This is a genomic window from Pseudovibrio sp. FO-BEG1 (assembly GCF_000236645.1).
In the GTDB taxonomy this organism is placed as follows: domain Bacteria; phylum Pseudomonadota; class Alphaproteobacteria; order Rhizobiales; family Stappiaceae; genus Pseudovibrio.
This window is the reverse complement of record NC_016642.1, coordinates 801,405-857,501: the sequence shown is the minus strand read 5'-3', so window position 1 is coordinate 857,501 and position 56,097 is coordinate 801,405. Positions and strand designations below refer to the sequence as shown.

The window sequence follows — 56,097 nt, the reverse complement described above, 5'->3', positions numbered from 1 at the left end:
TTGCTGCGTGCTCTTCGTGATACCGGGGTTCGGATCTCCTCCGGCAAATCCGGGCCAGATTATATTGATCCGGCTTTCCATAGTGCCGCTTCCGGGCGTCCATGCCTGAACTACGATGCCTGGGCCATGTCACTGGCTCAACTTTCCCTCAACGCGACAGAGCAGGAAAAGCACAGCGACATTGTCGTGATTGAAGGGGCAATGGGCTTGTTTGACGGAGCAGCGGATGGATCCGGCTCCGTTGCTGAACTTGCTGTGCATCTGGGGCTGCCTGTTATTCTCGTGGTGGACTGCAAGTCTCAGGCGCAATCAGTCGCTGCGCTGGTTCATGGCTTCCTAACTTATCATCCGCACTGCCACATCGCCGGCGTTATTCTCAATCGTGTTGGTTCTGAGCGGCATGAGCGGATATTGCGGCATGCGCTGGAGCAGTTGAATGTGATCGTGCTGGGAGCTTTTTATCGCTCTGAAAAGCTGGCTTTGCCAGAGCGGCATCTGGGTCTTGTGCAGGCGAGTGAGCGTGAGGATCTGGAAGAGTTTTTGAATGCGGCAGGTGAGGTCGCGGCTGAAAGTGTCGACGTGCCAGCACTGATGCGATTGACGAAGGTGCTTGCTATTCCAGCAAGAGAGAACAAAGAACTCACCGGCATCTCGCATTTACCACCACTTGGACAACATATTGCGATTGCTAAGGATATTGCTTTTGCATTCAGCTATGAGCACCTGCTGAGTGACTGGCAAAAACAAGGGGTGACGCTCTCCTTCTTCTCTCCTTTGGATGATGAAGGCCCATCCGCTGATGCAGATGCTGTGTTCCTGAGCGGCGGTTACCCTGAGCTACATGCTGAAAAGCTCTCTCATTCCAACGGCTTCAAGAGCGGCATGAAAACGGCAGCCGATGCAGGCAAGCTGATTTACGGTGAGTGCGGCGGGTACATGGTGCTGGGCGACGCTTTGACGGACAAAAGTGGCCAGTCCCACGAGATGCTTGGTCTTCTGCCGATCGAAACCAGCTTTGCAAATCGAAAATTGCACCTTGGTTATCGCAAGCTCAAAGCAACTGAAGCTGCTGGTGCGTCTGGCTTCCCCTGGCTCAAGCCTTTGGGTGCTCATGAGTTTCATTACTCAACATTGACCGTTAAGTCAGAAGCCCCGTCCCTCTTTGCAGCTCAGGATGCTGAACATCATGAGCTTGATCCTCTGGGCCACATCAATGGCCGCGTGATGGGATCATTTGCTCATGTGGTGGCTGAAAGAAGCGAAGAATGGTGGTCCGCTTCTTTCTGATTGAGCTGATCAGGCTATCGCTTTTGCCTTCTTTTTTGGCCTCAGAACATGCACGTAGTTGGCGTCATAGAGCGCGCTGTCACGAAATTCCTTGCCCGCTTTCAAGGCCGGACCAACGAAGATGAGTGCAGTTCTGGTGATCTTCGCGGCTTTCGCCTTCTCACGGATATCGGCTAGGGTGCCATGAATGAATGCTTCATCCGGCCAACCAACGCGATAAGCGATGATTACCGGGCAGTCCTCACCGTAAAGCGGGGAGAGTTTGCGGTAGATCTCGCCTAAGTTTCTGACTGATAAGTGAATTGCCAGAGTTGCCCCAGAACGCCCGAGAGTTTCCAGGTCCTCACCCTCTGGCATGCCAGAGGATTGCATTGAGGTTCGGGTGATGATGATGCTCTGCGCAATTTCCGGAATCGTCAGCTCCGTTTTCAACGCAGCCGCTGCTGCTGCGAAGGCAGGGACGCCGGGGGTCACATCATACTCAATGTCCAGCTCATCCAAGCGACGCATTTGCTCTGCAGTTGCACCGTAGATTGATGGGTCGCCTGAGTGGACACGCGCGACATCCAGCCCTTTTTCGTGAGCCTTCGCGATCTCGTCGATGATCTCATCCAAGGTCATGGAAGCTGTGTCCATGACGAGCGCATCATCAGGCGCAGCCTCGACAATTGCAGGTGGCACCAGCGAACCGGCATAGAGACAGACTTTGCAGGTTTCGATAAGCCTCAGCGCTCGCACAGTGATCAGCTCAGGATCACCCGGCCCTGCCCCAATAAAATGAACCGTCACGCTGCAGTCTCCGTTTCTTTGGTTGGTGCGTCGATCTTCTTCGCGTAACCACGCGGTGTGTAGACGAAGTGCAAGGACCGCCCATCCCCGCCCAATCGAGTCTGGCTGCATCCCACAATAACGGTGGTTAGCATGTCCACATCATCGACCTTAAGATCCTTCAAGGTAGTCGTGGAGATAGTCTCATCCTCTCGCCCGATGTTTGAGCCAAGAATGACGGGTGTGTTTTCTGGGCGATGTTCGAGCAGTTTTTCTCGTGCCCAAGCCAGCTGCGTGCGGCGGCGTTTGGAGACCGGATTGTAGAACCCAATCACGAAGTCACCAATAGCGGCTCCTTCCAGACGCTGCTGGATTGTTTCCCATGGTGTCAGAAGATCAGACAGAGAGATGGCGCAGAAGTCATGACCGAGTGGCGCTCCAATGCGGTTGCTGAGGGCAATCATAGCGGAAATACCCGGAGCAGACGCAACTTCAACGCGGCGAGCCGCATCGCTGACACCACCGTTTTCCTGCGGGCGGTCCAGCAGTTCAAAGACCAGAGCACCCATGGCATAAACACCAGAGTCCCCAGAGCAAACCAGCGCTACGTTGTGGCCCTGTCCCGCTCTTTCAAGTGCGAAACGGACGCGTTCTTCTTCAGCGCCCAGAGGGAAGGCATGGCGTTGCTTGCCTCTGATGAGTGAGGAAACCAGATCCAGATAGAGGCCATAGCCAACCACTTCATCCGCTTCAGCAAGCCAGCTGGACGCTTCCGGCGTGCGCCATGCTTCCTGCCCCGGACCGATGCCGATCACGTGCAGGCGGCCTCTGGCACGGCCAATCTTTTCGTGATTGATTGGAGCTGACGCTTTGGCAATGGCGATAGTGGCGTTTGCGGTTTTCTGTTTTTCCAACACGAGCGCGCCGGATGCCCCGACTCCAGCCAGGGCAGAGCCCTCACTGACGCCATAGCAACCGACTTCAGCAAAGACCACGTCCGATGGATTTTGCAAGCGCTCCTTATGTTCGTTGAGCTCATCAGCTGTGAACAGGCGGAAAGGCTTGTTGTGGCGAGCGGCGAGTTTGTTCATTGCCACCTCATCGGCCTTCAGGTCGATACTGGCAAAAGCAGCAACTGCGCCGATTGAGATGTTTGCTTGTTGCAAACCCTTCTGGAGAAGATCATCGAGCTCTTCCAGCGAACAGCCTCGTGAGCAGCCAAGCCCCACCACATGTGTTTGCGGGTGGAACACAAGCTTTCCGTGATGCCCATCCTGAGGTTCTTCTGTCGCAACAATCTCCAGATCCGCATCATCCGCGACAGGAAGGGTTGCAGCGTCCAGCCAATCTGCCTGACCGGTGAGCTTCACGGTATCGCCCGCCAGCATGTGGGCCATCACAGACTTTGCATCGGATGGATTGGCAAGCGTCCAGCCCTCTGGGGGATCATCCAGAGCGACGCCAAAGACGTTATCGCCTGCGGTGGTGATGGCAGCGTGACCTTTTAGGATCTCCGCAATCTCGTGAGCAAGAGCATTTGCTCCGCGGTGGCCGCCCAACAGGGGCACAACGCTTGAACCGTCTTCAGATACCGCAATTACCGGCGGTTCATTGCGCTTTTCAGCCAGGACTGGCGCCAGGGCGCGGATGAGAATTCCGGCAGCACAGATGCCAATGATTGGTGTACCTGACTGGAACAAGGACCGCAGATGGTCCATTGGTTCCGAGAAGGACAGATGATAATCGACGTTGGGCTTTGAGCCGCGTCGTGCAAAGCCGTGAATGAGGCTTTCATCCAGAACAGTGGAGAGCTTCTGAGCCGTTTTTAAAGCGACCGGGCTGATCACAACGATTGCGGGTGCAACGTCCATGCCTCTTCTCCCTTATAGACAATTATCATTGAAAAATACGGTGCTGTTTCGTTTGGATAGTCCGCCAGGCGGGACACCACCATTTCCGGCAGGGTCGCGCGTTCGACGTATCCGGCAGCACCAAGTAATCCCAGTTTTTCGAGCAAAGCTTTCACGCGTGGCAGATGGCGTCCGACCTTCATGATGACGAAGGCATCTGACTGCATAATGCGTTGTTCCAGCTGCTCATCTTCCAACGGACCCGGAATGATGGTGAGCACCTCATTGCGAGCTGCGAGCGGTCTTCCCAAAGCAGCAGCGCAGGCATTTACGGATGAAACGCCCGGCACAATTTCGCAGGCAAAGTCTCCCCTCAAACGCTCATAGAGGTACATGAAGGACCCATAGAGGAATGGATCGCCTTCGCACAGGACAACGACATCCTCACCAGCTTGCAGCTTGACCGAGATTATCTCTGCCGCCTGGTCGTAGATTTCCTTGGCAGGAAACCGGTCGACCTTCATAGGCATTTCAATAGGGATCTCAGAGGTTCCCTCTTGGATATACTGCGCTGCTATCTGGCGAGCGAAGCTTGGCACTCCAACGGCTGCGGGATAGGCGATTGTTTTTGCGGAGCAAATGAGCCGGTGAGCTTTCAATGTCAAAAGCTCAGGATCTCCTGGTCCAAGACCAACGCCATAAAGCGTACCAGTCATGACTTCACCAAGCTCCATTGTGTCACCGGCATCAAAGGACGCCAGCCCGTAAGACCACCGATGGGGTCCGCTCTGGAGATTGCAATCCGGCACAGTTCTCCGCCGTGTTTCTTCCAAGCCTCGGCCAACACCTGCTCTCCTTCCAGAGTTACAGCGTTGGCAACCAAGCGACCTCCTGATGGCAGTGCGTCAAAGCATGTTTTGAGTATACCCGTTGACGTCAGGCCACCTCCAACAAAAATCGCATTTGGCTGCGGCAAATTATCAAGTGCCTCAGGGGCTTTGCCCTCAACGAGCTGGAGTTGAGGCGTGCCCAGAGCAGCGGCGTTGCCACGAATGAACACGCGTCGCTTCTCCAACGGTTCAATGGCAACTGCCTTTGTATCTTTTGCAGCTCGTAGCCACTCAATGCCGATGGAACCGCTGCCTGCGCCGATATCCCACAGGAGCTGGCCCGGAATAGGAGCAAGTTTGGCAAGCGTGACTGCGCGTACTTCCTGCTTGGTCATTTTGCCATCATGTCGGAATGCAGAATCCGGCAGGCCTGGCGTGCGTGACAAAACAGGCGTGTTGGGGATCGGCTTGGCTTCAATCGCGACGGTGTTCAGCTCAGCAGCTTCACCGTTGTATTCTTCAGCTTCGCAGGTGCTTACTTTCTCCTGAGGGCCACCGAGATGCTCAAGAACAGTGAGCGAGCTCGCGCCGTAGCCTTCATCTGCGAGAAGGTCAGCGATGTCTCCCGGTGCTGCACCGTTTGATGTGAGCGCGATGATACGTGCTCCCGGATAGAGGAAACCGCGCAGGGTATCCAAAGGCCGTCCATGCAGGCTAAGCGTTTCCACATTTTGCAGAGACCACCCCAAGCGGCTTGCCGCCAACGAGAAGGCTGAGAGATGTGGAATAACCTCAATTTCCTCAGCACTGAACTGGCGATGCAGCGTTGCTCCGATACCGAACCATTGCGGATCTCCGGTAGCAAGGACAATCGTATTCTGACCGCGGTGCGATGCAAGCTCTTCGATGCCCTTTGTCAGAGGAGATGGCCATGCCTTCATCTCACAGGAGATATCCCGTGTAGCTCCATTCAGAAGCTCCAGATGTCTGGCTCCGCCGTAGATCAGAGATGCTGATTGCAGGGCTGATTGGGCTGCGGGGGACAGGCTATCGAAACCATCCTCCCCAATACCAATGATTGTGAGCCAAGGTGCAGTTTGACTGCTCATTTTGATGCCTCCGGGCTCTTTTCTTCGGGCAGGCCAGCAGCCATCGCATTGACGGCAGCTGCTGCAATTGCGGAGCCACCTCTACGCCCCAAAAGGGTGAGAAACGGGATACCAAGCGTGCTTTCTGCCAATGCTTGTTTGGATTCTGCGGCGCCAACAAAACCAACCGGGAAGCCGAAAATAGCTGCCGGTTTGGGAGCGCCTCTTGCTATCATCTCCAGCAGATGGAACAGAGCCGTCGGCGCATTGCCGATGGCAACCACAGCGCCATCCAAATGCGGTTTCCAGAGTTCAACAGCAGCAGCTGATCTTGTCGTACCAAGCTGTTTTGCCAGTTCAGGAACTTCTGCCTCGTTCAGAGTGCAGATGACCTGATTGTTTGCTGGCAGATATTTACGGATCACCCCGTGGGCAACCATCTCCACATCTGTCAGAACAGAAGCGCCATTTCGCAAAGCTTCATTGGCCTTAGCGACAACGTCTTCAGAATAAGCCAGATCCTGCGGGATGTCGGTCATCCCACAGGAGTGGATCAGGCGAATTGCGATAGGCCTCAGGTTGTCTGGCAGGCTTTCAAGTTCAGCCTCCCCCCGTACGATGGAAAAGGACTGCCGATAGATTTCGGCAGGATCCTTAATGTAATCGTAGGGTGCCAGAACCTCATCATTCATGTTCTGGCCCATACTCAGGCATCATCCTTCAGCATGGATTTTGGCCCAAGAGGGTGATCTGCATGCGGATACGGATGATGATGGTGATCATGCCCGTGGTCATCACCATGATGGTGGTGGTGATGGTGTCCATGCCCGTGGCTATGGTCATGAGAGTGGCTGTGCGCATGATCATGGGAGTGCGCGCCTTTGCTGTCGCACTCACCAGTGCACGTCACATCGCATAGCTTGCACTCAGCCTCATCACCCAAGCCTTCCACGTGATGGTGGTGGCTTTCCTGCGGCAGGCCGATCTCTGCCTCAAATCCAAGTACCTGCTCTCTGTACTTACAGAGCTGGCAGTTCATGTTGTTGGAGCCTTCAAGGATCTCTGTGACACGCTCCTGCATTGTGTCGATGACCTTCGGATGGTCGTTGAGATAGCCAGCTTTGATGAACTCGATATCTGGATGGCGCGCGGCAACATCATCGGTGAAGTTGTAGATGCGCTGAACCAATACACCGGTGAACAGGAAGTATGGGAACACGATGATGCGCTTGTAACCAAGCTTTACCGCATGCTCCAAACCGGGCTCAACCAGCGGGAAAGTTACACCGGAGTAGCAGGTTTCCGCCCAACCAAAGCCGAAGCCTTCCCAAAGCATGCGGGTGATTTTGGCGACGTTGGAGTTTGCGTCCGGATCTGAGGCACCGCGGCCAACAACCATCAGCAAGGTTTCTTCCGGCTTTACATCAGGGCCCGCTGCATCAATGGCTTCCTGAATGCGCGCACCTGCAGCCTGTACCATGCGGGTGTCGACAGCGAGCTCGCGACCATACTCGATAGACACTTCAGGATGCTTGGCCTGATAGGTGTTCAGCACGGAAGGAATATCATTCTTCGCGTGCCCTGCAGCAAACAGCATGCCCGGAACAGCCAGAATACGCGTGCAACCCTGCTCTCGCAGATTATCCAGACCTGAATGGATCACTGGGTTCGCGAACTCCAGATAGCCATAGTCCACTGGCAACTCAGGAAATCTTTCACGAATACCTTCTGCGAGGCGGGCAAATTCGGCGACTGCACCTCTGTTTCGACTGCCATGTCCGCAGATCATGACGCCGAGTTTTTCTTCTGTTTTTTTCGTCATTATGCTGGCTCTGCTTCTGCGCTTTCTGGAGTGAGACCGCCATCGGTCTCGGCGGCATCTGGCGTGGTTTCTTCAGCAGATGCGGATCGCTTTTTGGCTTTGGCTGCTAATCCGGCGATGATTGCTGCTCCGGTGACAGCAGCGATACCAATCCAGTGGCTGTGGCCTGCAAGCTCACCCAAATGGCCAGCATGTGCAAAGGCAGCAGACGAGGAAAGACCCGGTACTCCGGCAAGGAGCACAGGCTTCAAATAATAAGACATGTTCTATCTCCAACATGCAGCAGTGCCTTCCATTGCCAAAGGCAACAGGGGGTTCCGCTGTCATTTAAGGAGACGTCGCAAAGACAATAGATGGACCGACGAAATAGAACATCGGCCGCGCACCGTCGGTCCGCAGCTTCACACATTACTTCGTCAGACAGCTTCGATTCTGGTCCCCGATGTGGGTCGACCGCCCCCGAAATCCATTTCAGTCCGTCACGGGACGCCGTCCATAGTTTTACGTGGAGCACGCTAGTTGCCCCCCCTGGAGATAGCAAGCTGATAATTTGCGCAATTGGTCGATACCAGAGGTTTTCTTAGGTGCAAAATTACGGGGAACTTGATCGAAGTGTTTGACTTACACCTGCATCTGGCATTGCTATTATAGACAGGCCCCAGCCTATTAAGAGGGTCGCTTTTGTGGAGAATGCGTTATGAAAAAAGAGCTTGTCCTCACCGTCGTTGCTGATGACCGCCCAGGTCTGGTTGGTGAAATCTCCAAGGTGGTTGCTGATCACAAGGCAAACTGGATCGATAGTTCCCTTTCACGTTTGGGAGGTCAGTTTGCAGGGATTGTTCGCGTGCATGTTGAAAAAGCACAGGCAGCGGATCTCTCAGCAGCTTTGATCAAGCTTGAAACGCTGGGTCTGACCATCGGCATTCACGAGCACAATACGGGTGATGCTCCAGCTGGTGCTCATGCGCTTCTTCATATTCTGGGGCAGGATCAACCCGGCATGATCAGCCGCGTTTCCAGCGTACTGGCGGATTTGCATGTGAGCATTGAAACTCTGGAATCATTGGTGGAACCGGGTTCCATGAGCGGTGATCTGATGTTCCGCGCAAACGCCCGCATTATCATTCCACCGCACCTGTCTCCGACGGAAGTGTCTGAGGCGCTTGAAGGAATTGCGGCTGACCTAATGATTGACGTTGAACTCAATGAAGCAGCAGTAGAAGAGGACTGATCTCTTACTCGCATCACGTTGTTCTCAGATCTCTCCCGGGTAACTACGTATTTCCCCTCGCTCCATGCCGGAAATTACGTTAGTTATGGCTGTTTGGTTCAATTCCCGGGGAAGATCTGATGCAAGAGACTGTACGGACGATTACAGCGCTTCGCGGCCATGTGTTTCAATTTAGCGGCGATCCGTTTTGCGATAATCCGACAGAGGCTCTGACTAACTGGTCTGACGGACTTGTCGTAACTGAAAACGGCAAGATCACCGCTGTGGGCGATGCAGCAGAGCTGCTGAAGACACTGCCGGATGATGCGGTGGTTCATGACCACAGCGGCCAGTTTATTCTGCCGGGTTTCGTGGATTGCCACGTTCACTATCCGCAGACTGAGGTGATCGCCTCTTATGGCGCACAGCTGATTGAGTGGCTGAACACCTATACTTTCCCAGCTGAATCCAAGTTTGGCGACATTGATTATGCGCGGCGTGCTGCAGATGTTTATTTGCAGCAAAGCTTTGCCAATGGCATCACCAGCGCTTCAGTTTACTGCACCATTCACCCTGAATCCGTTGACGCTCTGTTTGAGCAGGCTGCGCGTTACAACATGCGTATTGCCGCCGGTAAGGTGATGATGGACCGCAATGCGCCAGAAAACCTGCGCGATACAGCTCAGACTGGCTACGATCAATCCAAGGCATTGCTGGAGAAGTGGCATGGGCAAGGCCGTGCGCTTTACTCCATCACACCACGATTTGCGCCAACTTCCACGCCAGATCAGATGGAAGCGACCGGGGCACTCTGGAAAGAGCATCCTGAGGTGCTGCTGCAAACCCATACCTCTGAAAACCGTCAGGAGCTGGAATGGGTTGGTGAGCTTTATCCTGAGCATCCGGATTATGTCGGTGTTTATGAGCACTTTGGATTGCTTGGCAAAGGCTGCATTCTTGGGCACGGTATCTACCTGAATGACCGTGAGAAATCGCTCATTCACGAAACAGGCACATCGATCGCTCACTGCCCAACCTCGAACACCTTCATCGGTTCGGGCTTGTTTGATGTGCGTGGCTCGCATTTTACGCATGAACCGATCAGCGTTGGACTGGCAACGGATGTGGGTGGCGGCTCCAGCTTCTCCATGCTGACCACCATGCGGACAGCCTATGAGGTGGCTCAGCTGCAGGGATACTCACTGCATCCGGTACAGGCATATTATCTGGCAACGGTTGGCTCGGCGAAGGCGCTCTATCAGGAGAACCGGATCGGTAACATCAAGGTGGGAATGGAAGCTGACTTTGCGATTATTGATCCGCTTTCAACTCCGCTTATCCGGCATCGGATGGCTTACGCCAACAACGTGATTGAGCAGCTGTTCATTCAGATGATCCTTGGTGATGATCGCGCCATTGCAGCCACTTATATTGATGGCAAGCGCGTATACTCTCAAGCAGCTTAAGTGCTATGCGGGGCTGATTGGATGATCAGTCCCGACTGCCTGCATCGGCGGCTTCAATGCCCTTCCCGAAGTGGAAATAGCACAGCAAATAGCATAGCAGCGTTACAGCTGCTGCGGTGCCGAACACGAACTCGTAACTCTGCGTATACAGGAATATCGAGCTGGAGATGGACATGCCGATTGTTCCGCCCAGCATCTGGGAGGTAATCATCACCCCACTCGCCTGCCCCTTTTTAGTCAGCTCCACAGAGTCCACGGATGACTTCATGGAAGGCAGGAACAACAATGGCATTGCAGCCCCCCATGCAAGAAGCGCAGGCAACAGCAGCCAGTAGTCATCCTGTGCGATGAAGGCGGTTAGCCAGAGCGTGGCACTGGAGAGCACAAAGAGCCCACACATTGCTGGCGTGCGAACACCGAACTTATCAACGCATACGCCGCTTAAGCCTGCTGTAGCGGCATTCATCACGACTGCGGACATCAGCGCGAGGCCTGCGAAAAACGGGGCAAAGCCGAGTTTGTCCTGAAAATACAGTGCTCCGAAAATGAACATCACGATTTTGGAGTATTGCGCCTGAAAGACAACAAAGGCTGCCACAGCGAAGGACGGTTTTCTGAAGAACCGTACTTGTATGAGCGGTGCTTTTCTGCGGAGTTCATTCCAGACAAATATCGTCAGAGCAGTCACGCCGATAATGAAAGACAGCAGGATATCTCTTGAGGACCAGCCCCATTCTGGCGCTTGCATGATGGCTAGGACGAAGAAGAAAAGCCCAACAAGCAGCGTGATGAAGCCCAGCCAGTCAAAGGAGTAGTTTGACATATCCCGATCTGGTCCATGGGCTACCCTACCTTTCAGCGGAGCAAGGGCAATCACCAGACAGACAATCAGGACAAACGGTGGGTTGATCCAGAATATCCAACGCCATGAGAAGTAGCTGGTAAAATACCCACTGACCAACGGCCCTGAAGAGAGGAAAATCGTGGCGATGGACCCAAAGATGCCCAGCGCAAATCCTCGTCGTTCAGGTGGGAAAATACGGGAGATTGCAACGATCGGAAGAGGAAACATGATCGCAGCGCCTATCCCCTGCACCACACGTGCCCCAACCAGAAAGCTTCCGTTTGGCGCAAAGCCGCAGGCCAGTGAGGCCAGACCGAAGATGATCATGCCTGACAGGATCAGATAGTTGATGTTCACCAGATCTGCCAGCTTACCGCCCAGTGCCACCAATGCTGCAAACATCAGCAGATACGAGTTTACCACCCAATGTGCCTGAGTGAGCGTCATGCCAAACTCTTCGGAGATGGTTGGCAGCGCTAAACTGACGACCGTCTCATCCAGCAGAGTTAGGCCGAGGATGAAGCTCATGGCAGCCAAAAGCACCCATCGGTGTGTCACCGAAGGCATACAGTCATCATGAGAGTGGTTTTGTGTTAGCTCCGTCATTAGCCACCGGCACCTCTGGGGGCCGATGCCATTGGGCGCAGCCACTTGCGAGAGCTTCTAGCTACCACGACGGTGAGAAACCGCTTAAGAGCGCACTTTGGTATACACTTAGCAGAGCCCTAAGGCTCGGGCGACAATTGCACAGATCACCCGAGCCTCAAGAATGTCAGTTCCGGGATTTATTCACCCAGAGCAAGGCCTTCGCGGCGTGGATCCACCCCGCCCTGCAGGCCATCAGCTGTAATCACAATTCCGTGCAGACCGGAGTTGAGATCACGAATATTGGTTTTGTAGCCCATCGCATCCAGAGCGGGTTGCAGCTTTTCGGCGGCGGTGCCTTTTTCAAGGTCATACGTGCCAAAGCGGTTGACCAGATGCGGCATGGAAATCGCTTCCTGAATGTTCATGCCCCAGTCCAGATTTGCGACCAGTGTTGTTGCCACATAGCCGATGATGCGGCTACCGCCCGGAGACCCAACAACAACGAACGGCTTGTCATCCTTCATGACGATTGTTGGTGCCATGGAAGAACGTGGACGTTTGCCCGGTTCAACACGGTTTGCAATCGGCACGCCATCACGGTGAGTGTGGAATGAGAAGTCTGTCAGTTCGTTGTTGAGCAGGAAGCCGTTGGTCATCAGGCGCGAGCCAAAGCCGTTCTCAATGGTGGTGGTCATGGAAACAGCGTTGCCGTTCGCATCCACAATGGAGAAGTGGCTGGTGGATGGCAGCTCGATGCTTTCATCATCAGCCAGTAGCATGGCGTGATCCCAGGTTGGGTTGCCCGGTACGACCTGTTCTTTAGACAGCGCTTTATCGCCGCTCAGAAGCTCAGCACGCTCATTCAGGTAAGCTGGTGCCACAAGACCTTTGGTTGGCATTGGCACGTAATCGCTATCTGCCATGTAACGACCACGATCCGCAAACGCGAGACGTGATGCATCACCAATCAGACGCCATGCATTCGGGTCGCCAGAGTTCATGGACGGCAGGTCGTAGCTGTTAAGCTGACCGAGGATTTGGCCAACAGTCAGAGCGCCCGAAGATGGAGGGCCCATACCGCAGACTTCATAAGCCCGATACTCAGCACAAACCGCAGCGCGCTCTTTGATCTTGTAGTTTGCAAGATCTTCAAGAGCGAGCTTACCTGGATTGCCTTTGGCAGACTGAACGGTCTCAACAATCGCTTTTGCAATAGCGCCCGAGTAGAAGCCATCTGCACCATCTTTGGAGATCGCTGTCAGTGTGGCCGCATACTCAGGGTTTTTGAGAAGGTGCCCAACTGGCAGTGGCTTTCCGTCTGGCAGGAAGTAGTTCTTTGTTGTCTCAAAGCGAGAGAGACGCTCCTGATCCTTGGTGATCAAAGCGTTCAAGCGTGGAGAGACTTCAAAGCCGTCTGTTGCCAGCTTGATCGCAGGTGCTACCAAGTCCGCCCACGGCAATGATCCCAGCTTTGCGTGGGTATCATAGAGCAGTTTGACTGTACCTGGTGTTCCGACTGACAGACCACCGACAACAGCATCATAGAACTTGAGCGGTTCGCCGTTTTCGTTCTGGAACAGTTCTGGCGTTGCCGAGGCTGGAGCGGTTTCTCGACCATCAAATGTGGTCAACCTGCCTGTTTCGGCGTCGTAGTAGACGAGAAAAGCGCCGCCACCGATACCGGAGGACTGAGGCTCAACCAATCCCAACATCAGCTGCACAGCAACCATTGCATCAATGGCGTTGCCACCTGCTTTCAGGGCATCAAAACCAGCCTGAGAAGCATGAGGATTTGCGGCGACGACCATAAACTTTTGCGCAGTCACCATTTGCTTGTCGGAGATGCCGCTTGCCATTTCCGGCGCGACGCTGTCTGCTGCCTCCTGCGCCTGAGCAGGTAGAGCCAGCCCTGCTGCCAACACGGCAGAGACCCATAGTTTTTTCATTATTTTCCCTCCTGAAGCGGGCAAATTCCCGCTGATTAGATTAGATCTTCAAATTCACTTTCTTTTTTCAATGCAAAATCCAAAATTCCGCGAACATGTTCTGTGGTGCTATCAATGACCGGAGCGGAAATATCCTCCTGCCCCACCAACAGCCCAAGTTCCGTACAGGCCAGAATGACGCTGTCTGCACCCTGATCCTGCGCCTTCCTTACAATCTGCAAAAGAGTGCGGCGAGAATCCTCATTAATCTGCCCCCGACACAACTCATTATATGCAATGTCATGGACGACGGCTTGCCCTCCATTGTCAGGGACAACTACCGACATTCCATGGAGCTCCTCTAATCGCTTTACATAAAAATCATGTTCCATCAAATAACGTGTTGCAAGCAAAAGTGGTTTTCTGCGTTTTACCTTTTGAATGGCAGTCGCAGTTGTTTCAGCAATATGAATGAATGGGATCGTCAAACCATCCTGGATATAGGAGGCGACTTTGTGCATTGTGTTCGCACAGATCACAATGCAATCAGCACCGGCACCTTCTAGTTTTAGCGCCGCCTGTTTTAGCAAACTACCCGCTTCTTCCCACTCGCCGTGAGCAAGAAGCAATTCGATCTGAGAAAAATCGAAGGACCACAATAACAACTCAGCAGAATGAAGCCCGCCGAGCCGTAAACGTGTTTGCTGATTTATCAGCCTATAATAAGTAGCAGTGCTCTCCCAGCTCATTCCTCCCAATAAGCCAATCGTTTTCATTTATTCCTCGACATAAAATACTCGTCGCAGGAACTATGTTGGCAAATTGTGCCGACTTAGAGAAGGTCGTTTTTTGTGCAGTTGAGCTGGGAGACCTGTTTTAAGGCACTCTGCAGGTGATGTCCTCACCATCTTTTGCTTCACAGCATGCCCACTCGGTGTAGTCACCTGTACATGCTTCACCACCTACAGAACGACGATTGCAGAGTTTGTTCGTCTGGAAGGTATAGCGATCATCGGTATCGATATCAGTGAATCTATGGATGGGTCCGTTTGGAGCTTCCGGTCCGATAGTGACCTGAACTTCGCAAAGCTCGGTATCAGTTGTATCCAGAGTGATGGAGGTTGCGTTCGCTTTTTGACCCAGTGCTAACACTAGGAAAAGAGCCGAAAACACAAAGAGGCCAAACCAGAGGGGGCGCTTGAAACACAGGGACATTATCTTCACCTTTAGTATTTTTCTATTAAAATTGAATAGAAATTACCTATTCAATCCTGAAGTGAAGGTAGCTGTCAGCTGTAAACTTAAGCCGCAAAGTGGGCGGTGAATTTTCATAAGATTACAATAAAGTAACCGAGGATAAGTCTATTGCCACTTAGTCATGTTCACACCCGGGTCAATTCCTAGTGTATTAATTCCACGGGCAGCAATTTCTTTGAGCATATCCTCTTTGTTTTGCATATCTGCATAAAATGGAGGCACTGGTGGCGTGATAATTCCACCCATCCGAGTCACCTTGAGCATCGCTTCCAGATGACCTTCATGCAGCGGCGTCTCACGAGGCACGAGAACCAGCTTGCGGCGTTCTTTCAGAACCACGTCTGCTGCCCGGGTCAGCAAGTTGTCAGAAAATGAGTAGGCCACGCCTGACAATGTACGCATAGAACAAGGCGTGATGATCATGCCATCGGTGTGGAATGATCCACTGGCAATTGCGGCAGTCATCTTATCGGGCGCGTATGTGACAGAAGCCAACGCGCGTAACTGCTCAATACCATCATCGCCAAGCTCATGCTGGACAGAGGCCACCGCACCTTTGGAATGCACGAGGTGTGTTTCAACGCCCAATACCTGCAGGATTTCCAATGTCTTCAGAGCAAGTTGAGCTCCAGATGCTCCGGAAACTCCAACAATGATGCGCTTGGCCATGCAGATTACTCACTTCCCTCAGAAGAACCTGATTTCTCAGCTGGAGAGATAGCATCGTTTGGCTGATCTTTGTTCTGTTTTTTCGGCAGACCACCGGGGAACAGTTCATCCCAGCGGTCTTCAACCTTCTTGGTCAGCTCTTCTGGCATGCGCATGACTTCCGGCCAGTCGGTGCGTGTTTCAGAACCGATCTTGGTCGTCGCGTCGATGCCAAGCTTTCCGCCCAGCCCTTCCATACCGGATGCGAAGTCCAGCGTATCAACTGGGGTGCGATCCAGAACGACAAGGTCACGAGATGGATCCATGCGCGTGGCGACGGCCCACATCACATCGCTCCAGCTTCTGCAATCAATGTCTTCATCAACCGTGATGATCAGCTTTGTCATGGTGAACTGAGGCAGCAGAGACCACATGCCCATCATGACGCGGCGTGCCTGACCCGGGTAGCTCTTCTTGATTTTGAGAACTGCAATCCGATAGGAGCAAGCCTCGGGTGGCAACCACAGATCGACGACCTCCGGAATTTGCTGCTTGAGAAGCGGCAGAAAGACATCATTCATGGTTTCAGAAAGAACAGCTGGTTCGTCGGGCGCTCTGCCGGTGAAGGTGCTCATGTAAACTGGGTCCTTGCGGGCACGGATACCCGATACTTTGAATACTGGGAACTGATCAGGGTCGTTGTAATAGCCGGTATGGTCGCCAAATGGGCCTTCTTCGGCTGTTTCGGTTGGCTCAGCGAAGCCTTCCAGAACGATCTCCGAGGATGCTGGCACGTGCAGGTCTACGTGCTTGCATGGGATCAGCTCCGGTCTGCCGCCAGATAACACTCCAGAGATCATCAACTCACTGACGTCTGACGGTGTTGGGATCACGGCAGACAGGATTGTGGCTGGATCAGCGCCTATGACAACAGCGACAGGCATACGCTCACCACGCGCCTGCCAGAGGCGGTGATGTGCTGCTCCGCCACGCATGGCAAGCCAGCGCAAAATGGCTTTGTCCTTGCCAATAACCTGAGCGCGGTAAATACCGAGATTGTATTGAGAAGGATCATCTTTTCCCGGAGGTCGGGTGATGACGATGCCCCACGTGATCAATGGCCCAGCATCATTTGGCCAGCACATCTGGACCGGCAGCTGCTCCAGATCAACCGGCATATCAATCAACGGAGAGGTTCTTAGGCGTTTCGGTCTGGCGGCCCATGCTGCTTTTGCGACAGGCAAGGCGTCGATGAAGCCTTTCAGACCTTTTGGCGGTTGTGGTGAGCGCAGGTAGGCCAGCAACTCTCCCAAGGCAGGCAGCTCATCGGGCGCGCAGCCAAGGCCAAGAGCGACGCGTTCACGCGTACCGAATACGTTGGTGAGCAGCGGCATGCTGCTCTGCGTTCCTGAACATGTGAGTGCATTGTCGAACTGAAGAACCGGACCGCCCTGCTCAATCACCTGACGATGGATTTCAGTGGCTTCGAACTGAGCCGAGACCGGAGCCTTTACTTTTACAAGCTCCTGCTGTGCTTCTAACACATTGAGAAAGCTGGAGAGTGTCTCGAACTTCTTTTCTGTACGCCAATACATTCCATTACCAGATCAAAGGGTCGCTACCAGATTACCGCGGCCAACTTAGGATCTGTCCACCGGGTTAACACAGATTTGAAGGCAGCAGCCTTTCAGTTCCTTGACCTCCATCAATGATGAGTGCCGCTAGGATTAATAGGAGAGGATACTGATCAGTGGAGATTAAAGTATGTTCTTTAAACCGGACCGAGGCCTGTTTCCTCCTGCCCTGCAAAAAGCTCTCGGCATCTTGCCGGTTCCTCCGCTTGGCTTTGCTCTGACCAAGGCAGTGCGCCGGCTTGCCCGCACACGTCCAGATCTCTTTGAGCGTCTGGATACCTACAAACGCTCGCATTTCATCATTGATCCGATTGATATCCCGCACGTGTTCCGCCTTATTCCAAACGGAGAGCACGCAACTGTTGAGATGTTCAAACGGAAAGATGCACCTGAAGGTGCTGCACGCATCTCCGGACCGCTCATCGTTCTGCTTGGGCTGGTTGATGGCACCTATGATGGTGATGCTGTGTTTTTCACCCGCGATCTGGTGATTGAGGGCGATACGGATGCTGTGCTTGCGCTTCGCAACACCATGGAAGAAGCCGATCTCTCACCTGCTGAGTTCCTGGGCTTCAATGGTCGTCCGCGCGAGGTCGTGGATGGGGCAACCAACAAGACATTAGATCATCTGCGCCGACTACTCGACGCACCAACTGCCACTTCCTGATTGCCGCTGCAGGGTGGGAGCGCCCTGCGCGAACCAAGTGGTTCACTCTGTTATTTTCTGGAAGGTGTTTTATGCTTGGACAGCGCAACGATAATAATCCGTCGCTGGAGCTTGTTTGCCCAGCCGGTACACCAGCTGCTCTTAAAGCCGCCGCAGAAGCGGGCGCACACAGCATTTACTGCGGTCTGCGCAACGAAACCAACGCACGTAACTTCCCCGGCCTGAACTTCTCTGAAAAAGAGCTGAATGCCGGTGTCCGTCTTGCTCACAAGCATGGCTCGCATGTTCTTGTGGCTGTGAACACGTTTGCCCGTGCAGGCGATACGCATATCTGGAAACGCGCCGTAGATGCTGTTGCTGCTTCTGGCGCTGATGCGATCATCGCGGCAGACATTGCCGTGCTTGACTACGCTAAAGAAAAGCACCCGGACCTGCGTTTGCACCTCTCCGTTCAGGCGGCTGCTGCAACGCCTGAGTCCATCAGCTTTTATCAGGATACCTTTGGTGTTCAGCGTGTGGTTCTTCCGCGCGTAATGTCCGTTGAGGAGATCGTCAAACTCAACAAGGAGATCACAGTTGAAACTGAGGTCTTCGTTTTTGGTGGCCTCTGCGTGATGACAGAAGGGCGCTGTGCGCTTTCTTCTTACGCGACCGGTAAGTCTCCAAACCTAACCGGCGTGTGTTCTCCTCCTGGCGATGTTTCCTATGATGAAGATGGAAGCAATCTTTATGCGCGCCTGGGCGGCTTTACCATTGATGGCTTTGGTGAAGGCGAGACAGCTGGCTACCCAACTCTTTGTAAGGGGCGTTTCAAGGCGGAGGGCGAGACCTCTTACTTGTTTGAAGATCCTGTCAGCCTGAACGCAGCAAGCTTGTTGCCACGCCTTCAGAAAGCCGGTGTGACCGCATGTAAAATCGAAGGCCGCCAACGCGGTAAAGCCTACATCTCTCAAGTGGTGAAGGCCTTCCGTGCGGCAGTCGACGCCATGGATGCAGGTGGCAATGCAGAAGAAGAAGTATCCGCCATGTTGAGCGCGATGACTGAAGGTGGACGCGAAACCACCGGCGCTTATAAGAAGATCTGGAGATAAGGACAGAACATGAGCAAGATTGAACTTTCCTTAGGTCCTAACTTCTTCAACTGGTCCAACGAAAAGCTCGTCGATTTTTACGCCCGCATTGCGGATGAAGCTCCTGTTGAGCGCGTTTACATCGGCGAAGTGATTTGCGGTAAGCGCATGCCGTTTAACGACAAGGTGTGGCCAGAGATTTATGAGCGCCTTGCCAATGCAGGCAAAACGGTCGTGTTCTCGACCATCGCTCTGCCCGTGACTGTTCGTGACCGCAAGTCTATCAGCGCGCTTTCTGAAGATGGTGAACTGGTCGAAGCAAACGACATTGCTGGTGTGCACAAGCGTTCCGGTCAGCCGTTTGTGGGTGGTCCGTTCCTCAACATCTACAACGAACAGACTGCGAAGGTTCTGATGAACCTGGGCATGGAGACATTCTGCCCGCCTGTTGAGTTGCCGATGAAGTCCGTTGAGGCGATTGCACAGGCCCTACCGGATCTGACGATTGAGCTGTTTGCGTTTGGCCGTCTGCCGCTGGCTGTTTCTGGCCGCTGCTATCATGCGCGTGCGCACAAGCTGCATAAAGATAACTGCCAGTTCATCTGTGATCGTGATCCGGATGGCATGGACGTGACAACTCTGGATGACCAAAAGTTCCTTGCAGCAAACGGTATTCAAACTTTGTCTCACAGCGTGCAGGCGATCACGATGAACCGTGATGAACTACTGACCAAAGGCATTGGTCGTTTGCGTCTGTCGCCTCAGGACATTGACATGCTTGCGGTGATTGAGATCTATCGTGATCTGGTTGATGGCAAGATTGAAAGCGCTGAAGCAGAGGCACGTTTGCAGGGACTGCCACTGCCAGGAGCTCTGGCGAACGGTTATGTCACCGGCAAGCCGGGCCACCTATGGCAGGCTGATTAAGTTCAGATCAGATTTTGTAGAGAAGCGGGGCTTTGGCTCCGCTTTTTTATGAGGGTACCATTCCGCCCATAACATCAAAGATCATTTTGCAGATTTGCTCTGCTGCTTCCGCACGCAGGCTTTTCTGAAACTCGACAGCCTCAGCTGCTTTTCCCTCTTTGATGAACTTCAGCAGTTCCCAATGCTCCTGAGCCGAGTTTACAGGCGCGCCATGTGCCTTCAGGAGCATGTTTCGTGCACGCTGGGAGCGATCCCATAGCTGAAGAAAAACCGTCTCCAAATGCACATTGCCACTGAACTTGACGATGTCTTCGTGGAACTTCTTGTCCGCTGCTGCCCAGACGCTCAGGTCGCCGCGTTCCAATGAAAGATCCATCAGGGTGACAGAGTCTTCCAGAGCGCGTGCCTCTTTTTCATTGATCGGCTTTTCGGCGAGTTTTCGGATCGCGAGGCCTTCAACAACCTCAAGGATCTCATAGATCTCCGAAATATCGCCAACCGTGATTGGAAGAACGCGCATGCCCTGACGGGGGCGCATTTCGACGAGCCCATCCTTCTGCAACATCAGCATGGCCTCCCGCACCGGGGTGCGGCTCATTTCCAACTGGGTAGCAGCTTCCTGTTCAAGCACCTGAGTGCCGGGGCCGAGCCGGTTCTCAAGAATAGCCTGCTTCAGTTTTCGATAGGCGATAGAGACGTTAGACGTGGACGAAGGCATTACCAAAATATGGGTTCGAGTAAAGATCGTTTTTCTCTACCATCCCCCCTTTGAATTGTCGATATTTCCGCTAAGTAATGGAAAATTGCATTGCACACATAATATCAATTTTATCTATAGAAACCATAGAGTTCCGTGATTCACTCTAATCAAAAGTGATTATTGCATATCGAGCGGGATCAACAGTTTATCCCTGCCAAGCCGTGACTGCATAATACACAAACAGATATCTGGCGGTTTTGCCGATCGCGACCAGCACCAGAAAATTCATAAATTTCATGCGTAGCGTGCCAGCAATGACGGTGAGTGGGTCACCAATAATCGGCACCCATGCGAGCAGCATTGAGGCCTGACCGTAGCGCTTAAACCAGCGCACTGCCTTCTTGTACTGATGCTCTTTGACCGGGAACCAGGAACGCTCTTTGTAGTGTGACAGAAAGCGACCACAGTACCAGTTGAAGGCAGAACCTGCCACATTGCCCAGGGATGCGGAGGCAATCAGGATGACCGGATCCCATCCTCCGGCCAGCAATAGGCCACTGAGGGCAGCTTCTGAAGAGCCGGGAGCGAGCGTTGCAGCCAGAAAAGAGAATGCAAACAAGCCGCCATAAACACCCAGAGCCACCAACATCTTAAGAAAAACTCCAAATCACTTGAGCAGTAATATTTCACAGTGTATTGAGCGTGTCCCCCACGCAGGCTATGAAGGTGCTCAACTTTTACCCTGAGCGCATTCTTGTTGTCTGGTTGCAGCCAATCAAACGGAGTGCGCAGCAGGAGCTCTATTCAAAGAAAATCAGTTCGGAAATAAGGCATTCCGACTAGTTGCGGGGGAGAACATGGATAAGCAACAGAAAATAAGTGTTGTCGACATGCATACTGGTGGTGAGCCACTTCGTATTGTGACTGGCGGCTACCCAGAGATCCCCGGCGAGAGCATTCTGGCGAAGCGCAGATTTACCCGAGACAATCTGGATCATCTTCGGCATTTTCTGATGTTTGAGCCTCGCGGTCATTTTGACATGTATGGCGCGATCCTTGTTGAAGCTTCCCATCCGGACGCTCACTTCGGCGTGCTGTTCATGCACAACGAAGGCTACAGCACCATGTGTGGCCATGCAGTGATCGCTCTGGGTCGTTATGCGATCGATCATGGGCTGGTTGAGGCGAAGTCTCCTGTCACCGAAGTACGAATTGAATGCCCATGCGGTCTGGTGGTCGCGTCCGTGGAAGTTGAGAATGGCGTGACGGGCGCTGTGTCCTTCCATTCGGTTCCGGCCTTCCTGCACTCACGGGATGTAACCGTAGATGTGAAAGGGTTGGGCGAGCTGACTGTTGATGTCTCTTACGGCGGCGCGTTTTACGGGTTGGCACCGGCTTCCGCATTTGGGCTGGATGTTCAGAAATCACGAACAAGAGACCTTGTTGATGCGGCGAATGCGGTGAGCGACGCGATCCGTGCAGCTGTTACTCTTCAGCACCCTGATGATGCCGACCTTGCATTCCTCTATGGCACCATTCTGACTGATGGAAATGACGCCTACAGCGCGGATCCGACTGCCAACATTTGTGTGTTTGCGGACAGTCAGGTGGATCGTAGCCCGACAGGTTCCGGTGTGACTGCACGTTTGGCTGCACAAGCTGCAAAGGGCCTGATCAGCAAAGGCCAAACCCGACGGTTTGAAAGCCTGATAGCAACCAGCTTTGAAGGCACCTATTACGCAGACACCAAGTGCGGCCCACATGATGCCATCGTTGCTCAGGTGGCTGGTAAAGCGCATTACAGCGGAGAAGCGACCTTCTGGCGGGAAAATGATGACCCTGTTGGTAACGGCTTCCTGCTGAGATAACTCGCTGTAGTTTTTCAGGTTTCGACCGAGTTTCGAAAAATGGCGGGTTCCGGTTTCTCAGTTGAGAGCGGAGCCCGTTGTTTTTTGCTGGAAATCACATCAGGTTAAAGCTAGAAAATACAAAGAAATTCAAAAAGATAACCGAAACTTTTCGGTAGCAATCGGGGGGGGCAGCGATGGTGGCTGATCCTAAGCGTTTTCTGAGTGATCTGTTTTATGCAGCCATTGAATCGGCGCAACCGGAAAAATGCATCCCTAATTTCTTGCCGGCTCACCCCAAAGGTCGTCTCATTGTTATTGGCGCAGGTAAAGCCTCCGCAGCCATGGCTCGTGCAGTGGAAGACAACTGGGGCGGAGACCTCAGCGGGCTTGTGATAACGCGCTACGGTTACAACGTTCCCTGCCGGTCCATCGAGATCATCGAAGCAGCACATCCGGTGCCTGATCAAGCTGGACTGAACGGCGCAAAGCGTATGCTGGCGCTTGTCTCTGACCTTTCAGCTGACGACACCGTTCTTTGTCTCATTTCAGGTGGTGGTTCTTCCTTGCTGCCGCTGCCGTTTGACGGGCTTTCGCTTGAGGACAAGCAGTCCATCAACAAAGAGCTTTTACGGTGTGGAGCGACTATCAGCGAGATGAACTGCGTGCGTCGGCATCTTTCCCAGATCAAAGGGGGGCGTCTGGCTGCGGCGTGTCATCCGGCTAAGGTGATCAACCTGCTGATCTCTGATGTTCCCGGCGATGATCCAATCAATATTGCATCGGGGCCAACGGTGATAGATCCGACGACTTGTGCGGATGCTCTGGCGATTGTGGAGCGCTATAAGATCAAGCTGCCAGCTCGGGCGCTGGAAATCCTTGAAACGGGTGCTGGAGAAACACCAGATGCGAACGATCCACGCCTTGTCAATGTTGAAACACACATGATCGCAACGCCTCAGATTGCGTTGGAGGCAGCAGCTGCTCTCTCTGAACAGCAAGGAGTTCCGACTTACATACTGGGTGACAGCATTGAAGGTGAAGCCTCTGATGTGGGTGTGGTGATGGCGGGCATTGCCAAGCAGGTCGCTGCTCGCGGACAACCATTCAAAGCACCATGCCTGTTGCTTTCTGGTGGTGAGACAACGGTTACGATCAAGGGCAAAGGCCGAGGTGGGCGGAATGTGGAGTTTCTGCTGTCATTGGCTGTTGCGCTGGATGGGCAAAAAGGCGTCTATGCGCTTGCCGGAGACACGGATGGTGTGGACGGGATTGAGGAGATCGCGGGAGCGTATTGTGATCCAACCACCCTAGAGCGTGCATGGGGAAAGGAGATCAATCCGAGACTTTCCCTTGCCAACAATGATGGACATGGGTTCTTTGAAGCTATTGGTGACAGCATCATTACTGGCCCTACTCTGACGAATGTAAACGACTTTCGCGCGATCTTTATTGATACGGTTTAGGCCGTAGCGTTCATATTATCTCTCAGATCGTTCAGGCTTATGGACGAATGAGCTTAGTGCGCTCATAGTGAGGGTATGCTTGATACGCTCAGTGACATCCTCACCCGCCTTGATGTGAAAGGCACACTCTACTTCCGCACCTCCTTTACGGTGCCATGGGGTGTTGCTGTGCCTTCCTATGAGAATGTCGCGCGCTTTCATTTTGCGCATCGCGGTGATTGCATGGTGCGTGTGAAGGAAACTGGCAAGAAGGTTCTGCTGGCTCAGGGCGACTTACTGATTATTCCTCACGGTGCTGCACATGATATCTATTGCGGTAGCTCTGAAGAGGAAGTCATCCTGCCACTGGATCGCGTGCTGGAGCTTTCCGGATACAGCGGCGAAGGTGTTCTGGTTTATGGTGGAGAGCAAGATGAGCGGGAAACGCAGCTGATCTGCGGCCATATCTCACTTGCCAGGAATGCACGTCATCTGATCTTTGATCAGTTGCCGGATTACATCCACATTTCCAATTATGGAGAAGCTGCCGGACGCTGGATGGAAGCTACACTGCGTTTGATTGGAGATGAGACCAATGGAACGCGGATGGGTGGTGATCTCATCGCGTTGAAGATGACGGAAGTTTTGTTTGCTCAGGCTCTGCGCAGCTTCATTGAGCAAGAAGGTGAGAAGCACATTGGCCTTGCAGGTTTTGCTGATCCGCAGATCAGCAGGGCTTTGGCTGCCTTCCATAAATCACCTGCGCGTGAGTGGAGTGTGGAGGGGCTTGCGCGAGAAGCCGGCCTTTCCAGAACAGGGTTTGCGACGCAGTTTTCCAGCAAGATGGGGCTGACGCCGATGCAGTATCTGACCAGCTGGCGAATGCAGATTGCGCAGCAAGGCTTGGTGGATGATAACATGAGCGTTTCAGAAGTGGCCGCACTTGCAGGATATGCCTCTGAATCTGCCTTTACCCGGGTCTTCAAGAAAGAGGTAGGGTTAACACCAGCGGCGTATCGCGCTATTCATTGACCATATTCCGCTCAATTGTACTTGTCATCGCTATATTCTGAACGATCTGCATATTCCTTTGAACGACCTGAAATTGAGCCAAACGGGGGCTCCTCCTAATCTGACTGTGCCCAAAACGAAAGACCGACACAGTCAAAAAGGAACTCAGTCATGTCCCTCCGTTTCGTCACAAAAAGTATCCATGCTTATCTGGATTACCCCGTCGCATTTGCCCTGATCGGACTGCCCTTCATTCTGGGGCTCGGTGCTACCAATCCGTTTGCGCTTTGGCTCTCCGTTGGAACTGGCGCTGCTGCGTTGATTTTAACGTTGCTAACGGATCACCAGTTCGGTGTGCTCCGTGTTCTGCCTTACAGCTTCCATCTGGCCGTTGATGGTGCGGTTGGTGCGCTCTTCCTGTTCGCACCTTTCCTCTTCGGCTTTACCGGATTGGATGCTGCCTATTACTGGGCGAACGGTATTGCAGTTGCGATTGTTGTGAGCCTGCACAAACCAGAGGCCGAGATGGCACCAGCATAACGCATGGCTTTACCTCACCTCCCTCTTCTAAAGAACCGCAGGCGTCAGTGTGAGCCTGCGGTTTTGTTATGTTTCAGGGATTAGCGAGTGCAGGCTCTGAATAGCCTTTCCAGAAGCTGTACTGAACAAAAAACAAGCTGCTGCGGTAGATAAAGTCGGCGAAGATGACGCCTGCCAGACTGTAGTTCATCAAGACACCAAAGACATAGGCAAGCGGCAGGAACACGAGCCATTGTGTGACGGCGGAAACTGTCCAGACACGACCAAACAGCTGAGCACCTTGAAGGACATAGTTTGCCACGGCCCCTGCGATGTTGAGCGGCAGGATTAAGCAGGAGAAAGTGAAAACCATGATGAGTTGCGGCTCATCCAAAGCTTCTCCCAGCAAGAGGATCAGGAGGTCCTCTGAAATCAATATGACGAGCAAGGCATAGATCACGATCGGATAGGCAGCGCCGGAGATCATTTTCATGCCGACCTGTTGCGCTCCGGACTGGTCTTTAGCGCCGACGGCTTGGCCGACCTGACTGATCGCAACACTTCCCAAGGCATTGGCTGCGTAAATCGGGATGAGAGTTGCCTGTGTGATCACCTGATAAACGGCCAGAGCCAGCACACTCAGATGCCCGACGATCCAATAGCTTGTGAAGATCCCCAGAGCATAGATCGTGCTTTGAGAGGCAGACAGGAATGCTTTGCCAACGATCTGCATAATCAAAGGGAAAGACAGCACCCCAACCCTTAGTTTCTGGCGAGTGATCGCTTGCAGAGCCGCCAGCACATAAAACACTGAGGCTAGCGCAAATGCGACGAACGTGCCGAAACCAATGCCAGATACGCCAAGGTTCGGAGCTCCAGCCCAACCGAATGCCAGCACGACAGTCGCGACTGCGTTGACCACCTGCGTGCCTATGCCGATGTAGGAGACAACCCATGCTTTGCCCACCGAAATAAGCAGGCCACGGGCTGAGCTGCACACGTAGTAGAACGGTGTCGCATACAGGAGATACTCCAGATACTGCCTCGCGGCTGTGCGGACCTCTGCATCCGGGTTCATGAACATGAGGATGTCTTCAAGGAAATAGATCGAAGCTGTTGTCAAAATGAGCGCCAGGCTCACTCCCAACACCAGACAGACAACGAACGCATCCAACACTTCGTTGTTTTTTCGACTGGTCAGAAAGCCTGCAGTGAAAGACTGGATGGCAATCGAGAAGCCGTTTGAAAATGAGAACAGCACAAAAAACATCATGCCACAGATACCCACTGCGGCGACGGCGGGAGCACCGAAGAAGCTGGAGACGTAGGTGTCTGTCCAGTTGGTGAACAAAGCGGCGCTACCGGTGAGAAAGAGCGGTAAGGCCTTCAAATACATATGCTTGAACGAAATCATCGATGCTGAAATGGCTGAGTAAAACTGGCGGGACTTACTGAGTCTAGGCTTGTCAGCATACACCGTTCCCGCGAGAGCGATAGGTGAAAATAAGTAATTTAACCTAGATTTTGCTTCTCATTTTCACACTGAAGCTCTTTTCTATATTTTCTGAAAGTAACTGTTCCGATCAGCACAGTAGAGCATCTGTAGAAGTGTCACTCTCGTCTACATTGAGATCTTCATTCCAAGATCTCTTCTACTCATGGTGAGGAGTATGCCATGACTGAGACGACTGCTTTTGACGAGTTGGTTCAGGCGTTTTCATCCAGTTTTGATCTGGACCTGCCAGAGCCGTGTAATGGTGCCTATTTCTTCTGCGTTGATGAACGCAGCCATCTGATTTTATGCCAACATCATGCGGACTTCATCATGATGGCGCTGACGAGCGGCTTGCGCAAAGTGGACCTTTCTGCTGAGCAGGCGCTGATGCTTTTGAAGAATAACGGCAACGCCTTTACCCAGCCGCACATTATCGCTTCGATTACCGGCCAGCGTGTTTCTCACTGGACTGAAGTGTCCGTTCATGGCGGTGTTGAGCTTATGCGCACAGCGTTTGATTTGCTGCTGGATGCAAATGCACAGCTGGAGCGTGCGCAGCCATCTGCCGAAGACGATGTGATCGACGAGATTCATGTTCCGCTTCCAAAGTTTGGATCGGACATGGTGATCCTCGGGTCGTGATCATTCTGAAAACTCAATGGAATTTACTGTTTTGGTTTTGGTGCACTGGCATTCCTGATCAACTGGAGGCCAGCACCTGAAGTTTATGAGGTGTCCCATGGGCCGTTCTCCTATTCATTCAAAAGTTTCACAGCCTCAGATCAATCCGGATCAACAAGGGGCAACACCTAAGAAAACAACCAGCTCTCATAAAGGGCACAAGCTGGGCCATGCCGAGCCGAAGAATGTGCATCGCCTGCTGGATCAACTGGATGAGCTGAATGGCACATCCACAAAGCACAGCCGTCCGGCGAAGGCGGGTGTAAGAGACCCGCAGTTGCGTCCGCTTGCCTATCACAAACACCATAAACCAGAGGGAGAACCCACTCATCCAACGGATGGCATGTCGCGCGCACAAAAAAAGGCGCGGTATGAAGGGTATCGGTTGCCTCAGGAAAAACTGATGGGGCATGGCACAGCGTCAGCTCAGGCGGGTGCCAAACCCATTCCAACCAAGTCAGAATCCCCGCTCGCAACACATGCCAGAACGCTTGATCAGATGACCTCTGATCCGGACTTGAGCGAGTATGTGATTGTTGAAGCTCCGCAGCCAGAGAGCAGCGGTGCTTCCGCTGTCGCTGGACCATCACAGGTCAGCACTCCGCCACAGCAGAAAGCCGCCGAGCAGCCATTTGCTCCACAACCGCGCAGTGAACCGCTGGAAGTAAAGCCGCATCCGGCCATGCTGGCTATGCAGGAGCTGGATCTGGCTGTGAGCCCGGAACTGGAAGCGCAGTTCAACGCCTATCAGGAGAAGAAAACAGCTTTCATCAATGATCCGACTGGCACTGCCCATGAAGGGCCTGAGGCTGCGGCCTGGCAGCGCCGTATTCGCGGTTTGCTGGGTATGGAGCAGGACAAAGCAGACACGTTTTTGCGGATGCAGTTCAGAAGTGGATTGGACAATGACGCCCGCGCCTTGGCCAAACAGATCTTTGAAGACGCTGCTCATGATCCGCGGTTTCTTGCCTTCCTGAAAATCGCGGCACTGGCAGCTCCTGAGGATTTATCCAGCAATCACAAAGAGCTGCTGGTTTTCCTGAGCCAGAACCTGAAGGCTCTGAACAAAGATGTCGTTGGTGATGCAAATGCACTGATCCGTCAGAACGCGTTCAGCAAAGGCGTGATCGAGGCAGTGCAAAGTGCGCGCTCAAATGCTGTGACCGAGCAGGATATTCAGTATCTGGATAAGATGGAGAAGGAAGCCATTGCCTTCCGGCTCGCGACTTCTGAGCAAATGGCGCAGGCGTTAAACGCCAGTAATGATGCACTTGCAGCAATGAGCTTTGGCGATGCGATTTTTGCCAGCACAGCAAGCCTGTCGCATGAAAATGGCCGTGCCCAGTACGCTCTGGCCAGCTTGCAGGAGGTGGCTTCTCATCTGACAGAGCAGCATCTGGCCAAGCACAACAGCGTCAGGAAAGCAGAGGCATGGATTGCCAAACAGCCATGGTCCTCCCTGATTTCGGTCTCTATCCGCAAAGATGGTGGCTACTACGACATCGGCACAAATCTGCGTCATGACCCTGCTGCGAGAACAGTCGGCAACAGCACGTTTTATGACAACACTGATGTCGGGCCGCAGGAAGGTTTGACCAAGAGCGCCTTGCGCGACAAGCCTCAACTGGTTCTGAACGGTTTGCGCTCAAAGGAGATGATGGAGGCATTGAAGCTGACGCCAACAGGCGAAGAGGGCGTTGATGATCTGGAGATCGTTGAGAAGCCAAGTGATCTGGCTTTGGCGTGGGGCAGCACTCTGGTTGCGGCCCAACAGCGGGGCGACGACATCTCCAAGATGCTGCCGGATTACTTCGTTCTGAAGCAGGTTCGTTATCACAAGATCGAGGGTTTCCTGATCGAGAACGACATGCTGGAGCCTGCATGGGTGGTTGAGTACAAGCCTGCCTCTCATACCCTCTCTGAGATCAGCAGAATGAGAGGTTTGCCGCAAGCAGCTGCTAAGAACCTGGCTGCGTTGACCATTAACATGAACGAGTTGAAGGCTAGTCAGACTGAGCAAACCGGCAAGCTCACTGAAATGAGAGAGCGGTTGGATACGTTCCTGAGCACTAAAGGCAATGGCTTGCTGATGAGCTTTGGCAAAGCCCACTTTGCTTTGGACAAGCTGATGGAGCACGTACGCGATGAAGTGCATGCACGGATTGGGAAATCTGGTGGTAGTCTGAGCAAAATCCAGAAATGGGTTTCAGAACAGCCATGGGCAGCTCTGTTTGATGTTTCTGTTACACGACCTGAGGGTGGCAAGAAGAGTGAATATCTGATCTCAGTTAAGCAGAAGACAGACCCTGAGCCAGCCAAGCCAACCGCAACAACCATCGCTGTTGAAGATCCGGAAACTGAAGCAACAGTTCAGCAGCCTCATGATGAGTTCCCAGGTTTAACTGGTTCCCTGCGGGCCTTGCTGCTGCCAGAAAATCGGGGGAAGTTGATCCTGAAACCAACGGGTGAGACCAGCTTGGGTAAGGAAGTTGTCGAGAAGCCAAGCAAGCTGGCCCGTCAGTGGGGTGAGTTGCTGGCAAAAGACAGAGATGCTCAGGAAGAGCTGCCTGATTTTCTGGAGTTACGCGAAGTTCAGTATCACAGCGAAACCAAAAACATCTTCAGGAAAGGTCATCTGAAGACCTGCTGGGTCTTAGAGTTCAAGCCTGATGCTCTGAATGCTGGTAAGAGCTAAAGCTTGGGGAGTGCGGTTCTCTGACTGCACTCCCACATTCAACGGTTAGCGCTTGTAGATGATTGGGAACCAGTCCTCACGCAGGATCTGACCCGGCTTCATGTCATGGCCCGGGAATGGTGGAGATGTCCGGCCCGGACGTTCGATGTAGCGTGCGTCGTCGCCTAACAGGCGCAGCGAGAACGCACGGCGGCGCTTGTCTGTGGTGTTTCCGCGGGCTCCATGCAGTGTGTAGTAGTTGAACGCAACAGCATCACCCGGTTCCATCTCCCATTCACGGATCGGCATGCCTTCTGCATCCGGGTCCGGGATTGGCATGTACTCATCGCTGTCACCGTAGAAGTTTTCTTCTGAGAGCCAACGGATTGGCAAGACAGGCTTTTCCCAGAGATGAGAGCCTGCAACGCTGCGCAAGGTGGCGTCGGTGACCGGATCCATTGGGGACCAGAAGCTGACGGTCTGCTGCCCCTCCACGAAGTAGTAGGGGCCATCCTGATGCCATGGTGTGGCTTTAGAAGTCCCCGGCTCTTTTACAAGCACGTGGTCGTGGAACATCTGGACTGTTTGGGATTGCATCAGGTCGGCGGCGACTTCTGCTGCTGGTGAGTTGTTCACTACCTCCACAAACTCAGGAATGCGCTGCCAGTTGCAATAGTCATCGAAGAAGCGACCGCCCTCGCCTTCTTTCAGGTTTTCCGCTGCATACTCACCCGGCTCAGTCATATTTCGCTCGATACCAGCCCGGATCAGATCGATGTGATCCTTGAAGAGGCCCTTGATCAGAACGACACCTTCGCGCTGATAGGTATCGATATGCTCCTGAGTGATAAGTGATGATGGCATGGTCCCGTCCAGTCTGTTAGCGAAGCCGACAGTCTGGACGAAGAGTTACCCGGGATAAATACAACTTATGCTAGGCGATCTGGAGATTTTCTCAGGCAATCGTTGCGAAGGGCTGACCTACTTTGACCAGCGTTTCCTTGCCTGCCGCGCTGTTGGCGACGAGATCTTCACTGAAGTTCACAGTACCCGGCTCAAACACGACAACGACAGTTGAGCCGCCGAACTTGAAGTAGCCCTTCTCGTCCATTTTTTCGACGTGGCCAGAGGTTTTGGTGTTTACGATACTGCCGACACCAAACGCACCGACTTCCACGTAGCACATGGTACCTGCGGCTTCTGTCTCAATAAGGGTGTAGCTGCGCTTGTTCTCACCGAACACATCCGGACCGGCGCCCAATGCGATTGGGTTTACGGAGTGATAGGCCCCTTGCAGATCTTTCGCATCTACGATCTCACCAGAGCACGGGAAGTGGTAGCGGTGATAGTCTGCAGGACACAAACGCACGATTGCCAGTGCGCCGCCGATGTAGCGCTCTGAGATGCCTGGCAGCATTTTGCGGATGGAGAATGGGTGGCCTTTGACTGGAACGAAGGTGTCTTCATCTAGCTTTGGGAACACCAGAACGCGCCCATCTGCCGGACTGACGATGCTGTTGGCATCGCTGTCATACGGGCGGGCATCCTCTTTCAGGTGACGGATAAAGAACTCGTTGAAAGACGCAAAGCTTGCCTGCGGGTCTGCAAACTCGGCTGTGTCAATGTTGAGCTCATCAATGGCGCTTTGGATTTTGCCGGTTGAGAGCGAGCTGTCGTAATACCAGCCCATCGCCTTGCTGAGGGCTGCAGAGCGGAACAGCAATTTTTCAATCAGGCTGGAGCTGGAATCCTGATAGGCCCAGCGAATCCACTTTTCTCCCAGTACCGTTTCTTCAAACTCTTTGCCGGTTTCACGGTCGATAACGATAATGGGTTGTTTCTCAGACATCTGGCAGCCTTACTCGCAAAAGAACGAGGCTTTACTAGGTGAGATACCCAAAGAAGGCAAGTAACTCTCACTTTTATTTTAATGTCTGCCCGCAGGTACAAGTCTCTCTTCACCAGTTCTTTCAAATCCCAGCATGAACGCCTGAATCTACGTCATTTCCAGAGTATCCGAGACTAAATTACAGCCAGTCGATCTCATTCACTGCGGAGTTTCCGATGCCAGAAAACAAGCTCACACCCGAACAGCATCAATGGGCACAGAAGGTCTACCGGCACTTGCAGTGGAAGTTCCCGTTAGTGGAAGGCGACCCTCATGAAGATGAAGAGCTTGAGGAAATTCCGCTGGATGATGTGGAGCTTAACACCTCTTCTCTAGGCAGCACGGAAGATGCTGTCGAAGAGCCCGTTTCTGAACTGGAAGCCCGGAAGAAGGCACATGATGCGGAACTGAGCAGCCTCTATAAGCGCCTGAAGCGTATCAGAAAATCTATCGAGGTTGCAGGCAAACGCAGCAAGGTGTTCACCGAAGAAGATGAAACTCAGGATCTGTTTGAAGCCGCCAAGGCGCTTGGTGAAGAGCAAATTGCGCTGGCAACTGAGGTTTCTGGCCAGAAAGATCAGGATGGTTTTCATGATCTTGGAGCAATCAAGGGTCATCTGGATAAAGCCGATCATTACCTCAAGACCATGCAGGCAGCCTATCAGAAGGGTCAGGGAACAGCCGTTGAAGAGCTTGAAGACCTAAAGAAAACCGCCGCGCGATATCAGCAGCGTGTTGAAGAGCTCCACAAAGAACGCGCGCCTTTGACAAACTGGAGCGTAGACCTTTCCGCAGTCGATAGTGCTTACAGTGCAGCGCTGGACAACTTCACTGAGATGAACCGCGCTATTTCTGGCTACGTGGTGTCAGAGGTCAATCGCACTCTGGATGTGGCGAAAGAAAAGCTGGCGCAGCTGAAGGAAGCGACCGACAGTGCGAAGCGATATGCGGATGCGAGTGGCACCGAGCTGTTGCTCAAGGTTTCAATTGCAGAGCGTACCATCAAGGATCTGACTGAGCAGAGCATTACGCTGGATGATACGCCGGATCAGCTGGGTGCATTCAACAAGGCCCATGATGAAGCTGTCGCTGAGGCCAAGAAGGCAAATGATGCTGTTCTTGGCAAGCGTGGCCGGGATTGTGAGGCCGCATTGACGAAAGCGGACAAGGCCATTTCTCAAATGCAGCAGATTTTGTTGCTGGCACGCACAGCCGCTGCGGGGAGTGAGTTTGCGCCATCTGACGATGTGGATGAGACCTTCCTTCAACAGCTTGCCGATGATGTTTCAAAGCAAGAGAAAATTGTCGATGAGCTCAACGGCCAGCGTGATCTGGTCAAGAACCACGGCATCAACTACCCGTCCTTTGAAGCGGCTTATCAGTCTGCGCAGACTGCGATCCTTGGAGCGCAAGCGGCTTTGCTGGCGCGGAACGGTTTTTCGGCACAGGCCAGCATTCATGATGTGCGTGATGCTGCTGAGGACATGAAGGATTACATTGCGGAGGCCGAAAGTGCGCTTGAGGTTCTTGCTGAGCAAATTCGGGATTTGCGAAGAGCACTGGAGCCGTTGGCTGACAAGCGCAGGGACTTTGAAAAGTATGCTCAGGCCGATGAGAAGTTTGGCGGAAAACAACTTGGCCGGTTTGATGCGGTATGCGCAGAAGTATCGGCACTGATTGATTATGCTGAAGTGTGCATGCAAGGCCAGCGGGTTGAGGAAGCGGATCAGGCCGTTGGCAACTCCCGCAATGGTTTGAAGAGACTGGAGAAGGAAGCGAAGAGCCTGCTTTGGATGCCTCAGGTCAGCAGTGCGGCAACGGAAGACGAAGCGCACGAGATGCTGGAGAAGGCCATTGCGCGTGTACGGGCTGATGTTCAGGACTACGATAAGATGCGCAGCGTTTTCCGGGACAATGAAGAGCTCAAGATCTACGCGAACCTTTTTGACAAGGCTGCCGATTATGTTTCTCAGGCAGAGGACCAGCTGGCGAGAAAGCGGTTTGCGAATGCAGAGGATGCGCTGGACAACGCGCGTGTCACACTCGATTCCATGGAAATTGCCTATGAACGCGGGGCTGACACAGCTGCAAAGGTGGAAGGGTTCCTTGCTGATGTTGAAGCTGCCAAAGACCGGATTACTGCGGTTTATGACCAAGGTATGGCCTTGCAAAACCCGGATCATAAAAATGACTTCCTCAGTTACAACAGCATCGCCACAGATTTCGCCTTTCAGGTAGAGGGCCTGATTGCGGAAGGCAGAGTGAAGGATGCTCGCGCGATCCTGAGCAATCTGAAAGTTGCGCTGGCCAATCTGGAGCGGTGTGTCACCCAAAAGCCGCCGAAGAAAAAGAAAGCAAAGGCTGAACCCAAAGCCACTGAGGCGCCAGTTCAGGAGCAAGAGGTACAAGCGGAAGCTATTGATCCTAAAGCGGCTGAGCAAAAGGAGTTGGGGCAGCAGCTGGATCAGATCCGAAATGCGATCAACACGATCTTCAGTCAGGCCCGGCCACATTGCGTCGATGAATATGTGAAAGATCTGGAGGAAGCCTACGCCTCAGCGATGCAGCAGCAGGAAGAGGCTAGCGCTGCTCTGACAGCAGGAGATTTGGAAGGTGCTCGTGCCTCGGCCTCAGCAGCCAAGCAGGTTCTGAGTGTGATGCAGACTATTCAGGACAACAGCCGACAGATTCTGACCTCCCTGTTGAATGGTCTTTCTGAAGGCGCAACTTATTACGATACGCTGATTTCCGGCATCTATCAGAAACGGGCTGAGTTTGATGACTGGAGTGTGGATCTGGCGCAGTTTGATAATGCTCACAACAGGGTGCAAGAGACGCTGCGCAATCTGCATAAAGCCATCAAGGATCAGATCGCGGAGCATGCCAAGACCCTGCTTGATAAGCTGGAGGACGACAAGCAGGCCCTTGAAGAAGCCTATGCTGAGACCTGCGAAAATCGCGACATGTTGCGGTCTGATCTGATCATTCAGGTTTCTGACAAGCAGAGTGAACTCTCGCAGCTGTTTGCCCAGCAATACCGTTTTGATGGGAATGAGGCTTTGCTTGAGCGCTTTACCAAGCAACATGCTATGGCGCTCGTTTGCGCTCAGGTGATGCTGGACAATCTGAAAGCCGAGAATGGCAAGGAAGTTGAAATTCAGTTCGCCAAGTTTGATGAGTGCGTGGCAAATCTGAAAGAAATGCTCAAAGACGCTCCGCTGCCTTCTGCCGAGAACCAGACACCAGAGATTGATGAGGATGAGAGCATCTCGATTGGCATTGAGCAAACCTATCGACAGCTTAAGTCCTTCGGAAAACGCAAAGATCTCTTCAAAAACAAAGAGGACCTCGCTGAGTTCAACGGCCTCGTCAAAGAGGTTGAAACCTATCTGCAAGATGCCGAAGCTCAGCTGGGTGGGCGAGATGCCAAGAGTGCCTTTGATAAGGTGGAGGCAGCCATGGAGAATGTGCGGGCTGCCTTTGAGCGCGGCCAGCGCACTGCTGCAACGCTTGAGGCCTATCAGATCAAGGTTGAGGAGCTGGCAGACACCATCAACCAGCTCTTCGGTCAGCGCAGTGTCATTCAGGACGATGATGACATGGCCATCTTCGTCGATCACAACGAGACTGCCAGCGAGGCTGCTTACAAGATTGAGAGCTTCCTGAAAAACGGAAAGATCACCGAAGCTGAGGTTCAGTTCGGCTTCCTGCGCAGCCTGATTGCCAGCATGGAGCGGCTCCTCAAGCAACAAGTCACCAAACAACGCAAAGGCATGTTCCGGCAACGGCGGGGGGCTATACGCCGCGGTAAGAAGAAATAGTTCTTCTAGCCCAAGATTTCAGCGGTATTTCAAGTGGTGCTGGAAGCGGTGTTTGAAGACGTTTGGAAACCATTGTCTGCAATTCTGGCCCGACGCTCTTGCATTTTAATTCGGGATTGGAACGCAGAATGAGACGCTATTTCACGACAGGCCTGTGCCTGATTGCCATTGCTGGTTTGGCGGGATGTCAGACAACGACGCCTGGTCAGGGTCGCCTGGGTGGTAAAGACGTTCAGTTTGAAGTGACCGAAAACTTCTTTGGCGGTGGTGGCGCAGCGACGACTGCCACTCTGCCTGATGGCGAAGTGTTTACGGGTAAGCTCGTTACAGCGAAGAGCGAGACCACCAACGTTGGAGAGAGCGACTTCGGCGGCTTTGATGATTTCGACGACTTCGATGATTTTGACGGGTTTGATGACGGGCCGTTCCTTGTCTCAACCTTCTCGACCACCTACAGCCCTTACGCACGTGGTGTGCTGTTCAGTGCCAAACGCAGCATGCGCTGTGTCGTGACGCTTTCCAATCCTGCCGGTGGCTTCTCTGACGGCGGTGTTGGGCAGTGTAAGCTTTCCAATGGCGGCACGTTCCCAGTGGAGTTCTAGAGAGCGAAATCTTTTCGTTACTGTGCTTTTTGTGATTGCTGGTCTCATAGCCCCTGACCTACAGCCGGTTCAGGGGCTTTTGGCTGTGGTGACTGTGGTATTTAAACTCATTTCCTGACAGCCAAACCCGACATTCAATTATTCGGGATTGGTGAATTACAATGAAGACTATTCTAAAAATCGGTGTGTGCGTTGCTGCATTTTCAGCTTTGGTGGGCTGTCAGTCGACCACTACGGGGCAAGGCCGTGTTGTCAGCAAGGATGGCAAGAACTCCCAGAGCGTGACGTTTCAGGTGACCGAAGAGTTTCTCGACAATGGCGCAGCTTCTGTTGTGGCGACGCTTTCCAGCGGTGAGTTCTTCACCGGTAAGCTGGTGACTGAGAAGAAGCAGACCGAGAGCGTTGAAGACGGCTTCTTCTATGAAGATGACGACGATGACTTCTTCACCTCCAGCTCTTCCACCACCTACAGTTCCAAAGCCAAAGGCGTACTGTTCAGCGCTGCTCGTTCCATGCAGTGCCAGATCACCCTGAGCAACCCAAGCCTCGGGTTTGCGGATGGCGGCGTTGGCCAGTGTAAGATTTCTACTGGCGAAACAGTGCCGGTTCAGTTCTAAGCACACCGCTTCAAGAATTTTGTCCTGAGAGGCTTTTTGTCTCTCAGGTTCACCCCACCTTTTCCGGCATGCCTTTGCCGTTGTTCCACCAGCGGTTTGGGTTGGTGCTGTTGGGGTTGTAGGCGGCGCGGCTGGCCCAGTCTTCGCGGAGGAAGATGACGGGTTCTTCGTAGTGGTGGACGTGGAGGATGGCATCCATGACCTTTTCGAGGATTTGCAGGTCACGCTCGATGGAGATTTTGAGCTCCACCATGGGGTAGGTTTCCGTCATCCCTGCTTCGAAACCATCCACGTGGGTTGTGGTGGTGGAGTTTGGTTCTGGCTGAGAGGTTTCCCTGCCGATTGCGGAGATGCTTGCGTTGCGTTGGTAGCGGCCAAAGCTGAGCGGATGCACTTGCATGACGGCATCCAGTATGCGGTCCGTATCTTCCGGCAGTGTTTGGATTTCGATTGTCCAGACCGGTTCAAAACGGCCTGATTTGGCCTTGTATTCAGATAGATCGCTCATCATCCCCTCCCCTCATTATTGTCCTGCGTTTTGCCGCGAAATGTGCCGTAGAGCCCTACGATGCCGACTGCGCTAATCAGCAAGCCTGCGATGACGTTGAACAGGGTGCCTTCATAAAACGCGGTGTAGGCGAAGTAAGCGCCATAGCCGCTGATGAAGCAGGTGATCAGAACGTACAGGACTTTGCGGAAATTGCGCATGAAGCAGCCTCGCTCGCTGGCAGGAACCTGAGGGAGCCTAACAGATTCCCTCGTGTTTGCATCCACGAGTGATCAGAGAGCTTCTTCTGAAAGTGTCGCTTTTTTTCAATACGTGCAGGCTGTGGCTGGTTAGGTTTCTTCTCAGGAAAACAGGAGAGATTCCATGCACTTGAAATACGTCATCATGTACGTTGAGAACCCACGCGAAACCATCGACTTTTACTGCAAGGCCTTTGATGTGGAGCCTGGTCTGATCACCGAAGAAGGTGATTATGGCGAGGTGAAAACCGGAGAAACAACTCTGTCGTTCTCCTCCTTCAAGCTGATGGAAAGCCTTGGCAAAAATCCTTCACATGCAGATGCGAGCAATCCGTGCTTTGAGGTTGCTTTCCAGACTGAGGATGTGGCTGGCGGCCTTGCAAAAGCGTTGTCCGCAGGTGCTGAGCTTGTGCAGGAGGTGAAGGAAGAGCCGTGGGGGCAAACGACCTCCTACGTGAAGGACATGAACGGTTTCCTGATCGAGATATGTTCGCCGGTGACGGCTCCGGCTTAAAGCTAACCAAAGGCAACGGATTGGGCTTGTTGTTTAAAGCTTGTGTTTGCGGCGAATTGCATGGGCGAGACGCCAAACCAGCGTTGGAATTCGCGGCTCATGTGCGCCTGATCAGAGAAGCCGTTGTCGAGGGCAAAATCGGCCCAGTTTTCGACGGTATCAACGCGTCGGGCGGCTTTGCGGATGCGGGCAAGCTGACGCCAGTAGACTGGTGAACGGTTGGTGTGGCGCGCTAAGGTGCGCTGCAATGTTTTGAGCGTCACCCCCAACGCTCCCGCGGAGGCGGCAATGGACACTTGCTCCTCCGCAATACAGCCCAGCGCTTCAGACACGCGCGTATTGAGACGGGTGTGGTCTGCGAGCAGCTCATAGATGGTGGCTTCATCCCATGACCCCAGCCCCTTCAGCGCTGCGAGCAATGCTGGCTCATTGACCTGCGTGCCCGGCTTGAGGCGGAAACCGATCATGCGGTTTACAGTGATGCGATCGGTTTGGTGGGGTTCGTCAAACAGCTCAGAGACTTGCCAGGCAGGGCGATTGCCTTCCACCTCAGTGACAATCAGATCCCGGCAGCCATCTGGCAGGATTGGACCGGAGACGCCCAGTTGTCCGGAATGATGCCAGACCTGAGCGAGCGTTTCAGGCAGAGACGTGCTGGTTTGATTTTGCTGCACACCTTCCCTCCCTTGTTCGCTTCGTGGTCCACCTTCAGCAATTTGCCATCAGAGCATCGGGGGATCAAACAGATTTACTCCCAAAACTTGATCTCTTTGGCTCTGTGCTTATCCCTCCTTAGTGGTGATGAAAACATCTCGTTTCGGAAACTGTCTGACAGCTCTGGATTGCTGATTGAAGTGCGCTGTCAGCAGGTAATCCGGATTGCTGGCAAGCCATTCTGACAGGTCGATGGCCTGATACTCACCGGTGTTAAAGGCAATCAGAATGCGCGCCTTTTCTGTTCCTGTGTTTTCAATGGAGTGCCCGTAGCCTTGCGGGATATAGCCGACATCTCCTTTACTCAGAGTTTCAATGGCATAGCGGCCTTTGGCACCGAACATGGTGACGCTGATGCTGCCTTCCATCACATACTGCCATTCATCCGCATTGGGGTGCCAGTGAAGTTCTCTTAGCGCACCTGGATCAAGCTCCAAAACAAGGCCGGTGATGGTTGTTGCAATGGGGAACTCATTCTGGCTGACACGCCATATACGTCCACCCTTGCGCGTTACCTTGGGCTCTTGTTTCAGGAGGCTGTATTTGTGCGCTTCCGGAGTGGGATTGAACTCCCCCTGATGCGGAAGGGTTGGTTGCTCCGGAGGGATGACGCCGTTGACAAAGTAGGCTTCTGATTTGGGGAAGTTGTCGAACGCGCTTTCTGGCATACCGAGGTTCTTGGCCAGCAGGTTCTTTGGCGTATGCCCCAGCCAGTCTGTGATGCTGAAGGTGCCGAACTCTGAGAAGTAGCCGTTATCAAAAATCAGAATGAAGTGGCAGGGTTCATCCCCCAGGCATTGGATGGAATGCCCGTGCCCTCTTGGAAAGTACCAGACGTCACCGGGTTCAAAATCATCCGTTGCGGATTGACCGTTGGGATTGATGACTGTGGTCCGGCAGCGGCCATCCATGACGAAGGCCCACTCCGCGGCTGTTGCGTGCCAGTGCAGTTCGCGGGCGACACCCGGTTCCAGCTTCATGGACACACCGGCAATGCCTGTTGAGATGGGGAACTGTTCGACAGTAGCCTCTTTGCCAAAGCTGCCGCCATCGACGCGTCCGGTGGTTTTCTCCAGCTCAAACTTGAATCTCGGGAGTTCTTTGTTTGCCAGGTCTGGTTCGGGAACGTTGTTCCAGAATGGCCCTGATGGATACTCAGCTGCGGAGGCTTGTGTTGCCACTGCTCCGCCAACCCCTGCTGCCATGGCAGCTTTGAAAAAGTCCCGTCTTGATGCGCCAGACATGATGCCTCCCTACGATCAGGAAATGCAGCGCGCACATATTATCACGGTGTGGTTCGTGGGCAATGGTGAGATGGTAGGGCATCTCACAGGCAAGGCGAAATGCTGGCGTTAGTGTTAATCAGTCGTGCCCAGCCAAAGATTACGGATTTTCATTTGAATGCCGCTTTTAATGCGAGGAAAATAGACCTTGTAGGGCAACCACTTGCTGCGCCCCTCCGATTTCCTGATGCCTATTGCAAAGATTGGATCGCTCATGTCTGTCGATGTTACTCAGCAATACAAGACCAGCTCAAATCTTAGAACCCGCGCGAACCTGCACCGGCGTTATGCCAATAAGAACTGGTTTGAGTGGGCTTACAAACACATGGGGTTTCGCGAAAACAGCAAGATCGCAGACATTGGGTGTGGCACGGGCTGGTTCTGGACAGCCAATCAACATGTGCTACCAAATGGGCTGGATGTTTCATTGCTCGATCAATCCGCGCAGATGGTGGCTGAGGCCAAAGGTGCTCTGGAAGCGCTTTCTGCCGTGCAGCGTGTTTCCGGTTATGTTGAAAAGGCTGAGGCAATCCCGTTTGAGGATGCTTCCTGCGATATGGTGATGGCGATGCACATGGTCTATCACCTGTCGGATCCCGATAAAGCCATGGATGAGATGCAGCGTATCCTGAAACCAGATGGACGGCTTGTCATCTCGCTTAACAGCCCCTCCAACCTGAAGCAGATTTATGAGATCAACAGCCGGGTGTTTGATGTGGCTCCAGTTGACCCTTCCACTGTGATTGCACCACCTGCTGACGTAGCAGGCCAGCTGCAGCAGCGTTTCAACTCAATCACTCTGCTGACTTATAAAGACATCTACGAGATTGATGACGCTGAGACCGTGTTCGCAACCTTGACGTCCTATCCTCCCGGCAATGAGGCGACGGAGGCACAACAAACGCAGTTGCGTGCTGAGATCAGCAAGTGTCTGGAAGAGCACCACGGCGTTATGAGATCACCGCATGAGGTGTTGTTGCTTGTGGCGCAGGAGCCAAAGGCGGTTTGATTACCGCTCTTCTTCGTCGGAGAGGTAGCGTTGCAGCTTGTCTTTGTTGGCGACTTTGAGTTCGCGGCCTCGTTTTTCGACGAGGCCCAGCTCGATCAGTTGGCTGACGGCGCGGCGATAGACGCGTTCGGAGCAACCGAAGCGCTCAGCTTCCCGGAAGACACGCTCAAACTGGATTGGTGGCTTGTTGCCCAGCTCGCGGAGCATCAGGTCTTTGGCGATGTTGTAGGCCAGCGGGTACATGAAATGCGATGTAACCCGATCCATCACGCCCTGATAGGTATCTGCCAGACATTGGCTGAGCCAAATGCCCACATGCGGGTGCTGAACCAGTAATGCTTCCAGCTCAGCAATCGGGATCACGCGGACGCTCACCGGACCATCGCAGCGGATGTCGAACTGGATCGGCTTGCCGGTGAGGAACTCAATCTCTCCGTAGAGGCGGTCTTCTATGTTGAAGCGGCCATGACTGAAGCGGCGCCCATTGGCTGCTGTGTAGCTGACCGTGCAATATCCGTCGTCTATCCAATAGAGGTGCTCAAGGGTCTGGCCTTGCCGGAGGAGGTATTCTCCAGGCTCCATATGGCGCAAAAGGAACGGGCCAGATTTGATCCATTCCAAGACTTCCTTATGTCCAATTTCAGCGAGCGATTTAATTGTCATTTTTGCATTATTTAATTCAGAGATGCGGACAATTGTCCTGTTTTTGAATCGGAGATATTTCTACCTTTCTCCTTGCAAGCTGCATAGGAGAATCTTGATGACACCGCATATCAACGCCCAGACTGGAGACTTTGCTGAAACAGTCCTCATGCCGGGTGATCCGCTTCGCGCAAAGTATATTGCAGAAACCTATCTGGAAAATGTACGCGAAGTTACTAACGTGCGTAACGTGCTTGGTTTTACTGGTGAATACAAGGGTAAACCACTTTCCGTTATGGCGCATGGTATGGGTATGCCATCCATCTCGATCTATGCACATGAGCTGATCAACTTTTACGGCGTCAAGCAGCTCATCCGCGTCGGCAGCTGCGGTGGTGTTGATGAAGAGCTGAAACTGCGCGATCTGATCGTTGCGACCAGCGCCAGCACCAACTCCGCGATGATCCGTGATCGCTTTGCAGGCTATGACTATGCTGCTGCTCCGGATTTTGAACTGCTGAAAGCTTGTTCTGAAGCTGCGAAAGAGCTCGACCTCTCGCCGCGCTTCGGCAACATTCTCTCTGGTGACCTGTTCTACGGTTCCAATCCTGCTCTACTGCCAGCCATGCAGAAAATGGGCGTTCTGGCAGTGGAAATGGAAGCTGCGGCCCTGTTTGCGATTGCTGCGGAGTTCCGCGTGAAAGCGCTGTGCGTGCTGACCGTTTCTGATCACCTGATCACTGCAGAAGAGACTTCCTCTGAAGAACGCCAGACCAGCTTCAACCAGATGATGGAGCTTGCTCTGGAAACTGCTTATGCAACAACACCTGAAATGGCTGACGCATAATGAATATGGAACTTGTAGGCTATCTGGCCTCAATCACCGTGATGACTTCCCTCCTGATGGGCAACGTCCTGTGGCTTCGTGTGATCAACATGATCGGTTGTATCCTGTTCACCATCTATGGTGTTGCAGTTGATGCTTACCCGGTTGTTTTGCTCAACGGCATGTGCGTGTTCATCAACATTTACCACTTGGCAAAATTGAGAAAGCAACAACAACAAGCACTTACGCCAGCAGAAGCGTAAGGCACTCGCCCCCATCAAGCCAAGGTATTTGTAAACTCAAGAGCCCTGAGCGTCCTCCAAGACGCGCTCAGGGCTCTTTTTCTTTTTATCAAGCCAACTCAGGCAGCAGCAGCTTGCATTTTCAGCTAGCACCGCTCTCCCTGCCGCTTTCAGCTGCGAAAACGCGGTATAGCAGGGTGACATTTTCGGCTGAGGCTGCTTTGCCGAAGGTGAGCTGCGGGTTTCCAGCTTCATCTGAGGCCAGCTTGTAGAGCACTAAATATCGTGCTTCGAGAAAGCTTAGAAATGCCTCGGCGGTGTCATTTTCAGCAAATGTAAGCTGTATTCCCCGATGTGGGTGTGACGTCACCTCTGGCTCCACAGATGCCAAGGTTGAAGTTTGATCGTCTAACACAAACTCAGCTTCCGTCATTGCGTCACTTTCAGATCAACTGACAGCCAGACCTGATCCCAGCGGTTTAGTTTTTCTTCGGGAGAGAGTGAGGCTGGGGAGACTGGCTGTGCAGCGGGCAAGACTGGGTAGTCTTTGAGGAGTGGAGCCCGGACGGCGCCTTTGAGTTGGTCGTTTATCTGGCAGGTGACGGCAATCATGTCGTTGCAAGCTGGGCAGAAGAGGATGGTTGCTTGTTGGCTTCCCTGCTTTTCTTCAGTCAGTGGCTGCGATGCTTCGATAAGGAGCTCCCCTTTGGGGTGAGACAGGTAGATGCCATCATGTTGAGTGCAATAGTCACAAGAGCATCGGCGAGGTGTGTACTCGCTGAGAGGCTTATGCAGTTTCAGCTGCACGTGCGTTCCACCGCAGGAACATTGGCCGTGGCTTATCTCATGCATTGCGTTGCCTCCTTGCTCGTTCTTCCGTCCCAAGAAGGTATCGTTCTGCCCGCACTCATTGAAGTTTATTTTCATTATGGTCTATTATTCACTTCATGAATTTAAGCAGCATGGATCTCAACCTGCTTCTGGTGTTTGAAGCGGTTTACTCGGAACGCAACCTGACACGAGCTAGCAAGCGACTGAACCTGACGCAGCCTGCTGTCAGCAATGCGCTGCGTCGTTTGCGGGATACCTTTCAGGATCCTCTTTTCATCCGCACTGCAGAAGGCATGGTGCCAACAGATCTGGCGGAGCAGTTGGCAGGCCGTGTTCTGGATGCACTGGAAATGCTGCGCAGTTTTGAGAGCCGCGAAAGCTTTGATCCCGCAGGACTTACGCGGGATTTTCGTATCTCCATCAGCGACTATAACGGCATGCTGGTTTTGCCGCGTCTTCTGAAGGTGCTGGCTGAGCACGCACCAGGGGTCAGCATCACCACCTCGCAAATACAGCGCGCCCATGTGAGTGAGCACCTCAGCACAGGGCAAGTGGATCTGGTTCTTGCCCCGAAGCAAGACGTCGCCAACCTTTCCTATGAACCTCTGTATTCCGACGACTATGTGGGCGTGGCTTCGGCACATTACGGGCCTGAGGGTGGCCAGATGTCATTGGAGGAGTACTGCCAGCGTGAGCACCTGCTGTTTTCGCTGGAGGGGTATGGCAGAAGCACTGTGGATGTTGCTTTGTCCAAACTTGGCAAGAAGCGCAAGGTGGTGTTGCGCAGCTCTCATGTGCACACGATACCTCATGTTCTTGAAGGGTCAGCATTCATTGCGACCCTGCCCCGCCTGATAACACTGGACTATCTGAAGCGCTTTGAACTCACGAGCTTCGGCCTACCTATTGAACTTCAAGGGCACAAAGTTGGATTGCACTGGCATGCAAGGCAGCATCACGACCCAGCTCATGAATGGCTGCGCGGGTTGATCAAGGAGTTGTTTGGCCACTAGCGGCTTGTGCCTCAAGGATATGCTTGTAGTAGATGTCGCCTCGTTCAGCGGCGAACATGTCGACGATGAGGCCTTGCGTGGCGAGCATCAGCAGGGTCACGCCGATGGCGTTGGCGTGGGTATTGTTGAACAGGAAGAATAAGGCGAGGCCGCCCAAAGCGAATGCAATCGCGAGAGGGTATGTGATACGGAAGATCTTCTCAAACCCTTCAACACGCTGCTTTTCTTCCGCGACGAAGCCTGCAGGGTCTTCTTGGTACTGCTCTGAAAACGTGGTCATGCGCTGGGTGTTGTTGACCACACCAAAGATGCCTGTTGTGAAGCCAATGGTGCCCAACACGATAAGTGGGATCATCATTGCCTTGGCGCTTGGTGTGGAGCCAAACCAGCCGAAAGCGATACCGGAGAGCAAGATGACCAAGCCTGCAGTGCCAAAGATCGATGCTTCCAGAATTTCGCCTTTGCACCATTGCAGCGTGTAGTGAATGAAGTCCATCTGGCCCTCGCATTTTCGTTGCGGCACCATTTAAGTGAACATCGTTCTCTTGTCAATTGCGGGTTAACTCGCAGTCCTGATGCTTTTGGTGATGTAGTCCATGAAGACTTTGATTTTGGGCGAGATGAGTTCCCGTTTCAGATAAATAGCGTGGGTGGATGTCTGCTGGCCGTGAGGGCTAAAGGTTAGGTCTGGCAGCACCTGAACCAACTCCCCTGTCGCCAGTTCTCGCCGCACGGCCCAGTGTGGAATGAGGGCCAGTCCTCCGTGATTCAGGATCAGTTGCTTCTGCCCGTTGACGCTGTTTGTTTCCAGAGTGTCGCTTAAAGTAAGTCTCTCAATTTTATCTGAGATTTGGAACCAGTTGGCCCAGCCTGCATAGCCGTACTTAATCGCACGATGTTGGGTCAGATCCTGCGGGGTTTCGGGAGTTCCTGCCTGCCTCAGATAGGTTGGACTGGCACAGATGATGAAGTTGTTTGGCAAAAGGTGGCGGGCAATGAGAGAGGAATCTGCCAGAGTTCCACTGCGAATTGCCACATCAACGCCTTCCTCAATCAGGTCCACGACCCGCTCGGTCAGCTCAACCTTGATCTTCAGTTTCGGATACTCCGCCATAAAGGTCGGAACCAGCGGCAGGATAACGGTTTCGCCAAAGCCGACAGTGGAGCTGATGGTGAGCGTGCCTTGAGGCTCCTGCTGTAAGTCACTGATTGCGCGTTTGGCTTCATCAAGGTCAGAGAGGATCTGCCGGGAGTAGCTGTAAAACCGAAGGCCTGCCTCAGTGGGAGAAACCTTTCTTGTATTGCGGTTTAGGAGACGAACACCGAGTTCTTCTTCAAGGCTGGCAATCTGACGGGAGATGGAGGAGGGCTGCAAATCAAAGCGGCGACTTGCTTCCGTGATGCTTTGCTCCTCCATGACGGCGTTGAAGTAGGCAATGCGCTTCATCATGGTGGCTTCCTCCGATTTCAAACACTCATTATTGCCTTATACGCAAAAATGATTTGTTTACAGCCGCATTGTTCTGCATCAGCCGCAAAAATAAGGTCGCCTCACCCATAACGAGTGAGGCTTCTCATGAAAGCGATGATTTTGAACGGTCTGGGCGCAAGCGATTTGTTTGAGCTGGCTAAACTGGAAAAACCAAGGGCCACTGCCGGACATGTTGTTGTGAAAGTTTGCGCAACAAGCGTGAACCCGCTGGACTCGATGCTGCGGTCCACTGAAACGCCGTGGTCGGAGAACCTTCCTCAGGTTCTGCATGGCGATGTTGCTGGCATTGTTGAGGAAGTTGGCACTGGTGTTACACGCTTCAACGTTGGTGACCGTGTGTATGGCTGCGCGGGTGGCGTGGCTGGCATCAATGGCGCTTTGAGTGAGTACATGCTGGTTGATGCGGACCTAATAGCTCACAAGCCCAACTCATTGACCATGAGACAGGCAGCAGCGCTTCCGCTGGTTTCCATCACAGCCTGGGAAGCACTGGTGCAGAAGCTGAAGGTTTCCGCGGATGACAAGGTGTTGGTGCATGGCGCGACAGGTGGTGTTGGTCATGTCGCCGTTCAGCTGGCAAAAGCGCTGGGAGCGAAGGTAACGACCACATCTCTTGCCAAGAACCTTGCAGCCGCTGAGAAGCTGGGCGCAGATCATGTGGTGAATGCAGAGGAAACATCGGTTGCCGAGTATGTAGCTCAACACACCGGCGGTGAAGGGTTTGATGCGGTGTTTGACACCATCGCCGGTGAGCACATTCAAAAGAGCTTTGAAGCAGCTCGCATGAACGGCGCGGTTGCTACAATCCTGCCGATTGCCGATGTGTTGCAAGTGGCCCTGAAGGGGTTGAGCTTCCACAGTGTGCTGATGCTGATCCCGATGGTGACAGGTAAGAACCGCCGCGTGCATGGTGAGATTTTGGAGCAGATTGCCAAGCTGGTGGATGAGGGCAAAATCACCCCGCTACTGGATGAGACGGAGTTCAGCGTGCTGGATGTCGCCAAAGCCCATGACAGGCTGCAATCCGGTGAAGCTCTTGGCAAAGTTGTCATCAGCGGCTTCCACGCTGAAGCCTGACGTTTAAGCGTCACCACCAGTGCGCATCAGATGCACTGGTGGTTTTGTTGTCTGCCTCTAATCCAGCAGAACGTTACGGCGGGCTTCGCTAGTGCGTTTGGTGGAGAGGAGAAGGTTGGTTTCACTGGCGGAGATACCGTCGATCAGGCGGATGCGACGCAGCACATCATCGAAGTGCACCAGCGTGTCCGTGCCCAGCTCCAGGATCAGATCCCACTTGCCGTTTGTGGTGTGCAGAGCGGAAACTTCAGTCATCTTGTTGAGCTGGTTGACGATGCGTTGGGTGCCTTTGCCCTCGATCTTGATCATCATTATGCCACGAACAGGTTGTTCAAAGACATCGCCTCGCAGCACCACTGTGTAGCCGAGGATATCACCAGCTGATTTCAAACGCTCCATGCGCGCGCGCACCGTTGAGCGAGATATCTTCAGCTCAAGGGCTAGATCAGAAACACTCGCCCGCGCATTCCTACGTAGTATCGCGATGATTTTTTGATCTATATCATCCAAAGTGCGTAACCTTACTTACCATTCTGGCCAATGCGACCACCATTTTGATCACAATGCCAGCTTTTTACCGCCACTTCCACAAGGATAATACCCCATATTGGAATTAAACGGGAAGTGGGAATGAAGAATACCGTTGTGCTCGTAGGTGCACCTGTACAGACAGGAACCAACATTCAGGGCTGCGTGATGGGCCCGGATGCTCTGCGAACTGCCGGACTGCAAGGCTCCCTTGAGGCACTGGGCTACTCCGTTATAGACCGGGGCAACATTTTACCAGAGGCAAGTCCTGATCGGGTTCATTCCAACAGCGCTATCCACCATTTGAGTGAGACAATCAGCTGGACATCTAAGCTGCATGATGTGGCTCTGCATGAAATGCGTGAAGGGCATCTGCCAGTTTTCCTTGGCGGTGATCACTCCATGGCGGCAGGCACCGTCAGCGGTATCGCTCATGCTGCAGCAGAAGCTGGCGAAGAGCAGTTTGTGCTCTGGCTGGATGCACATCCTGATTTCCATAATCTCAGCACAACGACCAGCGGTAATCTGCACGGCACGCCCGCGGCTTACTTTTGTGGTCTCTCCGGTTTTGAGGGGTATTATCCGGAGTTGAACACAACAATTAAGCCAGAGAACATCTGCATGATGGGTTTGCGGTCCGTCGACAATGCAGAGCGGGCTGCCCTGCAGAAAACCGGTATTGAGACCTACGACATGCGCCGTATCGATGAGAACGGTGTGGTCAAACCAATCAATGCGTTCCTGGAGCGTGTGAAGGCAGCCAATGGCCGTCTGCATGTGAGCTTTGACGTGGACTTCCTTGATCCGGACATTGCCCCTGCGGTGGGGACGACGGTTCCGGGTGGCGCGACCTTCCGTGAAGCGCATCTGATCATGGAGATGCTCTGTGACAGCCAGCTGGTGACTTCGGTTGATCTGGTGGAACTGAACCCGTTCCTGGACGTCCGCGGACGCACAGCAACCCTGATGACGGATCTGGTGTGCAGCTTGTTTGGCAAGCAGGTGCTGGACCACCCAAACCGCGCCTGATCTCAGTCACATAATAAAAGATAGGTATCCCCATATGGTCCAGTTCGTAAGCGTTTCTAAAATTTTGGATTTGGTCAACAAACACGGTGTCGAGAATGTCCTGAAGGGCATGACCGAGTATGTGGAGCAGGATTACCGCCGCTGGCCGCTGTTTGACAAAACACCTCGTGTTGCAAGCCACTCCAAAGTTGGCGTGATCGAACTGATGCCGACCAGTGATGGGGAGCTTTACAGCTTCAAGTATGTGAACGGCCATCCGAAAAACACCAAGGAAGGCAAGCAGACTGTCACTGCGTTTGGCATGCTGGCAGATGTGGATACGGGCTATCCATTCTTCCTTTCTGAAATGACGGTTCTGACGGCACTGCGCACGGCTGCGACCTCTGTGATGGCGGCGAAGCATCTGGCGCGTCCGGATTCTAAAACCATGGCGATCATCGGCAATGGCGCTCAGTCTGAGTTTCAGGCACTGGCGTTCAAAGCGGTAATGGGCATTACCAATCTGCGCCTTTACGACACGGATGCGGAAGCGACGGAGAAGTGTGCGGCGAACCTTGATGGCAAGGGCTTCACCATCACCATCTGCCGCAGCTCTGAAGAGGCGATCACCGGCGCGGACATCATCACTACCGTGACTGCGGACAAGCAGAAAGCCACGATCCTGACCGACAACATGGTCGGCTCCGGCGTGCACATCAACGCGATTGGTGGCGATTGTCCCGGCAAGACCGAGCTGCATAAGGACATTCTGCTGCGTTCCAAGATCTTCGTGGAGTTCCCGGAACAGACCCGCATTGAAGGCGAGATCCAGCAGCTGGATGATGACTATCCGGTTGTTGAGCTTTGGGAAGTGATCACCGGTGGTGCGGAAGGCCGTAGTAGTGAGCGCGATATCACGCTGTTTGACTCCGTTGGCTTTGCCATCGAGGACTTTTCCGGCCTGCGTTACATCTACGATCTGGTGAAGCAGGACGAAACAACCCAGGACCTTGAGATGATCGCTGAACCAGCTGATCCACGTAATCTCTTTGGTCTTCTGGAGGTAAAACAAGCTGCCGAGTAAGAGCAGCGGTCATTGTTAAACTCTCCCTTGCCCGGGGTTTGTAAGCGCCTGCCCACCTAGCAGGCGCTTCTTTTTTGCTTTGTTGGCTTTTGGGCAACATCGGAACTGAGAGAAAAATGGTTCGAACTCTCAATGTCGGTTCGAACTCACATTTTCTTTACATGTCTTATCCAGCACAACCTCTGATTAGCTGAGCACGTAGAGCTTAACCGCCCCTAACGTTATCTCACTCTTAGAAGAAGGTTGCGAAGCTCATGCCCCAAACACTTACTGCAACTAGCGCTGCAAATTACCCCGCTCTTTATCAACCATTTCATCGACAGCAGGAGAACTCTGCGCAAAGTGATGATCAGGCCGTTCGCTTTCGTCCTGCTCAAGGTTATGGAGCTGAGGAACTTAAGCTTGACCAGAGCCGCTTTGAAACATTTAAGTCTCAATACCTTGCGGACACAGGAAAGCTAAAAGCTGCAGCTGAAAAGTATTGTGGCAGCCAGGCTTCGCAGCATTCCCAACGTATTGAAGATCTTGAAAGAAATCTCTTTGTCGAACAAGGCAACCCAACCTTTTACGCAGGAAAGCTTGATACAGCTTACAGTACTCTGCGGGACAACATTCACGAGATAGACACTCTTTTAGACAGCCCAAACATCTCCGATAACAAAAAAGAGCTCATTCTAGATCAGTTCCTGACAACAATTAATGCGTGTGCAGACGGTGTTACAGCGAACTCTCAAATTGCTCTGACAGCGCTCTATCTGGAAACATCCGGTGCGGCAGGCGAATTGCAGCGCCTCAGAGAAGGTTTGGTTCAATCCCTTGCTGCAGAGTTTGCGACAAAGCACCATGATGATTTGTCATCAGACTGGGAAATCCATCTTGTTAATGCCTACACAAACCATGTCGCGGAAAAGTTTGGCGTAGAAGTTCAACCTGATGAGTATGACGTGGCCTTTGCCGTCACTCCGGAGTTGAAGGAAGAGTTTGAGCAACTCGTTGAGAACCGGTTGTCTCCTGCACGGATTGTGGAGCATCTGGCAGAAGAACATGACCTCGAGCTCAAGCAGGCACTCAATGCATTAAACATCCCAACAAGTGGGATTGTGAAACTTGAGCAATTAGATAGTCCTGAAACAAGGGAGAACATCTTCGGAAGCATCGATAACGGTGTACTGAAGAAACTGGCAACGCTCACCGGTAAGGAATCCTACTCTCTGCAGCAGTTTGGCGACATGGACGAGTGGCAGATGGAGCATGTCGATTTCACCAACTCCCGTTTTTATGTTGCGAAAGAAATTGCTGAAGGCATTAAGACTGCCAACACACCAGATGGTAACTCTAGCCAGTCCGTGGAACCAGATACCGATATCGCGCTTTCTCCTTCAGGCGAACTCCACCTTAAAGGTCACACCGGGCTGTTCTATTGGGTGGAAAACACTGAAGCTGATACCATCGAGCCCGTTAAACCTGAGCACATAGCCACCTTGGACCTTTCCACATTTGGGGAAGAAGGTTTAGAGATCGCTCGAACCGCAATTACTAACGCAACCAGTTATGCTGAAGTTGACAGTTATCTAACGAGCCAGATTACGGCGACAAAAGACGCAGCCTCTCCGCTCACTCAAGAAGGGCTTTTGTACACTCAGCAAGACAGTGAGTTACCAACGAAGTTGGTAGGGGTTATTCTTGAGCGAGCAAACTCTGATCCTCGCTTTAAACAAGAGCTCATTGATCAGTTAGGGCAGCCTAACACAACAGACAAGTTCCAACTGTTTGCTGCAACTGCACAAGACAGCGACATCGGTTTTGCAGCTTTGAAAGGCCTTTCGTCCGAAGTCGATTTAACCAGATTAAATGATGCATCCTATGTTGGTAGTTTGTCTGCGGATCAGCTGGAAATCGTCAAGCAAAACAGCAAGTTTATTGATCTGAATGGAGCTCTGGCCAGTGCTTTCCAAGATGGCAGCAAAGACGTTGTACAAACCCTTCTGGGAATAGGCGCTGAGTTTGATGTCAATAATATTCAGTTGCAGTATGGCATACTCAATGCGGCTGCGAGTGACGACATTGAACTCATCCAAATGCTCCCAGATGATCCGGAAATGTTCCAGATAGCCGATCAGGATTCTAACGGGAGCAATCTCTTGCATGTGGCGTGTTACTACGACAGTCCAAAAGTTGCTCAGCATCTGCTTGCAAAGTATCCATCGGAAATCAGATCTCAAAACAGTTCAGGCCACACGCCAATGATTATGGCAATCCAAAGTGGCAGTGCTGACCTCATTCAGACGATGCTGGACGCTGATCGTCATATCTTGTTCCCGCTGAGCTCCAGCGAAACCAATCCCGTCGATTACGCGAGGAGAAATGCTAGCCCAGAAGTTCGATCAATCATCAGCCAAGCCCAAGTAAGCTATTACCGCTCTCTGACTGAGCAAGGTGTTGATCCATCAACAATACCAACTTCAGCCAAAGGGGATCTCATGAAGCTTTCGATGCACCTGGGCTTTGACATGGCGAAAGAGTTGCTCGCAACGCGTTCCCCAGCCCTGAATCTGGACACGAGCGAGCTTCTTCATAACGCGACAAGCATGCTGGAGAGTGAAATCAACAAAGGCAATAATGAGCAGGCTCAGATGATGATCTCAAAGTATCCTGAGCTCCAAACCAACCGGTTTGATGGTGAGGCAACTCTCATCCATCTTGCCGTGCAAAAACTAAGTCCGGAAACACTAAGCTGGATGCTTGACCAACCTGAATTGCGGGCTCAAATCAGCCAAGTTAACGGTCAGGGCCTCACCCCACTACAGATCGCAGAGCAGGATGGTAAGTTTGCACAGGCTACTATCCTTCGTCAGGCTTCTGCGGCTTAAACTCAACGAGCTGATTTCGAAGGTTCTCATCAAGATGAACCTTCGAATGGCACGCAAGCAGCCATGCGCATAACTTCCATAATTTATCATGTTGGGAGAGAATAACCGGAGACAAACATGAACTCTGGTTTAGCGGGCGGGATTTGCCTCTACGAGAGAAGCGGTCATCATTAAACTTTCCCTTGCCCGGGGTTTGTAAGCGCCTGCCCACCTAGCAGGCGCTTCTTTTTTGCGTTGTTGGCTTTTGGGCTGAGCAAAGGCCGACGACTAAGGTTCGGCGCGGCTCCTGATCAATTACAGGAGCGTCTCAATGTGAACTCTTTGCGCTTCTTCCCAGATTGCATCAATGAAGATGCTAATGGTCTCGCGCAGTTGAACGCTGTTGTTTGGATCAACCTGTTCAGCAAGAAGCTCATCAAACAATCCTGCTTCCACAATTCGGCCTTCCACGGTCTCTGCAATCTCAGGCGTGTACTTTTCTGAGATAAACTGGGTGATCACATCGAGGGTATCCACGGCGGCCTGTCTGATCTCATTGTCAGGGACAGAGAAGTTTCCTGTCAGCAAGTTTTCCGGAAGCACAGAGGCTATATCATGGTTTTCTGGTACTGCTGCTTTCGCGTCGACTTTTGCAACAAACGCGGCCGTGTCCTCATCTAGCCCAGTGCCGTTAGAACTGGACGCTGCATATTTTGCAGCTGTCACTTCGTGCTCGGAAATTAACACGGCGAGTGGATCGCTGTTCAACTTTTCATCTGCATAATGAACACCGGTTATGACCTGCCTTGATGTCAGGCTATGGTTTTGGCCAGCAGTGAAACCGCAGGCGTTACAGGCCTTTTCGTAGGCCTGTGTTCCAAGGGTTGCACCATATTTGTCCTGAAGGGCAGTCCGGAACGCTCCCTGATCTGCTGCTTTTTGAGAATCTAGGTTGCCCTGCAGAGCAAGCCAGGACACAAACCGCCCCTTAACTGACGTGCTTGCCAGACGGGGGAGTACATCTCCGCCTTCGACTGTCAGCTTTTGAGAAGAGGCTGTGTTGGTCGCGATGGTCTGGAAGTTACTCAAGCTTACTGAAGTCATAGTGCTCATCCCATTCTGCTGGTCTCTGTTTGCAATGGGACCAGGCTAACGTTAAGTCAGAAGCACTCCTGTTCTGTTCATCACAGCGGCCCTGACACCTCAATCACAACTCTGTCAGGGAGGCAAAAACAGCACGCAAAAAGTGGATATGATGTGAGCATCTGCCGTAGATGCAACCTTGCTGCTGTAACCACTCTGAACTACACCTAACTCTTTCTGTGTGATCTCACATTTTCGAAAAGGCTATGCTGCTGTGATTACCTGTTATGTGCATTATGAGTTGGAGCCAGGGAAGGTTGCTGAGTTTGAGCATTATGCCAAGCTTTGGATTCCGCTGGTGGAGAAGTTTGGCGGGCAGCATCATGGATATTTTCTGCCTCATGAAAGTGCAAATGATCTGGCGCTGGCTCTGTTCTCGTTTCCATCCCTTGCAGCCTATGAGCAGTATCGCAAGGATAGCATGGAGGATGAAGACTGCCAGAAAGCGTTTGCCTACGCTGAAGAGACACAATGCATTCACCGCTATGACAGGCAGTTTTTGCGGCCGGTGCTGAAGTAACTCAGCGAGTGGCGCCAGAGGCGAAGCTACTTGGTAAACTTCATCGCGTACTCGACGATCTTATCGCCAGCGATGAGCAACTGGAGTTTTTTGGCGTCTCGTTTAACCTCTATCGGGCATTTCTTTGAGGCTTCCGCTTTGATTTCCGTGAGCTTTTTGTCGAGGGCGGCGAGTTCGCGTTCGGCTTTTCGGAAGTCATCCCGCTTTTTGCTGGCTTTTTTCCAATGAGGGGCCAGCTTTAGCAGGTTTTGTTCAGCGGCTTCATAGTCCGGATCGTTATTGAGCTTTTGAACGTCGCCCTTGTTTCTCTTGCGCGCTTCATTCATCTGGGCGACCAGCTTGTTGTAGAGCTTGTCGAGATCATCAAAACCGCTGCTTTCGCGTTCCAGAGAGTTTTTGAGGCGCGTGAGCTTACCGTGTGCTTCTGAAACCTTGGAGACCTTCGGTGAATCTTCGACAGCTGCTTCGTACTTTTTGTCGAGGAAGGTCTTGCTGCCCAGCTCTTTGTCGAAGTTGGTTATGTCCACCCGGCTAATACTGTGTTTGTGGTCCATCTTCTGCTTCAGATCAGAGAAACCACTGCGAAATTCAGCGAGGTTCTTGAAGGTTTTCAGGGTTTTTCCGGCCATTTCTGTCACCTGTTTTTGCTCTGATAAAACGCTAATGCAAAACAAGCAGGCCCAAAAGAAAGAGGTCTTCCGTTAGTTAAGCAAAACAGAACCGAAGATGACAAAAGCAAGCGGTGCGATGCGCGCGTTTACTCCTGTCGCGGCATCAAGGTCTTCGAAGATCTTCAGCCACGCACACTCATTCCTTTGAGAATTTAAAGTGGGAGGGTTGAGTAAAATACTATTTCCTCAAAACCTGAAATATCCTAGTAGTTTTGCAGGGCATTACAGCAAGGGCCTGCCCCTTTTGATTTTCCCATCCCCATTCCTTAAAGCGCTTTGAGCAACACAAAGCGCACGCGCAGATTTGGTTTGTCAAAATGAATAGCTTTATCGCCGCCAGTCAGAAGATTGCGAAAGACTCCGTCGGCTTGTTCTGGATTATGGTCAAGACCATGGTTCCGGTGATGATCTTCGTGCGCATTGGCATGGAGTTTGGGCTGGTTGATTATCTGGGCGTGGCACTGGAACCACTGATGGGCCTGATGGGATTGCCGGCTGCAACCGGTCTTGTGCTGGCCGTTGGTTTGTTGGTGGGCACTTACTCCGCTGTGGCCGTGATGATCAGCATTTTGCCGCTGGTAGCGCTGAGCGTGGCTGATGTGACGGTGTTGCTTTCCGTTGTTTTGATCGCCCATGCCCTGCCGCTGGAACAGAGCATTTCCCGCCGTGCTGGGATCAGCTTTATTTTTTCCTCCGGTCTGCGGTTTGTGGTGGGCATTGCCT

56 protein-coding genes (2 of these 56 running past the window's edge) are annotated in these 56,097 nt (G+C 52.8%); 26 read left to right on the top strand and 30 right to left on the bottom strand.

Annotated elements, in window-relative coordinates; all coding sequences use genetic code 11:
* Window positions 1-1,287, top strand: partial view of a cobyrinate a,c-diamide synthase gene (locus PSE_RS04030; protein ID WP_014283686.1) — the 3' portion only. 72 nt of this gene lie to the left of the window's left edge; only the last 1,287 of its 1,359 coding nucleotides appear in the window; its start codon lies beyond the left edge, outside the window; its stop codon occupies window positions 1,285-1,287.
* A gap of 9 nt (window positions 1,288-1,296) precedes the next feature.
* Here PSE_RS04030 and cobM read toward each other — a convergent pair whose 3' ends face one another.
* The 7 genes from cobM to PSE_RS03995 are packed head-to-tail and all read right to left on the bottom strand — an operon-like array spanning window position 1,297 to window position 7,908.
* Window positions 1,297-2,076: a precorrin-4 C(11)-methyltransferase gene (gene cobM / locus PSE_RS04025; RefSeq protein WP_014283685.1), complete on the bottom strand. Its 780-nt coding sequence runs from the start codon at window positions 2,074-2,076 to the stop codon at window positions 1,297-1,299.
* Complete coding sequence (gene cobJ / locus PSE_RS04020; RefSeq protein WP_014283684.1) at window positions 2,073-3,926, bottom strand: precorrin-3B C(17)-methyltransferase; 1,854 nt, start codon at window positions 3,924-3,926, stop codon at window positions 2,073-2,075. The genes cobM and cobJ overlap by 4 nt, the downstream gene beginning before the upstream one ends.
* A complete protein-coding gene (gene cobI / locus PSE_RS04015; RefSeq protein WP_014283683.1) occupies window positions 3,899-4,639 on the bottom strand; it encodes a precorrin-2 C(20)-methyltransferase in 741 nt (246 codons plus the stop codon). Before cobI ends, cobJ begins: the two co-directional genes overlap by 28 nt.
* The gene (locus PSE_RS04010; RefSeq protein WP_014283682.1) at window positions 4,618-5,844 is read right to left on the bottom strand and encodes a bifunctional cobalt-precorrin-7 (C(5))-methyltransferase/cobalt-precorrin-6B (C(15))-methyltransferase; all 1,227 of its coding nucleotides are present in this window, start codon (window positions 5,842-5,844) and stop codon (window positions 4,618-4,620) included. Before PSE_RS04010 ends, cobI begins: the two co-directional genes overlap by 22 nt.
* Entirely contained in the window at window positions 5,841-6,527 is a 687-nt protein-coding gene (locus tag PSE_RS04005; protein WP_014283681.1) for a precorrin-8X methylmutase, read from the bottom strand. The genes PSE_RS04010 and PSE_RS04005 overlap by 4 nt, the downstream gene beginning before the upstream one ends.
* A gap of 2 nt (window positions 6,528-6,529) precedes the next feature.
* Window positions 6,530-7,645 carry a sirohydrochlorin chelatase gene (locus PSE_RS04000; protein ID WP_014283680.1) on the bottom strand — a complete coding sequence of 372 codons (1,116 nt, stop codon included), beginning with the start codon at window positions 7,643-7,645 and terminating at the stop codon, window positions 6,530-6,532.
* Window positions 7,645-7,908, bottom strand: a complete 264-nt coding sequence (locus tag PSE_RS03995; RefSeq protein WP_014283679.1) for a DUF6732 family protein — start codon at window positions 7,906-7,908, stop codon at window positions 7,645-7,647. Before PSE_RS03995 ends, PSE_RS04000 begins: the two co-directional genes overlap by 1 nt.
* 434 nt (window positions 7,909-8,342) lie before the next feature.
* On the opposite strand from PSE_RS03995, the gene PSE_RS03990 reads away from it, so the two are divergent.
* On the top strand, window positions 8,343-8,876 hold the full coding sequence (locus PSE_RS03990) for a glycine cleavage system protein R (RefSeq protein ID WP_014283678.1): 534 nt from the start codon (window positions 8,343-8,345) through the stop codon (window positions 8,874-8,876).
* Window positions 8,877-8,995: 119 nt separating this feature from the next.
* Window positions 8,996-10,321: a guanine deaminase gene (guaD, locus tag PSE_RS03985; protein ID WP_014283677.1), complete on the top strand. Its 1,326-nt coding sequence runs from the start codon at window positions 8,996-8,998 to the stop codon at window positions 10,319-10,321.
* 25 nt (window positions 10,322-10,346) lie between these two features.
* Here the strand turns inward: guaD and PSE_RS03980 are convergent, their stop codons facing one another.
* The 6 genes from PSE_RS03980 to PSE_RS03955 all read right to left on the bottom strand — a co-directional run bounded on the left by PSE_RS03980 (window position 10,347) and on the right by PSE_RS03955 (window position 17,178).
* Window positions 10,347-11,771, bottom strand: a complete 1,425-nt coding sequence (locus tag PSE_RS03980; RefSeq protein WP_208998081.1) for an MFS transporter — start codon at window positions 11,769-11,771, stop codon at window positions 10,347-10,349.
* Window positions 11,772-11,950: 179 nt separating this feature from the next.
* On the bottom strand, window positions 11,951-13,699 hold the full coding sequence (ggt, locus tag PSE_RS03975; protein WP_014283675.1) for a gamma-glutamyltransferase: 1,749 nt from the start codon (window positions 13,697-13,699) through the stop codon (window positions 11,951-11,953).
* A 35-nt stretch (window positions 13,700-13,734) separates the two neighbouring features.
* Window positions 13,735-14,454 carry an aspartate/glutamate racemase family protein gene (locus tag PSE_RS03970; protein ID WP_041767934.1) on the bottom strand — a complete coding sequence of 240 codons (720 nt, stop codon included), beginning with the start codon at window positions 14,452-14,454 and terminating at the stop codon, window positions 13,735-13,737.
* Between the two features lie 100 nt (window positions 14,455-14,554).
* Window positions 14,555-14,893: a hypothetical protein gene (locus tag PSE_RS03965; protein WP_041767932.1), complete on the bottom strand. Its 339-nt coding sequence runs from the start codon at window positions 14,891-14,893 to the stop codon at window positions 14,555-14,557.
* A 147-nt stretch (window positions 14,894-15,040) separates the two neighbouring features.
* Window positions 15,041-15,604 carry a UbiX family flavin prenyltransferase gene (locus tag PSE_RS03960; protein WP_014283672.1) on the bottom strand — a complete coding sequence of 188 codons (564 nt, stop codon included), beginning with the start codon at window positions 15,602-15,604 and terminating at the stop codon, window positions 15,041-15,043.
* Between the two features lie 5 nt (window positions 15,605-15,609).
* The gene (locus tag PSE_RS03955) at window positions 15,610-17,178 is read right to left on the bottom strand and encodes a UbiD family decarboxylase (protein ID WP_014283671.1); all 1,569 of its coding nucleotides are present in this window, start codon (window positions 17,176-17,178) and stop codon (window positions 15,610-15,612) included.
* A 169-nt stretch (window positions 17,179-17,347) separates the two neighbouring features.
* Between PSE_RS03955 and PSE_RS03950 the strand changes: the two genes are divergently transcribed.
* The 3 genes from PSE_RS03950 (at window position 17,348) to PSE_RS03940 (ending at window position 19,881) form a co-directional block, all read left to right on the top strand.
* Entirely contained in the window at window positions 17,348-17,884 is a 537-nt protein-coding gene (locus PSE_RS03950; protein WP_014283670.1) for an SCP2 domain-containing protein, read from the top strand.
* A 71-nt stretch (window positions 17,885-17,955) separates the two neighbouring features.
* Window positions 17,956-18,975 carry a peptidase U32 family protein gene (locus tag PSE_RS03945; RefSeq protein WP_008548238.1) on the top strand — a complete coding sequence of 340 codons (1,020 nt, stop codon included), beginning with the start codon at window positions 17,956-17,958 and terminating at the stop codon, window positions 18,973-18,975.
* Between the two features lie 9 nt (window positions 18,976-18,984).
* Window positions 18,985-19,881 (top strand): U32 family peptidase, encoded by an 897-nt coding sequence (locus tag PSE_RS03940; RefSeq protein ID WP_014283669.1) that lies wholly within the window; start codon window positions 18,985-18,987, stop codon window positions 19,879-19,881.
* A gap of 46 nt (window positions 19,882-19,927) precedes the next feature.
* Here PSE_RS03940 and PSE_RS03935 read toward each other — a convergent pair whose 3' ends face one another.
* Both PSE_RS03935 and PSE_RS03930 read right to left on the bottom strand, forming a co-directional pair.
* Window positions 19,928-20,599: a GntR family transcriptional regulator gene (locus tag PSE_RS03935; RefSeq protein ID WP_008548542.1), complete on the bottom strand. Its 672-nt coding sequence runs from the start codon at window positions 20,597-20,599 to the stop codon at window positions 19,928-19,930.
* Between the two features lie 187 nt (window positions 20,600-20,786).
* Window positions 20,787-21,230 carry a YqaA family protein gene (locus PSE_RS03930; protein ID WP_014283668.1) on the bottom strand — a complete coding sequence of 148 codons (444 nt, stop codon included), beginning with the start codon at window positions 21,228-21,230 and terminating at the stop codon, window positions 20,787-20,789.
* Between the two features lie 208 nt (window positions 21,231-21,438).
* Here PSE_RS03930 and PSE_RS03925 point away from each other — a divergent pair, with 208 nt between their 5' ends.
* The 4 genes from PSE_RS03925 (at window position 21,439) to PSE_RS03910 (ending at window position 25,424) form a co-directional block, all read left to right on the top strand.
* The gene (locus PSE_RS03925) at window positions 21,439-22,449 is read left to right on the top strand and encodes a proline racemase family protein (RefSeq protein WP_014283666.1); all 1,011 of its coding nucleotides are present in this window, start codon (window positions 21,439-21,441) and stop codon (window positions 22,447-22,449) included.
* A gap of 176 nt (window positions 22,450-22,625) precedes the next feature.
* Window positions 22,626-23,894: a glycerate kinase gene (locus PSE_RS03920; RefSeq protein WP_014283665.1), complete on the top strand. Its 1,269-nt coding sequence runs from the start codon at window positions 22,626-22,628 to the stop codon at window positions 23,892-23,894.
* A 75-nt stretch (window positions 23,895-23,969) separates the two neighbouring features.
* Window positions 23,970-24,905, top strand: a complete 936-nt coding sequence (locus PSE_RS03915) for an AraC family transcriptional regulator (RefSeq protein WP_014283664.1) — start codon at window positions 23,970-23,972, stop codon at window positions 24,903-24,905.
* A gap of 150 nt (window positions 24,906-25,055) precedes the next feature.
* Window positions 25,056-25,424 carry a hypothetical protein gene (locus tag PSE_RS03910; RefSeq protein WP_014283663.1) on the top strand — a complete coding sequence of 123 codons (369 nt, stop codon included), beginning with the start codon at window positions 25,056-25,058 and terminating at the stop codon, window positions 25,422-25,424.
* A gap of 73 nt (window positions 25,425-25,497) precedes the next feature.
* Here PSE_RS03910 and PSE_RS03905 read toward each other — a convergent pair whose 3' ends face one another.
* Window positions 25,498-26,817: an MATE family efflux transporter gene (locus tag PSE_RS03905; protein ID WP_014283662.1), complete on the bottom strand. Its 1,320-nt coding sequence runs from the start codon at window positions 26,815-26,817 to the stop codon at window positions 25,498-25,500.
* Between the two features lie 261 nt (window positions 26,818-27,078).
* Here PSE_RS03905 and PSE_RS03900 point away from each other — a divergent pair, with 261 nt between their 5' ends.
* Window positions 27,079-27,540, top strand: a complete 462-nt coding sequence (locus PSE_RS03900) for a hypothetical protein (RefSeq protein WP_014283661.1) — start codon at window positions 27,079-27,081, stop codon at window positions 27,538-27,540.
* A gap of 97 nt (window positions 27,541-27,637) precedes the next feature.
* A complete protein-coding gene (locus tag PSE_RS03895; protein ID WP_014283660.1) occupies window positions 27,638-30,274 on the top strand; it encodes a hypothetical protein in 2,637 nt (878 codons plus the stop codon).
* A 45-nt stretch (window positions 30,275-30,319) separates the two neighbouring features.
* Here the strand turns inward: PSE_RS03895 and PSE_RS03890 are convergent, their stop codons facing one another.
* The gene (locus PSE_RS03890; RefSeq protein WP_014283659.1) at window positions 30,320-31,117 is read right to left on the bottom strand and encodes a phytanoyl-CoA dioxygenase family protein; all 798 of its coding nucleotides are present in this window, start codon (window positions 31,115-31,117) and stop codon (window positions 30,320-30,322) included.
* A 91-nt stretch (window positions 31,118-31,208) separates the two neighbouring features.
* A complete protein-coding gene (gene asd / locus PSE_RS03885; RefSeq protein ID WP_014283658.1) occupies window positions 31,209-32,102 on the bottom strand; it encodes an archaetidylserine decarboxylase in 894 nt (297 codons plus the stop codon).
* 215 nt (window positions 32,103-32,317) lie between these two features.
* On the opposite strand from asd, the gene PSE_RS03880 reads away from it, so the two are divergent.
* The 3 genes from PSE_RS03880 to PSE_RS03870 all read left to right on the top strand — a co-directional run bounded on the left by PSE_RS03880 (window position 32,318) and on the right by PSE_RS03870 (window position 37,181).
* A complete protein-coding gene (locus PSE_RS03880; RefSeq protein WP_014283657.1) occupies window positions 32,318-35,962 on the top strand; it encodes a hypothetical protein in 3,645 nt (1,214 codons plus the stop codon).
* Between the two features lie 128 nt (window positions 35,963-36,090).
* The gene (locus tag PSE_RS03875; RefSeq protein ID WP_014283656.1) at window positions 36,091-36,564 is read left to right on the top strand and encodes a hypothetical protein; all 474 of its coding nucleotides are present in this window, start codon (window positions 36,091-36,093) and stop codon (window positions 36,562-36,564) included.
* Window positions 36,565-36,725: 161 nt separating this feature from the next.
* Complete coding sequence (locus tag PSE_RS03870; protein ID WP_014283655.1) at window positions 36,726-37,181, top strand: hypothetical protein; 456 nt, start codon at window positions 36,726-36,728, stop codon at window positions 37,179-37,181.
* A 49-nt stretch (window positions 37,182-37,230) separates the two neighbouring features.
* On the opposite strand, the gene PSE_RS03865 is transcribed toward PSE_RS03870, so the two are convergent.
* Window positions 37,231-37,689 (bottom strand): hypothetical protein, encoded by a 459-nt coding sequence (locus PSE_RS03865; protein ID WP_208998080.1) that lies wholly within the window; start codon window positions 37,687-37,689, stop codon window positions 37,231-37,233.
* Window positions 37,689-37,889, bottom strand: coding sequence for a hypothetical protein (locus tag PSE_RS03860; RefSeq protein WP_014283653.1), 201 nt, complete (start codon window positions 37,887-37,889; stop codon window positions 37,689-37,691). Before PSE_RS03860 ends, PSE_RS03865 begins: the two co-directional genes overlap by 1 nt.
* Window positions 37,890-38,052: 163 nt before the next feature.
* Here PSE_RS03860 and PSE_RS03855 point away from each other — a divergent pair, with 163 nt between their 5' ends.
* Window positions 38,053-38,442: a VOC family protein gene (locus PSE_RS03855; RefSeq protein ID WP_014283652.1), complete on the top strand. Its 390-nt coding sequence runs from the start codon at window positions 38,053-38,055 to the stop codon at window positions 38,440-38,442.
* Window positions 38,443-38,444: 2 nt separating this feature from the next.
* Here PSE_RS03855 and PSE_RS03850 read toward each other — a convergent pair whose 3' ends face one another.
* Both PSE_RS03850 and PSE_RS03845 read right to left on the bottom strand, forming a co-directional pair.
* A complete protein-coding gene (locus tag PSE_RS03850; RefSeq protein WP_014283651.1) occupies window positions 38,445-39,116 on the bottom strand; it encodes an AraC family transcriptional regulator in 672 nt (223 codons plus the stop codon).
* A gap of 108 nt (window positions 39,117-39,224) precedes the next feature.
* Window positions 39,225-40,400 (bottom strand): cupin domain-containing protein, encoded by a 1,176-nt coding sequence (locus PSE_RS03845; protein ID WP_244421344.1) that lies wholly within the window; start codon window positions 40,398-40,400, stop codon window positions 39,225-39,227.
* A 253-nt stretch (window positions 40,401-40,653) separates the two neighbouring features.
* Here PSE_RS03845 and PSE_RS03840 point away from each other — a divergent pair, with 253 nt between their 5' ends.
* Window positions 40,654-41,448, top strand: a complete 795-nt coding sequence (locus PSE_RS03840; protein WP_208998079.1) for a class I SAM-dependent methyltransferase — start codon at window positions 40,654-40,656, stop codon at window positions 41,446-41,448.
* On the opposite strand, the gene PSE_RS03835 is transcribed toward PSE_RS03840, so the two are convergent.
* Window positions 41,449-42,111 (bottom strand): Crp/Fnr family transcriptional regulator, encoded by a 663-nt coding sequence (locus tag PSE_RS03835; protein WP_014283647.1) that lies wholly within the window; start codon window positions 42,109-42,111, stop codon window positions 41,449-41,451.
* A 97-nt stretch (window positions 42,112-42,208) separates the two neighbouring features.
* On the opposite strand from PSE_RS03835, the gene deoD reads away from it, so the two are divergent.
* Both deoD and PSE_RS03825 read left to right on the top strand, forming a co-directional pair.
* Window positions 42,209-42,937, top strand: a complete 729-nt coding sequence (gene deoD / locus PSE_RS03830) for a purine-nucleoside phosphorylase (protein ID WP_008548225.1) — start codon at window positions 42,209-42,211, stop codon at window positions 42,935-42,937.
* A complete protein-coding gene (locus tag PSE_RS03825; protein WP_008548770.1) occupies window positions 42,937-43,179 on the top strand; it encodes a YgjV family protein in 243 nt (80 codons plus the stop codon). Before deoD ends, PSE_RS03825 begins: the two co-directional genes overlap by 1 nt.
* A 121-nt stretch (window positions 43,180-43,300) precedes the next feature.
* Here PSE_RS03825 and PSE_RS03820 read toward each other — a convergent pair whose 3' ends face one another.
* Window positions 43,301-43,528: a hypothetical protein gene (locus PSE_RS03820; protein ID WP_148266082.1), complete on the bottom strand. Its 228-nt coding sequence runs from the start codon at window positions 43,526-43,528 to the stop codon at window positions 43,301-43,303.
* Window positions 43,529-43,587: 59 nt separating this feature from the next.
* Window positions 43,588-44,010, bottom strand: coding sequence for a hypothetical protein (locus PSE_RS03815; RefSeq protein ID WP_051125976.1), 423 nt, complete (start codon window positions 44,008-44,010; stop codon window positions 43,588-43,590).
* 110 nt (window positions 44,011-44,120) lie between these two features.
* Here PSE_RS03815 and PSE_RS03810 point away from each other — a divergent pair, with 110 nt between their 5' ends.
* A complete protein-coding gene (locus PSE_RS03810) occupies window positions 44,121-45,002 on the top strand; it encodes a LysR family transcriptional regulator (RefSeq protein ID WP_014283643.1) in 882 nt (293 codons plus the stop codon).
* Here PSE_RS03810 and PSE_RS03805 read toward each other — a convergent pair.
* Both PSE_RS03805 and PSE_RS03800 read right to left on the bottom strand, forming a co-directional pair.
* Window positions 44,980-45,498 (bottom strand): hypothetical protein, encoded by a 519-nt coding sequence (locus tag PSE_RS03805; RefSeq protein WP_014283642.1) that lies wholly within the window; start codon window positions 45,496-45,498, stop codon window positions 44,980-44,982. The genes PSE_RS03810 and PSE_RS03805 overlap by 23 nt on opposite strands.
* 63 nt (window positions 45,499-45,561) lie before the next feature.
* Complete coding sequence (locus PSE_RS03800) at window positions 45,562-46,452, bottom strand: LysR family transcriptional regulator (protein ID WP_041767928.1); 891 nt, start codon at window positions 46,450-46,452, stop codon at window positions 45,562-45,564.
* Window positions 46,453-46,578: 126 nt separating this feature from the next.
* Here PSE_RS03800 and PSE_RS03795 point away from each other — a divergent pair, with 126 nt between their 5' ends.
* Entirely contained in the window at window positions 46,579-47,571 is a 993-nt protein-coding gene (locus PSE_RS03795; protein ID WP_014283640.1) for a zinc-dependent alcohol dehydrogenase family protein, read from the top strand.
* Window positions 47,572-47,628: 57 nt separating this feature from the next.
* Here PSE_RS03795 and PSE_RS03790 read toward each other — a convergent pair whose 3' ends face one another.
* Window positions 47,629-48,081, bottom strand: coding sequence for an Lrp/AsnC family transcriptional regulator (locus PSE_RS03790; RefSeq protein ID WP_008548611.1), 453 nt, complete (start codon window positions 48,079-48,081; stop codon window positions 47,629-47,631).
* 120 nt (window positions 48,082-48,201) lie between these two features.
* Between PSE_RS03790 and rocF the strand changes: the two genes are divergently transcribed.
* The 3 genes from rocF to PSE_RS03775 all read left to right on the top strand — a co-directional run bounded on the left by rocF (window position 48,202) and on the right by PSE_RS03775 (window position 53,061).
* Window positions 48,202-49,128, top strand: a complete 927-nt coding sequence (gene rocF / locus PSE_RS03785; RefSeq protein WP_014283638.1) for an arginase — start codon at window positions 48,202-48,204, stop codon at window positions 49,126-49,128.
* A gap of 34 nt (window positions 49,129-49,162) precedes the next feature.
* Window positions 49,163-50,191, top strand: a complete 1,029-nt coding sequence (locus PSE_RS03780; protein ID WP_014283637.1) for an ornithine cyclodeaminase — start codon at window positions 49,163-49,165, stop codon at window positions 50,189-50,191.
* Between the two features lie 254 nt (window positions 50,192-50,445).
* Complete coding sequence (locus PSE_RS03775; RefSeq protein ID WP_014283636.1) at window positions 50,446-53,061, top strand: ankyrin repeat domain-containing protein; 2,616 nt, start codon at window positions 50,446-50,448, stop codon at window positions 53,059-53,061.
* 294 nt (window positions 53,062-53,355) lie between these two features.
* Here PSE_RS03775 and PSE_RS03770 read toward each other — a convergent pair whose 3' ends face one another.
* The gene (locus tag PSE_RS03770; RefSeq protein ID WP_014283635.1) at window positions 53,356-54,144 is read right to left on the bottom strand and encodes a hypothetical protein; all 789 of its coding nucleotides are present in this window, start codon (window positions 54,142-54,144) and stop codon (window positions 53,356-53,358) included.
* Between the two features lie 253 nt (window positions 54,145-54,397).
* On the opposite strand from PSE_RS03770, the gene PSE_RS03765 reads away from it, so the two are divergent.
* Entirely contained in the window at window positions 54,398-54,703 is a 306-nt protein-coding gene (locus PSE_RS03765) for an NIPSNAP family protein (protein ID WP_041768863.1), read from the top strand.
* Window positions 54,704-54,729: 26 nt separating this feature from the next.
* Here the strand turns inward: PSE_RS03765 and PSE_RS03760 are convergent, their stop codons facing one another.
* The gene (locus PSE_RS03760; RefSeq protein ID WP_041767927.1) at window positions 54,730-55,332 is read right to left on the bottom strand and encodes a hypothetical protein; all 603 of its coding nucleotides are present in this window, start codon (window positions 55,330-55,332) and stop codon (window positions 54,730-54,732) included.
* A gap of 359 nt (window positions 55,333-55,691) precedes the next feature.
* Between PSE_RS03760 and PSE_RS03755 the strand changes: the two genes are divergently transcribed.
* Window positions 55,692-56,097, top strand: the 5' portion of a protein-coding gene (locus PSE_RS03755) for a nucleoside recognition protein (RefSeq protein ID WP_014283632.1). Its footprint extends 581 nt past the window's final position; the window shows 406 of its 987 coding nt (coding positions 1-406); its start codon is at window positions 55,692-55,694; the stop codon falls past the right edge of the window.

Excerpts from the sequence above, each read along its gene's own strand:
- cobJ (WP_014283684.1), bottom strand. The coding sequence starts at position 3,926 with ATGGACGTTGCACCCGCAATCGTTGTGATCAGCCCGGTCGCTTTAAAA.
- cobI (WP_014283683.1), bottom strand. The coding sequence starts at position 4,639 with ATGGAGCTTGGTGAAGTCATGACTGGTACGCTTTATGGCGTTGGTCTT.
- PSE_RS04010 (WP_014283682.1), bottom strand. The coding sequence starts at position 5,844 with ATGAGCAGTCAAACTGCACCTTGGCTCACAATCATTGGTATTGGGGAG.
- PSE_RS04005 (WP_014283681.1), bottom strand. The coding sequence starts at position 6,527 with ATGGGCCAGAACATGAATGATGAGGTTCTGGCACCCTACGATTACATT.
- PSE_RS04000 (WP_014283680.1), bottom strand. The coding sequence starts at position 7,645 with ATGACGAAAAAAACAGAAGAAAAACTCGGCGTCATGATCTGCGGACAT.
- PSE_RS03995 (WP_014283679.1), bottom strand. The coding sequence starts at position 7,908 with ATGTCTTATTATTTGAAGCCTGTGCTCCTTGCCGGAGTACCGGGTCTT.
- PSE_RS03990 (WP_014283678.1), top strand. The coding sequence starts at position 8,343 with ATGAAAAAAGAGCTTGTCCTCACCGTCGTTGCTGATGACCGCCCAGGT.
- guaD (WP_014283677.1), top strand. The coding sequence starts at position 8,996 with ATGCAAGAGACTGTACGGACGATTACAGCGCTTCGCGGCCATGTGTTT.
- PSE_RS03980 (WP_208998081.1), bottom strand. The coding sequence starts at position 11,771 with ATGACGGAGCTAACACAAAACCACTCTCATGATGACTGTATGCCTTCG.
- ggt (WP_014283675.1), bottom strand. The coding sequence starts at position 13,699 with ATGAAAAAACTATGGGTCTCTGCCGTGTTGGCAGCAGGGCTGGCTCTA.
- PSE_RS03970 (WP_041767934.1), bottom strand. The coding sequence starts at position 14,454 with ATGAAAACGATTGGCTTATTGGGAGGAATGAGCTGGGAGAGCACTGCT.
- PSE_RS03965 (WP_041767932.1), bottom strand. The coding sequence starts at position 14,893 with ATGTCCCTGTGTTTCAAGCGCCCCCTCTGGTTTGGCCTCTTTGTGTTT.
- PSE_RS03960 (WP_014283672.1), bottom strand. The coding sequence starts at position 15,604 with ATGGCCAAGCGCATCATTGTTGGAGTTTCCGGAGCATCTGGAGCTCAA.
- PSE_RS03955 (WP_014283671.1), bottom strand. The coding sequence starts at position 17,178 with ATGTATTGGCGTACAGAAAAGAAGTTCGAGACACTCTCCAGCTTTCTC.
- PSE_RS03950 (WP_014283670.1), top strand. The coding sequence starts at position 17,348 with ATGTTCTTTAAACCGGACCGAGGCCTGTTTCCTCCTGCCCTGCAAAAA.
- PSE_RS03945 (WP_008548238.1), top strand. The coding sequence starts at position 17,956 with ATGCTTGGACAGCGCAACGATAATAATCCGTCGCTGGAGCTTGTTTGC.
- PSE_RS03940 (WP_014283669.1), top strand. The coding sequence starts at position 18,985 with ATGAGCAAGATTGAACTTTCCTTAGGTCCTAACTTCTTCAACTGGTCC.
- PSE_RS03935 (WP_008548542.1), bottom strand. The coding sequence starts at position 20,599 with ATGCCTTCGTCCACGTCTAACGTCTCTATCGCCTATCGAAAACTGAAG.
- PSE_RS03930 (WP_014283668.1), bottom strand. The coding sequence starts at position 21,230 with ATGTTGGTGGCTCTGGGTGTTTATGGCGGCTTGTTTGCATTCTCTTTT.
- PSE_RS03925 (WP_014283666.1), top strand. The coding sequence starts at position 21,439 with ATGGATAAGCAACAGAAAATAAGTGTTGTCGACATGCATACTGGTGGT.
- PSE_RS03920 (WP_014283665.1), top strand. The coding sequence starts at position 22,626 with ATGGTGGCTGATCCTAAGCGTTTTCTGAGTGATCTGTTTTATGCAGCC.
- PSE_RS03915 (WP_014283664.1), top strand. The coding sequence starts at position 23,970 with ATGCTTGATACGCTCAGTGACATCCTCACCCGCCTTGATGTGAAAGGC.
- PSE_RS03910 (WP_014283663.1), top strand. The coding sequence starts at position 25,056 with ATGTCCCTCCGTTTCGTCACAAAAAGTATCCATGCTTATCTGGATTAC.
- PSE_RS03905 (WP_014283662.1), bottom strand. The coding sequence starts at position 26,817 with ATGATTTCGTTCAAGCATATGTATTTGAAGGCCTTACCGCTCTTTCTC.
- PSE_RS03900 (WP_014283661.1), top strand. The coding sequence starts at position 27,079 with ATGACTGAGACGACTGCTTTTGACGAGTTGGTTCAGGCGTTTTCATCC.
- PSE_RS03895 (WP_014283660.1), top strand. The coding sequence starts at position 27,638 with ATGGGCCGTTCTCCTATTCATTCAAAAGTTTCACAGCCTCAGATCAAT.
- PSE_RS03890 (WP_014283659.1), bottom strand. The coding sequence starts at position 31,117 with ATGCCATCATCACTTATCACTCAGGAGCATATCGATACCTATCAGCGC.
- asd (WP_014283658.1), bottom strand. The coding sequence starts at position 32,102 with ATGTCTGAGAAACAACCCATTATCGTTATCGACCGTGAAACCGGCAAA.
- PSE_RS03880 (WP_014283657.1), top strand. The coding sequence starts at position 32,318 with ATGCCAGAAAACAAGCTCACACCCGAACAGCATCAATGGGCACAGAAG.
- PSE_RS03875 (WP_014283656.1), top strand. The coding sequence starts at position 36,091 with ATGAGACGCTATTTCACGACAGGCCTGTGCCTGATTGCCATTGCTGGT.
- PSE_RS03870 (WP_014283655.1), top strand. The coding sequence starts at position 36,726 with ATGAAGACTATTCTAAAAATCGGTGTGTGCGTTGCTGCATTTTCAGCT.
- PSE_RS03865 (WP_208998080.1), bottom strand. The coding sequence starts at position 37,689 with ATGAGCGATCTATCTGAATACAAGGCCAAATCAGGCCGTTTTGAACCG.
- PSE_RS03860 (WP_014283653.1), bottom strand. The coding sequence starts at position 37,889 with ATGCGCAATTTCCGCAAAGTCCTGTACGTTCTGATCACCTGCTTCATC.
- PSE_RS03855 (WP_014283652.1), top strand. The coding sequence starts at position 38,053 with ATGCACTTGAAATACGTCATCATGTACGTTGAGAACCCACGCGAAACC.
- PSE_RS03845 (WP_244421344.1), bottom strand. The coding sequence starts at position 40,400 with ATGTCTGGCGCATCAAGACGGGACTTTTTCAAAGCTGCCATGGCAGCA.
- PSE_RS03840 (WP_208998079.1), top strand. The coding sequence starts at position 40,654 with ATGTCTGTCGATGTTACTCAGCAATACAAGACCAGCTCAAATCTTAGA.
- PSE_RS03835 (WP_014283647.1), bottom strand. The coding sequence starts at position 42,111 with ATGACAATTAAATCGCTCGCTGAAATTGGACATAAGGAAGTCTTGGAA.
- deoD (WP_008548225.1), top strand. The coding sequence starts at position 42,209 with ATGACACCGCATATCAACGCCCAGACTGGAGACTTTGCTGAAACAGTC.
- PSE_RS03825 (WP_008548770.1), top strand. The coding sequence starts at position 42,937 with ATGAATATGGAACTTGTAGGCTATCTGGCCTCAATCACCGTGATGACT.
- PSE_RS03815 (WP_051125976.1), bottom strand. The coding sequence starts at position 44,010 with ATGCATGAGATAAGCCACGGCCAATGTTCCTGCGGTGGAACGCACGTG.
- PSE_RS03810 (WP_014283643.1), top strand. The coding sequence starts at position 44,121 with ATGGATCTCAACCTGCTTCTGGTGTTTGAAGCGGTTTACTCGGAACGC.
- PSE_RS03805 (WP_014283642.1), bottom strand. The coding sequence starts at position 45,498 with ATGGACTTCATTCACTACACGCTGCAATGGTGCAAAGGCGAAATTCTG.
- PSE_RS03800 (WP_041767928.1), bottom strand. The coding sequence starts at position 46,452 with ATGATGAAGCGCATTGCCTACTTCAACGCCGTCATGGAGGAGCAAAGC.
- PSE_RS03795 (WP_014283640.1), top strand. The coding sequence starts at position 46,579 with ATGAAAGCGATGATTTTGAACGGTCTGGGCGCAAGCGATTTGTTTGAG.
- rocF (WP_014283638.1), top strand. The coding sequence starts at position 48,202 with ATGAAGAATACCGTTGTGCTCGTAGGTGCACCTGTACAGACAGGAACC.
- PSE_RS03780 (WP_014283637.1), top strand. The coding sequence starts at position 49,163 with ATGGTCCAGTTCGTAAGCGTTTCTAAAATTTTGGATTTGGTCAACAAA.
- PSE_RS03775 (WP_014283636.1), top strand. The coding sequence starts at position 50,446 with ATGCCCCAAACACTTACTGCAACTAGCGCTGCAAATTACCCCGCTCTT.
- PSE_RS03770 (WP_014283635.1), bottom strand. The coding sequence starts at position 54,144 with ATGACTTCAGTAAGCTTGAGTAACTTCCAGACCATCGCGACCAACACA.
- PSE_RS03760 (WP_041767927.1), bottom strand. The coding sequence starts at position 55,332 with ATGGCCGGAAAAACCCTGAAAACCTTCAAGAACCTCGCTGAATTTCGC.